The 55808-nt window shown below is 58.2% G+C and carries 57 protein-coding genes (1 of these 57 running past the window's edge); 28 read left to right on the plus strand and 29 right to left on the minus strand.

The features are described from left to right. On the plus strand, positions 1-305 hold a 305-nt coding region (locus GOV85_RS21435), incomplete at its 5' end, for a hypothetical protein (protein ID WP_216599052.1). A 42-nt stretch (positions 306-347) separates the two neighbouring features. Here the strand turns inward: GOV85_RS21435 and GOV85_RS11290 are convergent. Next, on the minus strand, positions 348-1538 hold the full coding sequence (locus tag GOV85_RS11290) for a Zn-dependent hydrolase (protein ID WP_171178125.1): 1191 nt from the start codon (positions 1536-1538) through the stop codon (positions 348-350). A 134-nt stretch (positions 1539-1672) separates the two neighbouring features. Here GOV85_RS11290 and GOV85_RS11295 point away from each other — a divergent pair, with 134 nt between their 5' ends. From GOV85_RS11295 to GOV85_RS11310, 4 genes are read left to right on the plus strand one after another with little or no spacing between them, the layout of a single operon-like run. After that, positions 1673-2323 (plus strand): histidine phosphatase family protein, encoded by a 651-nt coding sequence (locus GOV85_RS11295; RefSeq protein ID WP_171178127.1) that lies wholly within the window; start codon positions 1673-1675, stop codon positions 2321-2323. A gap of 18 nt (positions 2324-2341) precedes the next feature. Beyond that, on the plus strand, positions 2342-2956 hold the full coding sequence (locus tag GOV85_RS11300) for a glutathione S-transferase family protein (protein WP_171178130.1): 615 nt from the start codon (positions 2342-2344) through the stop codon (positions 2954-2956). Positions 2957-2970: 14 nt separating this feature from the next. Continuing rightward, the gene (locus GOV85_RS11305) at positions 2971-4026 is read left to right on the plus strand and encodes a saccharopine dehydrogenase (protein WP_171178133.1); all 1056 of its coding nucleotides are present in this window, start codon (positions 2971-2973) and stop codon (positions 4024-4026) included. 3 nt (positions 4027-4029) lie between these two features. Next, positions 4030-5172, plus strand: coding sequence for a saccharopine dehydrogenase family protein (locus GOV85_RS11310; protein ID WP_171178135.1), 1143 nt, complete (start codon positions 4030-4032; stop codon positions 5170-5172). An 84-nt stretch (positions 5173-5256) separates the two neighbouring features. Here the strand turns inward: GOV85_RS11310 and GOV85_RS11315 are convergent, their stop codons facing one another. The 4 genes from GOV85_RS11315 to GOV85_RS11330 form a co-directional block, all read right to left on the minus strand. Beyond that, positions 5257-5460, minus strand: a complete 204-nt coding sequence (locus GOV85_RS11315) for a DUF1127 domain-containing protein (RefSeq protein ID WP_171178137.1) — start codon at positions 5458-5460, stop codon at positions 5257-5259. 57 nt (positions 5461-5517) lie between these two features. Beyond that, entirely contained in the window at positions 5518-5745 is a 228-nt protein-coding gene (locus GOV85_RS11320) for a DUF1127 domain-containing protein (RefSeq protein WP_171178139.1), read from the minus strand. 239 nt (positions 5746-5984) lie between these two features. Beyond that, positions 5985-6302 (minus strand): DUF3775 domain-containing protein, encoded by a 318-nt coding sequence (locus GOV85_RS11325; protein WP_171178141.1) that lies wholly within the window; start codon positions 6300-6302, stop codon positions 5985-5987. Positions 6303-6387: 85 nt separating this feature from the next. After that, positions 6388-7161 carry a DUF1365 domain-containing protein gene (locus tag GOV85_RS11330; RefSeq protein ID WP_171178143.1) on the minus strand — a complete coding sequence of 258 codons (774 nt, stop codon included), beginning with the start codon at positions 7159-7161 and terminating at the stop codon, positions 6388-6390. 146 nt (positions 7162-7307) lie between these two features. Here GOV85_RS11330 and GOV85_RS11335 point away from each other — a divergent pair, with 146 nt between their 5' ends. The 3 genes from GOV85_RS11335 to GOV85_RS11345 are packed head-to-tail and all read left to right on the plus strand — an operon-like array spanning position 7308 to position 9076. Further along, positions 7308-7964: a sigma-70 family RNA polymerase sigma factor gene (locus tag GOV85_RS11335; RefSeq protein WP_171093317.1), complete on the plus strand. Its 657-nt coding sequence runs from the start codon at positions 7308-7310 to the stop codon at positions 7962-7964. 10 nt (positions 7965-7974) lie between these two features. Next, a complete protein-coding gene (locus GOV85_RS11340; protein WP_171178145.1) occupies positions 7975-8625 on the plus strand; it encodes a ChrR family anti-sigma-E factor in 651 nt (216 codons plus the stop codon). Between the two features lie 46 nt (positions 8626-8671). Continuing rightward, entirely contained in the window at positions 8672-9076 is a 405-nt protein-coding gene (locus tag GOV85_RS11345) for a hypothetical protein (protein ID WP_171178147.1), read from the plus strand. Positions 9077-9079: 3 nt separating this feature from the next. On the opposite strand, the gene GOV85_RS11350 is transcribed toward GOV85_RS11345, so the two are convergent. From GOV85_RS11350 to GOV85_RS11375, 6 genes are all read right to left on the minus strand, one after another. After that, positions 9080-10309 carry a DNA recombination protein RmuC gene (locus tag GOV85_RS11350; protein ID WP_171178149.1) on the minus strand — a complete coding sequence of 410 codons (1230 nt, stop codon included), beginning with the start codon at positions 10307-10309 and terminating at the stop codon, positions 9080-9082. A gap of 57 nt (positions 10310-10366) precedes the next feature. Next, on the minus strand, positions 10367-12229 hold the full coding sequence (mutL, locus tag GOV85_RS11355) for a DNA mismatch repair endonuclease MutL (protein ID WP_171178151.1): 1863 nt from the start codon (positions 12227-12229) through the stop codon (positions 10367-10369). A 261-nt stretch (positions 12230-12490) separates the two neighbouring features. Continuing rightward, positions 12491-13420, minus strand: a complete 930-nt coding sequence (locus GOV85_RS11360) for a metal ABC transporter permease (RefSeq protein WP_171178153.1) — start codon at positions 13418-13420, stop codon at positions 12491-12493. Continuing rightward, entirely contained in the window at positions 13417-14622 is a 1206-nt protein-coding gene (locus GOV85_RS11365; RefSeq protein ID WP_171178155.1) for a metal ABC transporter permease, read from the minus strand. The genes GOV85_RS11360 and GOV85_RS11365 overlap by 4 nt, the downstream gene beginning before the upstream one ends. A 3-nt stretch (positions 14623-14625) precedes the next feature. Beyond that, a complete protein-coding gene (locus tag GOV85_RS11370; RefSeq protein ID WP_171178157.1) occupies positions 14626-15429 on the minus strand; it encodes a metal ABC transporter ATP-binding protein in 804 nt (267 codons plus the stop codon). Positions 15430-15432: 3 nt separating this feature from the next. Next, entirely contained in the window at positions 15433-16386 is a 954-nt protein-coding gene (locus tag GOV85_RS11375) for a metal ABC transporter solute-binding protein, Zn/Mn family (protein ID WP_171178168.1), read from the minus strand. A gap of 200 nt (positions 16387-16586) precedes the next feature. Here GOV85_RS11375 and deoC point away from each other — a divergent pair, with 200 nt between their 5' ends. Genes deoC through GOV85_RS11390 form a run of 3 tightly spaced genes read left to right on the plus strand, consistent with a single transcriptional unit; the run spans position 16587 to position 20766 of the window. Then, the gene (gene deoC, locus GOV85_RS11380; protein WP_171178170.1) at positions 16587-17585 is read left to right on the plus strand and encodes a deoxyribose-phosphate aldolase; all 999 of its coding nucleotides are present in this window, start codon (positions 16587-16589) and stop codon (positions 17583-17585) included. Between the two features lie 10 nt (positions 17586-17595). Beyond that, positions 17596-19929: an aldehyde dehydrogenase family protein gene (locus GOV85_RS11385; protein ID WP_171178173.1), complete on the plus strand. Its 2334-nt coding sequence runs from the start codon at positions 17596-17598 to the stop codon at positions 19927-19929. Between the two features lie 27 nt (positions 19930-19956). After that, a complete protein-coding gene (locus GOV85_RS11390) occupies positions 19957-20766 on the plus strand; it encodes an SDR family oxidoreductase (RefSeq protein ID WP_171178175.1) in 810 nt (269 codons plus the stop codon). Between the two features lie 21 nt (positions 20767-20787). Here the strand turns inward: GOV85_RS11390 and GOV85_RS11395 are convergent, their stop codons facing one another. From GOV85_RS11395 to GOV85_RS11425, 7 genes are all read right to left on the minus strand, one after another. Then, positions 20788-22098: a pitrilysin family protein gene (locus GOV85_RS11395; RefSeq protein WP_171178177.1), complete on the minus strand. Its 1311-nt coding sequence runs from the start codon at positions 22096-22098 to the stop codon at positions 20788-20790. Then, positions 22095-23435: a pitrilysin family protein gene (locus GOV85_RS11400; protein WP_171178179.1), complete on the minus strand. Its 1341-nt coding sequence runs from the start codon at positions 23433-23435 to the stop codon at positions 22095-22097. Before GOV85_RS11400 ends, GOV85_RS11395 begins: the two co-directional genes overlap by 4 nt. A gap of 81 nt (positions 23436-23516) precedes the next feature. After that, positions 23517-24032: a DUF3035 domain-containing protein gene (locus GOV85_RS11405; RefSeq protein ID WP_171178181.1), complete on the minus strand. Its 516-nt coding sequence runs from the start codon at positions 24030-24032 to the stop codon at positions 23517-23519. Positions 24033-24082: 50 nt separating this feature from the next. Further along, positions 24083-24559 carry a signal peptidase II gene (gene lspA / locus GOV85_RS11410; RefSeq protein WP_171178183.1) on the minus strand — a complete coding sequence of 159 codons (477 nt, stop codon included), beginning with the start codon at positions 24557-24559 and terminating at the stop codon, positions 24083-24085. Further along, positions 24559-26148 (minus strand): bifunctional phosphoribosylaminoimidazolecarboxamide formyltransferase/IMP cyclohydrolase, encoded by a 1590-nt coding sequence (gene purH, locus GOV85_RS11415; protein ID WP_171178185.1) that lies wholly within the window; start codon positions 26146-26148, stop codon positions 24559-24561. Before purH ends, lspA begins: the two co-directional genes overlap by 1 nt. A 22-nt stretch (positions 26149-26170) precedes the next feature. Then, positions 26171-27910 carry a heparinase II/III family protein gene (locus GOV85_RS11420; RefSeq protein WP_171178187.1) on the minus strand — a complete coding sequence of 580 codons (1740 nt, stop codon included), beginning with the start codon at positions 27908-27910 and terminating at the stop codon, positions 26171-26173. A 90-nt stretch (positions 27911-28000) separates the two neighbouring features. Next, positions 28001-29260 carry an RsmB/NOP family class I SAM-dependent RNA methyltransferase gene (locus GOV85_RS11425; protein WP_171178190.1) on the minus strand — a complete coding sequence of 420 codons (1260 nt, stop codon included), beginning with the start codon at positions 29258-29260 and terminating at the stop codon, positions 28001-28003. An 88-nt stretch (positions 29261-29348) separates the two neighbouring features. On the opposite strand from GOV85_RS11425, the gene GOV85_RS11430 reads away from it, so the two are divergent. Then, positions 29349-29531 (plus strand): DUF1674 domain-containing protein, encoded by a 183-nt coding sequence (locus tag GOV85_RS11430; protein WP_171178192.1) that lies wholly within the window; start codon positions 29349-29351, stop codon positions 29529-29531. A gap of 4 nt (positions 29532-29535) precedes the next feature. Here the strand turns inward: GOV85_RS11430 and GOV85_RS11435 are convergent, their stop codons facing one another. Further along, positions 29536-30390 carry a LysR family transcriptional regulator gene (locus GOV85_RS11435; protein WP_171178194.1) on the minus strand — a complete coding sequence of 285 codons (855 nt, stop codon included), beginning with the start codon at positions 30388-30390 and terminating at the stop codon, positions 29536-29538. Positions 30391-30489: 99 nt separating this feature from the next. Here GOV85_RS11435 and GOV85_RS11440 point away from each other — a divergent pair, with 99 nt between their 5' ends. Genes GOV85_RS11440 through GOV85_RS21780 form a run of 3 tightly spaced genes read left to right on the plus strand, consistent with a single transcriptional unit; the run spans position 30490 to position 32878 of the window. Beyond that, a complete protein-coding gene (locus tag GOV85_RS11440) occupies positions 30490-31626 on the plus strand; it encodes a TauD/TfdA family dioxygenase (protein WP_171178204.1) in 1137 nt (378 codons plus the stop codon). After that, on the plus strand, positions 31623-32213 hold the full coding sequence (locus GOV85_RS11445; RefSeq protein WP_171178206.1) for an HD domain-containing protein: 591 nt from the start codon (positions 31623-31625) through the stop codon (positions 32211-32213). Before GOV85_RS11440 ends, GOV85_RS11445 begins: the two co-directional genes overlap by 4 nt. Further along, complete coding sequence (locus GOV85_RS21780; RefSeq protein ID WP_171178208.1) at positions 32210-32878, plus strand: ureidoglycolate lyase; 669 nt, start codon at positions 32210-32212, stop codon at positions 32876-32878. The genes GOV85_RS11445 and GOV85_RS21780 overlap by 4 nt, the downstream gene beginning before the upstream one ends. Here GOV85_RS21780 and GOV85_RS11455 read toward each other — a convergent pair. Beyond that, entirely contained in the window at positions 32865-33548 is a 684-nt protein-coding gene (locus GOV85_RS11455) for a DUF2306 domain-containing protein (protein ID WP_171178210.1), read from the minus strand. The genes GOV85_RS21780 and GOV85_RS11455 overlap by 14 nt on opposite strands. A gap of 39 nt (positions 33549-33587) precedes the next feature. After that, complete coding sequence (dapB, locus tag GOV85_RS11460) at positions 33588-34397, minus strand: 4-hydroxy-tetrahydrodipicolinate reductase (protein ID WP_171178212.1); 810 nt, start codon at positions 34395-34397, stop codon at positions 33588-33590. A gap of 91 nt (positions 34398-34488) precedes the next feature. Between dapB and rbfA the strand changes: the two genes are divergently transcribed. From rbfA to rpsO, 6 genes are all read left to right on the plus strand, one after another. Next, positions 34489-34884 (plus strand): 30S ribosome-binding factor RbfA, encoded by a 396-nt coding sequence (rbfA, locus tag GOV85_RS11465; protein WP_171093264.1) that lies wholly within the window; start codon positions 34489-34491, stop codon positions 34882-34884. Further along, positions 34881-35624, plus strand: coding sequence for a phosphodiester glycosidase family protein (locus GOV85_RS11470; RefSeq protein ID WP_171178214.1), 744 nt, complete (start codon positions 34881-34883; stop codon positions 35622-35624). Before rbfA ends, GOV85_RS11470 begins: the two co-directional genes overlap by 4 nt. Before the next feature lie 54 nt (positions 35625-35678). After that, on the plus strand, positions 35679-36584 hold the full coding sequence (truB, locus tag GOV85_RS11475; RefSeq protein ID WP_171178217.1) for a tRNA pseudouridine(55) synthase TruB: 906 nt from the start codon (positions 35679-35681) through the stop codon (positions 36582-36584). A gap of 21 nt (positions 36585-36605) precedes the next feature. After that, positions 36606-37109, plus strand: a complete 504-nt coding sequence (locus GOV85_RS11480; protein ID WP_171178220.1) for a DUF1643 domain-containing protein — start codon at positions 36606-36608, stop codon at positions 37107-37109. A 92-nt stretch (positions 37110-37201) separates the two neighbouring features. Then, on the plus strand, positions 37202-38215 hold the full coding sequence (locus GOV85_RS11485; RefSeq protein WP_171178222.1) for a calcium-binding protein: 1014 nt from the start codon (positions 37202-37204) through the stop codon (positions 38213-38215). A 143-nt stretch (positions 38216-38358) separates the two neighbouring features. Further along, the gene (gene rpsO, locus GOV85_RS11490; protein ID WP_170329634.1) at positions 38359-38628 is read left to right on the plus strand and encodes a 30S ribosomal protein S15; all 270 of its coding nucleotides are present in this window, start codon (positions 38359-38361) and stop codon (positions 38626-38628) included. Positions 38629-38895: 267 nt separating this feature from the next. On the opposite strand, the gene GOV85_RS11495 is transcribed toward rpsO, so the two are convergent. From GOV85_RS11495 to GOV85_RS11505, 3 genes are all read right to left on the minus strand, one after another. Beyond that, positions 38896-39477, minus strand: a complete 582-nt coding sequence (locus GOV85_RS11495; RefSeq protein WP_171178224.1) for a hypothetical protein — start codon at positions 39475-39477, stop codon at positions 38896-38898. Positions 39478-39505: 28 nt separating this feature from the next. Further along, positions 39506-40171: a hypothetical protein gene (locus tag GOV85_RS11500; RefSeq protein ID WP_171178226.1), complete on the minus strand. Its 666-nt coding sequence runs from the start codon at positions 40169-40171 to the stop codon at positions 39506-39508. Positions 40172-40271: 100 nt separating this feature from the next. Beyond that, positions 40272-41873: a BCCT family transporter gene (locus GOV85_RS11505; RefSeq protein ID WP_171178228.1), complete on the minus strand. Its 1602-nt coding sequence runs from the start codon at positions 41871-41873 to the stop codon at positions 40272-40274. 479 nt (positions 41874-42352) lie between these two features. On the opposite strand from GOV85_RS11505, the gene pnp reads away from it, so the two are divergent. Together pnp and GOV85_RS11515 are read left to right on the plus strand one after the other, a co-directional pair. Further along, positions 42353-44500, plus strand: a complete 2148-nt coding sequence (gene pnp / locus GOV85_RS11510; RefSeq protein ID WP_171178230.1) for a polyribonucleotide nucleotidyltransferase — start codon at positions 42353-42355, stop codon at positions 44498-44500. Between the two features lie 177 nt (positions 44501-44677). Next, a complete protein-coding gene (locus GOV85_RS11515; protein ID WP_171178232.1) occupies positions 44678-45682 on the plus strand; it encodes a Hint domain-containing protein in 1005 nt (334 codons plus the stop codon). 6 nt (positions 45683-45688) lie between these two features. Here the strand turns inward: GOV85_RS11515 and GOV85_RS11520 are convergent, their stop codons facing one another. Then, positions 45689-46324 (minus strand): DUF1326 domain-containing protein, encoded by a 636-nt coding sequence (locus GOV85_RS11520; RefSeq protein WP_171178234.1) that lies wholly within the window; start codon positions 46322-46324, stop codon positions 45689-45691. Between the two features lie 255 nt (positions 46325-46579). On the opposite strand from GOV85_RS11520, the gene GOV85_RS11525 reads away from it, so the two are divergent. Continuing rightward, complete coding sequence (locus tag GOV85_RS11525; RefSeq protein WP_171178236.1) at positions 46580-47269, plus strand: outer membrane protein; 690 nt, start codon at positions 46580-46582, stop codon at positions 47267-47269. Positions 47270-47496: 227 nt separating this feature from the next. Here GOV85_RS11525 and GOV85_RS11530 read toward each other — a convergent pair whose 3' ends face one another. After that, complete coding sequence (locus GOV85_RS11530) at positions 47497-48147, minus strand: peroxiredoxin (protein WP_039543105.1); 651 nt, start codon at positions 48145-48147, stop codon at positions 47497-47499. 214 nt (positions 48148-48361) lie between these two features. Here GOV85_RS11530 and GOV85_RS11535 point away from each other — a divergent pair, with 214 nt between their 5' ends. Continuing rightward, a complete protein-coding gene (locus GOV85_RS11535) occupies positions 48362-49801 on the plus strand; it encodes an aldehyde dehydrogenase family protein (RefSeq protein ID WP_171178238.1) in 1440 nt (479 codons plus the stop codon). Positions 49802-49857: 56 nt separating this feature from the next. On the opposite strand, the gene GOV85_RS11540 is transcribed toward GOV85_RS11535, so the two are convergent. After that, positions 49858-50709 carry a bifunctional helix-turn-helix domain-containing protein/methylated-DNA--[protein]-cysteine S-methyltransferase gene (locus GOV85_RS11540; RefSeq protein WP_171178240.1) on the minus strand — a complete coding sequence of 284 codons (852 nt, stop codon included), beginning with the start codon at positions 50707-50709 and terminating at the stop codon, positions 49858-49860. Between the two features lie 116 nt (positions 50710-50825). Between GOV85_RS11540 and nth the strand changes: the two genes are divergently transcribed. Both nth and GOV85_RS11550 read left to right on the plus strand, forming a co-directional pair. Beyond that, positions 50826-51470, plus strand: coding sequence for an endonuclease III (gene nth / locus GOV85_RS11545; RefSeq protein WP_171178242.1), 645 nt, complete (start codon positions 50826-50828; stop codon positions 51468-51470). Then, entirely contained in the window at positions 51467-52456 is a 990-nt protein-coding gene (locus GOV85_RS11550) for an adenosine kinase (protein ID WP_171178243.1), read from the plus strand. The genes nth and GOV85_RS11550 overlap by 4 nt, the downstream gene beginning before the upstream one ends. A gap of 59 nt (positions 52457-52515) precedes the next feature. Here the strand turns inward: GOV85_RS11550 and GOV85_RS11555 are convergent, their stop codons facing one another. Continuing rightward, on the minus strand, positions 52516-53160 hold the full coding sequence (locus GOV85_RS11555; protein WP_171178250.1) for a hemolysin III family protein: 645 nt from the start codon (positions 53158-53160) through the stop codon (positions 52516-52518). Between the two features lie 67 nt (positions 53161-53227). Further along, positions 53228-53722: an RNA pyrophosphohydrolase gene (locus GOV85_RS11560; RefSeq protein ID WP_171178252.1), complete on the minus strand. Its 495-nt coding sequence runs from the start codon at positions 53720-53722 to the stop codon at positions 53228-53230. A gap of 137 nt (positions 53723-53859) precedes the next feature. On the opposite strand from GOV85_RS11560, the gene GOV85_RS11565 reads away from it, so the two are divergent. Beyond that, positions 53860-55808, plus strand: the 5' portion of a protein-coding gene (locus GOV85_RS11565) for an NADPH-dependent 2,4-dienoyl-CoA reductase (RefSeq protein WP_171178253.1). It continues 79 nt past the right edge of the window; the window shows 1949 of its 2028 coding nt (coding positions 1-1949); it begins with the start codon at positions 53860-53862; its stop codon lies beyond the right edge, outside the window.

Consider the following 55808-nt stretch of genomic DNA (forward strand, 5'->3'; position numbering starts at 1 on the left):
AATCAACCAACTTACCTCCCAACTCAACATGCAACGAATACAAGGGAGTGCGTTTCGGTGAAGTCATTGCGGATACCTTTTCCTACCTATGGGTCGGTGCGCATCCCAACAGTCTGCAACAAGCAGTGAGGATTGCAACGATTCCAGACAGCCTACGCCCGACGCACCGTTCCTGGGAACGTTCTGCATACGGATGTATGCACATAAATGTTCCTATAGGAAACTTTTTTCCCTTAAGCAACACGCCTTGTTTGAAACTCAGAGGCTCGAAACGTTTTCTGCCGGAATTTTTCCAGTCTACTTGACCGCAAGAAACAGAAAAAACAGTATTTTACCCTCACTTTTTGCTATTGCCCCGCAAGTGACTGAACAGCGGCGTCAAGCACGCTCAGGCCAGCAAGCAGGTCGCTTTCGGCGGTGTCTTCAGCGAAATCGTGACTGATTCCGTTGATCGACGGCACAAACAACATGGCAACCGGCATCAGGCGCGACACGTTTGTTGCGTCATGCAACGCGCCCGAGGGCATCCGGCGCCATTTCCCCGGAGCAACCTGTTGCGCGCCACCTTCCAACGCATCCTGCAATGCCTTGTCCATGGCCACAGGTTCAAGCCCCAGCATCGGGCCATACTCCAGCGCCATCGCCTGTTCATCGGCTACCTCTTGTGCTGTCGCGCGAATGATCTCTTCCATCCGGACGAGGCGCTCCGCATCGCCATCCCGCCATTGCATCGAAAACCGAACCCGACCCGGAACTATGGATGAGGCATTGGGGTACACGTCAACACGTCCGATGGTCCAGACGGTCTGAGGCGTCACCACATTTCGGAAACGTTCATTGAGACGCGTGTTGAAAAGGGACAACGCCTGAAACGCGTCGCGGCGCAGGTGCATCGGTGTGGTGCCTGCGTGGTTCTGCTGACCCTCAAAAGTGATCGACATGTCGCGGATGCCGACAATATCAGTGACGACGCCGACCTGATCTCCTGTCGCGTCCAGGGACGGGCCTTGTTCGATATGCATCTCGATATAACCTTTGAAGTTGGACGGGTCGATAAAGCCACCAGACAGTTCGGACATTGAGGACCGCGCGGCACCAAAACTGACGCCCGCACCATCTGTCAAAGCATCTGCCCGTTCCAATGGCAGGCCACCGGACCATACGGCTGAGCCTGTGGTCACGCCGAACCGACCTTCTTCGTCCTGAAAGCTGACGACCGAGATGGGCCGATCACTTGAACGCGCGATTTCCAGTGCTGCAATGACGCCAAGCGCTCCGTCCAGCCAACCGCCCTCGGGCTGACTGTCGGAATGCGATCCCATCAACAGCGACGGACCTTCGGCCAACCCAAACAAGTTTCCGACCGGATCGAAATGCGGTGTCAGCCCCGCGTCAGACATGCGTTCGGCAAGCCATTTGCGCGCTTGGATGTCTGCTTGGGAATAGGCCGGTCGGATCACACCCTTGCCTACACCCGAGGCCCCGAATTCACGCAGCTTGTGCAAATCCGCCAAGAACCGTTCGTGATTGACCGACATGACACCTCCAAGTTTTCGTTGGGCAGACCATAGCCACAAACCGGAACACAGCCAGGAATTTTTCAACCGCACATGAAACCCCTCTGGTCCCGGGGTAGAACCTGCCCTAAGACGTCTGCGCAAGAGGGACCGACATGTCACATATCACATTGGTGCGTCACGGGCAGGCCAATACCGCAGCGCGCGACGAAGTAAGCTATGACAAGCTCAGCGAGTTGGGGCATCAGCAAGCCCGTTGGCTGGGCGCGCATCTGCGCGACACACGCAGCCACTATACCCGCGTTTATTGCGGCACTCTGACTCGCCATGCAGAAACCGCCCAAAGCATGGGGCTGTCTGACCCGATCCGTGATGCACGATTGAACGAGATTGAATATTTCACCCTGGCACAACTGCTCGAAGAACAGCACGGGGTTGCGATCCCCACGGACCGCGAGGGTTTTGTCGAACATCTGCCCCAAACCTTTTCCGCTTGGGCCAATGGCGACATCAGGAACGCACCCGAAACCTTCGAAGCGTTCGAAACGCGTGTTCGTGATGCGCTGAGTGAAATCGGAACCGAAGGCGGACCCGCCATTGTTGTCACCTCGGGCGGGTTGATCTCGATGGTGGTGCGGCAGGCGATGGGGTTGGACATCCCGTCGATGGCACGTGTGGCCCTTGCCATCATGAACACGTCAATGCATCGTCTGCATCCGATTGGGGCGCAACTGAGCCCGGTTCTTTTCAATGCCGTTCCGCATCTTGAGGCACCCGACCGGCAGTTCGCGCAGACCCACCTGTAACCAGATCGGAGATACCCCATGCAGCTTTATTATGCCCCTCGCACGATCTCGGTCGCTGTTGCGATTGCTCTGGAAGAGGCCGGCTTAGAATATGAGGTGATCAAACTGGACTTTGCCGGGGGCGAGCAGAAGAAACCGGCTTACCGGCAGATCAACCCCAAAGGTCGGGTGCCGGCGCTGGTTGTTGATGGTGGTATCCTGACCGAAACCGGAGCGCTGCTGGAGTATGTCGCTGCCCAAGCACCTGCCGCAGGCTTGGTTCCTGCTGATCCGGTCATGGCCGCGCGCATGCGTGAGGTGATGTTCTATCTTGCGTCGACCATGCACGTGAACCACGCGCACAAGATGCGCGGAGCGCGATGGGCGGACAAGAAGCCAAGCTGGAAAGACATGAAGGATAAGGTCCCACAAACAATGACAGCATCCTGTGAATACATCTGTTCAAACGGCCTGCGTGGGCCGTTTGTTCTGGGTGAGGCATTTTCGCTGGCAGATGCCTATCTTTATGTGGTTTGCAGCTGGCTGGAAGGCGACGGCGTCGATGTCACGGCCTTCCCCAAAATTCTCGCCTTCCGCGAGGCGATGGAGGCGCGGCCTTCAGTTCAGGCGGTACATGCCGCCGGAATGCTCTGACAAAAGGAAATACTATGACACATCTCTGGGTCCGGGCAGAACAGCGCCCGAACGAGGAACGGGTTGGGCTGACCCCCGAAGGTGCCGCGGCGTTGATCGCGGCTGGCATCCGCGTGACGGTCGAGGAAAGCCATGTTCGTGCCATTCCAATCGACGGCTACAAGGACGCAGGCTGCGAGATCGCACCTGAAAACTCCTGGCCTGACGCTCCGGCGGACGCGATCATTTTCGGCCTCAAAGAGTTGCCCGAAGATGGCACGCCCCTGCCCCACCGACACATCATGTTCGGACATGCCTACAAGGGCCAGCATTCCGGCCGCGCTTTGCTGGAACGGTTCAAGGCCGGGGGCGGCACGCTGTATGATCTTGAGTATCTGGTGGATGAAGACGGTCGTCGGGTTGCGGCCTTTGGCTATTGGGCCGGCTATGCGGGTGCGGCAGTGACGCTCAAAGCATGGGCCGCGCAGCATCGGGGCGACCAATGTCCGCCTGTTGGGGTTTATGCCGGTAAGGACAAGCTTAATGCCGATTTGCTGGCCGAACTGGACGCCACAGGGGCCGAACGACCAAGCGCCATTGTCGTCGGGGCCTTGGGCCGCGTCGGCACTGGTGCTGCCGATCTGTGCGAAGCGATGGGTATCACTGTCACCAAATGGGATATGGCCGAAACTGCCAGCGGTGGTCCTTTCCCGGAAATCCTGGACCATGACCTGTTCCTGAATTGCATCTTCGCGCGGCCGGGTACGCCGGTCTTTGTTCCGCGTGACGCGCTGACCGCATCACGCAAGCTGACTGCCATTGGCGACGTCGCCTGCGACCCGGACAGCGATTACAACCCGGTGCCGGTCTACGACCGCGCAACCACATGGGAGGCCCCAGTGCTGCGCGTGGCCGATGATCCGGTGATGGACGTCATGGCCATCGACAACCTGCCGTCGATGCTGCCGGTCGAAAGCTCGGAAGACTACGCCGCGCAACTGCTGCCGTCTCTGCTGACACTGACCGATCTGGACAGCGGCGTCTGGGGTCGGGCAGAAGCAACCTACAAAACGCATATTGAAGGACTCTGAACGATGACGATTCACTGGTGTGGCACCGGCCTGTCGGCCATCCCCGGCCTGCGCCGCCTGATCGAGGGCGGGCACAAGGTCACTGTCTGGAACCGAACCATCGAAAAGGCCCAAGCCGAGGTCGGCGACCTGACCGACGATATCCGGGCGTTCGACATCGAAGCCCTTGCCAAGGTGCTGGGCAAAGGCGATGTGATCGTCTCGATGCTGCCGGGCGACTGGCATGTTCCGCTGGCAGAATTGGCGATCTCGAAACAGGCCAACTTCGTCTCATCTTCGTACATCGCGCCCGAGATGCGTGCGCTGGACGACAAGGCGCGCGAGGCCGGTGTGATTCTGGTAAACGAAGTCGGGCTGGACCCGGGCATCGACCACCTGATGGCTCATGCGTTGGTCGACGACTATCGCGCCTCAGATGTGTTCGATCCTGAAAACCACCTGAGCTTTATTTCTTATTGCGGGGGCATCCCGAAAACGCCCAACCCGTTCCGATACAAGTTCAGCTGGTCGCCTCTGGGCGTGCTCAAGGCACTGCGGTCGCCCTCGAAGTCGATCCGCGACTATGCCCCGCTGGATGTTGCACGCCCATGGGATGCCATCAGCAGCTATATCGCGCCGCTGCCCACACCGGAGAGCTTCGAGGTTTACCCCAACCGCGACTCGATCCCCTTCATGGCGCAATACCATTTCGAGGATCACTGGCCGGTCAAGGAATTCGTCCGCGGCACCCTGCGCCTGAACGGCTGGGCCGACGCGTGGTCGGATGTGTTCACCGAGATCGAAACTCTTTCCGGGCCCGAAGGTGACGCTCGCCTGAAAGAGATGTCGGATCAGTTCTGGGACGAAAACGCCTATGATAAGGGCGAACCAGACCGCGTTGTGCTGTGCGTTGGCCTAAAGGCCGAGAAGAACGGTATTGAGGTCTGGAACAAGACCTATGTCATGGATGCCTGGGGCGATGCGCGCGGCACCGCCATGGCGCGTCTGGTGTCGATCCCGGTATCACTGGCAATCGAGGCGGTCCTGAACCGAGCAATCCCGGCAGGGGTTCACGCAGCGCCCAGCGATCCGAAACTTGTGCAGGATTGGATGAGTGAGATCGATACGCTGGCACAACATTTGCAGATCGTTGATCACTTGGCCTGATTGAAAAGTGAAAGCCATCCCAGTTTTGCTGGAATGGCTTTCATAGTTCTTGGCTAAACATGACTTGCGTTCCCTTTCGGGCTTTCAGATGTACCGCTCAATCGTGTCTTCGATGTCGCTTCGATTGATGCCGAGCTCGGACAATTGTTGATCGCTCAAAGCGTTCAGATGCTGGGCCGCTCGGACAATGTCCGGGCTGATGGCACGGATGCGCATGGCACGGTCGAATAGCAGCAATGCACTAGCAGCCGGGGCCGGTTGATTGGTGGGCGGGATAACGTCAAACATATTGATAACCTCACTAACAATGAACTGGGGATGATTTAACTCAGGGGTTTTTCACCATCATTGCCGGTAGGGTTTGTTGTGATAAACACTCTCGTACGCGCATCGATTGATCTGGTCCCGCTGGACACCGATATCGGCAAGTTGTTGATCATCCAGCTTCTCAAGATCGCGCACAGTTTTTGCAAGAATTCGGCGACGGAAGTGCTCGACCTTTTTGTCGGCGTACTTCGAAAACAGACCATCAAGAAGGCCGTTCTGGGTGTTTACTGCTTGGGTATGTACCATGTCTTTGTCCTCCTAAACTTGATTTGCGTTGCCTTGGTGAAATCAAACTTGGGGACGCCGCCTTAACGTTATCAAAGCGCATCATTAAGGTTTGTTTAAGTCTGGGTCAGAGAAAGCACGTGGAGGATGAGTTATGCCGAGGCGTGTCCGCAATTTACGCCAGCAAAGTGTATCTCAGTAATAGATAAAGCCCAGATGGCGGCCAAACCGCCATCCTCGTATTTGGTGTGGAAAACGAACTACATCAGGTCGTTCTCAATATCCTCAGCCGAAATGCCCAAAGCATCCAACCCGTTCTCCAAGTGATCCGACAAGTGTGGGGTTCCAATCAGATAGTCGGCACAGGGGGTCGAAGCTTCGGACTTGGCGGTGGCGATGGCTTCGGCCAAATCCTCGGCGAAAAAGCTTTCGCGGCCGATCCACATGATGGCGACCAGCTCGGCCTGTTCGTCTTCGCCCATGCGGTCGATGAACGCCCGCAGCTCGCCCTCGGCCCGGTTCAGTTCGCGGCCCATCATGGCCACCTGGGCAACTTTCCTTGCCGAAATTTCCAACATGTCTTCAGCTCCTGTTGTTCGCGGTTGTCAAACCATCACAATCATCGACAGGGGCCTGAGTCTTTGATCTTACGCAAACTGGGGGTCAGTCACGCACACGCGACATTGGCTGGTCTGGTACAGGCTGGGATCGAAACGGGCGAAAGGTTGCCTTTTTAAGCCACAGTTTGAACGCTTGCCAAACAATCAGAGTAAATGTCCGCCGGGCCCCAAACGGACGCCGCAGCAAGGACCACAGGATCACCCGATTGGTTAGCGGCTGACGGGGTCCTGTCAAGGTGGCGATCAACCCACCGTCGGGTCGAGTATAGTCGATCCAAACACCAACCCTGTCAGGACGGAAATCAAATCGAAACGTATAACTGCCTTCGATCTTCTGGAATGGCGAAACATGCATCAGCTTGTCCGCCACCACCCGATCCGATGGTTCGATGGATGCAAAGTCTGGCTTGTGGCACAGATAACTGTGACGCGTCCCAAAGGTGTTCGTCACCTCGGCCACCACCGTATAGAGTTGGTCGTTGCCGTCAAAGCAGAACCAGAAGCTGACGGGGTTGAAGACATGCCCCAGAACCCGTGGCTGGGTCAGCAATATTATCCGCGCCGGTTGCGGCACGGCCATCTCGTCAAAGCGGGTACGCACCCACGCGGCACCTTCGCCCTGACCGGGCGCCCCGCCATGATCACGCGTACGCCAATTGGCGAGGTTTGCGCGGTCACGTGAAAACAACAGGGGTGTGGACAACTTGGCCTCGGGGTCGAACAGGATGTAATCGACCGAATACCGAAACGCGTTTTCGATCCCGCCCTTGCGCCCGTGATAGGTGTGGCCCGCGATATGATCAATTTCTTTTGCCATCGTGTGTTTTCAGACCTGCCCATAACCGCTTAAAACAGCATCGTTTTCCGCCGTATTTGTATAGTAGTGTTACGGAAAATAGCGCGCTTTGGATCAAAATGTCCCGATAAAGTGATCCGGCTTGGGGCGCAGCCCGTAATGTGGTTATGTTTACCGAGATCAATACTGCGACCTTGGACGAACCTGCGGCTGACACAGCCGCCCCTCAGCCTTGGCGCGGGAAGAAACGCATCAAGGGTAGACAGGTGAACGGAACGAAAGCAAGTTGCGACACCAGAACCGAGTGGGTGGAACACGTCAAACGCATCCGGGATGCGCAGGACCAGTCGGCCTTTGCCGAGCTGTTCCAACACTTCGCGCCACGCATCAAGGCGTTCCTGATGAAATCAGGGTCTGATGCCACCATGGCCGAAGAATGCGCGCAAGAGGTGATGGCGACCTTGTGGCATAAGGCCCATCTGTTCGATCCAACACGGGCCACTGTGGCCACGTGGGTTTTCACGATTGCTCGGAACAAGCGCATCGACGTTCTGCGCAAGCAACGCCGCCCCGAACCCGAGGAACTGGGATGGGGACCCGAGGCCGAGCCTGACCAGGACGACGTAATCGCGCTGCAACAGGAAACCGCGCAGCTGCGCACCGCCATGCTGGCGTTGCCTGAAGCGCAGAGAGAGCTGATCGAGAAGGCGTATTTCGGCGACCTGAGTCACCGCGAAATTGCGTCTCAGACCGGGTTGCCCCTGGGAACGATCAAATCACGTATTAGGCTGGCGCTGGACCGCTTGCGCCACGCGATGAACTGAGATGAGTAAGATGAGCAAGTCGATTAAACATCACCTTACAGATGACCTGCTGATGGCATATGCCGCAGGAACTCTGCCCGAGGCGTTCGATCTTATGGTCGCAACCCATCTTTCCCTGTGTGACCATTGCCGCGCACGGGCCGAGAGCTTTGACGCCGTTGGCGGGCAGGTTCTGGATGATCAGGCAGGCTCGGTTGCCATGTCTGATGCGTCCCTCGCGGCGACCATGGCCTTGATTGCGCAGGGCGCACCGAGCCCCAAGCCCGCGCGACCGGGCTGCGCCGTGCTGCCTACCCCCTTGCAGGACTATGTGGGCGGAACTGTCGCGGACATCCGCTGGAAATCCATCGGTATGGGCGTGAAGCAGGCCATTCTGCCGACCACCAAAGAGGCCATGGCAAGGTTGTTGTTCATCCCGGCCGGTGCTGCGGTCCCGGATCACGGTCATCAGGGCATGGAACTGACTATGGTATTGCAGGGCGCGTTTTCGGACGAGGTGGATCACTTTGCCCGCGGCGACGTTGAGATCGCTGACGAGGATTTGGAACACACACCTGTCGCGGATATCTCGGAAGACTGCATTTGTCTTGCAGTCACAGATGCACCGTTGAAATTCAACAAGCTTATGCCGCGATTATTCCAGCCCTTCCTGCGCATCTGACCTGCTGGTGATTTCCGGCTAAAGCGAAGCTTGAAAGGAAACAGACATGACAGGAAAACTTCTTTTGTCGGCCCTTCTGCTTGGTTTCGCGCCTGCGGCGTTAGCCCAGATGACCTCAGAGGTGCAATTTCAGTCCGGCAATTATGGCACCATGGTCAGCGGGGCTGTCACTGGCGACGAATACTTCGACTATGTGTTGGGTGCAAAAGCCGGTCAGGAGATGTTCGCCGACCTTCAGGTGAGTGACACCAATGGAAACGGCGTGGTCTATTTCAACATCCTGCCCCCGGGCAGTGATGGGGTTGCGATTTATAATGGCTCGATTGACGGCAATACCGCTCGGATCAACCTGCCAGAGGACGGAGACTATACGATCCGTGTTTATCTGATGGGAAATGACCGAGATACCGGCAAAACCGTCGGGTACAACCTGGACCTGTCGATCCAGTAAGTCTCAACCTTCGTGACGCGCCAATGGCACAACCTCTGACGCGGCATCAGGTGCGATTTCTTCAAAATCGAAATTGTGCAGACGCTGCGCCCGTCGGCCGGCTTTTTCGGCGCTGATCTTAATTTCCGAGATATCCTTTGCCGCCTGACCAAAATGACGATCCAGATTGGTCACACGATCACCCAGACGCTCCACATCCTTGTGCAGCAGTCCCAATTCTTTGCGGATCGCACCTGCCTGTTCGCGCATCCGGGCATCTTTCAGGATCGCGCGCATCGTGTTCAGCGTCGCCATGCAGGTGGTCGGCGAAACGATCCAGACGCGCTTGCTGAAACTTTCCTGAACCAGCTCAGGGAACTTTGCGTGAAGCTCGGCATAGACGGCCTCGGACGGCAGGAACATCAGCGCACCATCAGCGGTTTCACCATCCAGTATGTATTTCTCGGCAATGTCGTTGATGTGCTTACGCACCGTGCTGCGGAACATCTGCAACGCCGCTTTCAGCTCAGTGTCATTAGTCGCACCGATCAATGCTTCATACGCCTCCAGCGGGAACTTGCTGTCAATCACGATGGGGCCGGGCGGGTTCGGCAGATGGATCAGGCAGTCCGCACGACGCCCATTCGACAGGGTGGCCTGCAACTGGAAACTGTCCCTTGGCAGTGCCTTTGACACAATGTCTGTCAGCTGGATTTCGCCAAACGCCCCGCGCGTCTGCTTGTTCGACAGGATATCCTGCAGGCTGAGAACGTCACCAGACAGTTTGGTGATATTGTCCTGCGCTTTGTCGATCGCGGCCAGACGTTCCTGCAATTGGGTCAGGGATGTCGCGGTCTGTTTCGATGACCCATGCAGCGATTCTTTCATCCGCTCCTGCATTTCGGCCAGCGCGCGTGCAGACTTCATCGCGTTGTCCGCCAGCCGGTCATTCATCTGCTGCTGAACCGAGGAAAGGCGCGCCTCGACTGTTTGGATCACCTGCACTTGCGCATTGGCTTGCGTGTCCGAGACATGCTGAAGACCGCCGCGCAATTGTTCCTGCCCCTGCCCCAGTTGCTGCACATGCTGTCCCAGATGCGCCATCTGCCGCGCCAGAGGTTCCGCCATCCGGGCCGAGCGATTGGCCGCCCGCAGCGACAGGAACAAAAGCAAAAGGATCAGCAGGACAACCCCGCCACCGGTCAAAAAGACCGGGTCATCTACTGGGATCTGGGTGCCTGCAATCTGGATCATATCAGTCTTTATGTTCTCGTTTTGTTTCTGTCTTCTTAATTGGTTCCGAACGACGGATCAACTGCGTCCGAACAACCTTTCGATATCGCTGAGTTTCAGCTCCACATAGGTCGGGCGACCGTGGTTGCACTGACCGGAATGCGGCGTCGCCTCCATCTCGCGCAGCAAAGCGTTCATCTCTTCGGCGCGCATACGGCGACCAGAGCGGACAGAGCCGTGGCAGGCCACTCGGCTGAGGATCGCCTCGATCTTTGCCTGCACCATCTGGCTTTCACCCTGATCGGCCAACTCATCAAGGATATCCAGGATCATCGCGCGGGCATTGACCTCGCCCAAGATGGCAGGGGTTTCACGCACAGCAACGGCCCCGCCACCGAAGGGTTCGATGGTCAGACCAAAGCGCGTTAAGTTTTCAGCAACGGCCATCAGGCGCGCACAATCGCCTTCAGACAGCTCCACGATTTCCGGGATCAGAAGCGCCTGCGCTGCAACGCCGTTTTCCGCCATCTGCGTTTTCAGCTTTTCATAAACCAGCCGTTCATGTGCGGCGTGTTGATCCACGATCACCATACCGTCGGCGGTTTGCGCGATAATGTAATTCTCGTGCACCTGTCCCCGCGCAGCCCCCAAGGGAAGATCCTGCGGTTGAGATTCTTCTGCCTCGGCAATCGGCGCAACCGGGGTAGGCTCGACAATGCTGCCACTGTAGTCCTGGGCCAGTTCAGCAAAGCCCGGAGATTGCGCCCGGTAAGCGGCCTGTCGCGCTGCTGGCGAAGGTCGATCCATCTGGTACACCCGCGCTGTGGCAGATTGCGCAAGTTCGGGCCGCATCGCGCCCAAGGTCGCATTGGCCACGGTCGAGGACGCCCGATGCCCGGCCTCGGCCAATGCATGGCGCAGGCTGGACACAATCAAGCCCCGCGCAACGCCGGGGTCGCGGAACCGCACCTCGGATTTGGCGGGATGAACGTTCACGTCAACCAGCGTCGGATCACAGTCGATGAACAAAGCCGCCGCCGGATGCCGATCCCGGCTAAGAAAATCGAAATAAGCGGCCCGCAATGCGCCAGTCAACATCTTGTCACGCACAGGCCGACCATTGACGAAAAGATACTGCGCCACCGCAGCACCTCGCGAATAGGTCGGCAAGGCAGCGTAGCCATAAAGCCGGATGCCCTCACGCGTAGCGTCGATTTGCAGCGCATTCTCGGCAAACTCGCGCCCGATCACGCGGGCCAGACGGGCGTGGAGCGCGTCAAACAGATCTCCGTTCTCGCGATCCGCGCGGAAGGTCACACGACCCTCTCCGCCACCGGACACATCACGCAGGGTGAAGGTCACGGATGGCTCAGCCATGGCCAGCCGTTTCACCGTATCTGCAATGGCCTGCGCCTCGGCCCGGTCGGTGCGCATGAACTTCAGCCGTGCAGGCGTGGCAAAGAACAGATCGCGCAGCTCGACGACTGTGCCTGCGCGCAAGGCCACGGGTTTGACCGCGCCCATCTTGCCGCCCGCAACGTGGATCTGCGCCGCATCCGCACCCGGAACGCGGCTGGTAATGGTCAGACGCCCGACCGCACCCAAAGAAGGCAGCGCCTCTCCCCGAAACCCAAAGGTATGGATGTTCAGCAGGTCCGACCCATCAATCTTTGACGTGGCATGGCGGGACAACGCCAGTGGCAGATCACCTGCCGAAATACCGCACCCGTCATCCGTGACACGGATCAGGGTCTTGCCTCCATCCGCAATATCGATGGCAATCCGCGTGGCCCCTGCATCGATTGCGTTCTCGACCAGTTCCTTCACGGCAGAGGCCGGACGTTCCACCACCTCACCAGCAGCAATCCTGTTGATTGCAGCGTCATCCAATTGTCGGATCACCGGGCGATCTTCGCCGATATTGGGGTTTGCTTGCGCCATACCCCTAGACCTAGCACAGCCGCGCACGATTCTGCCACAGCTTTGCACAGGTTTTCTGATCAGAGAAAAGGCGTCCGGGTGGCCCTGAACGGTTTGGCCTTCGGGTCCACCCGGACGCACCAAGTGAGTGGTGTGAGTCAGCTAATGAATGGCTGCGTGTAACATGGGCCTGCCCAATAATCTGCTTAAGATTCATCTTTTGGGCATCTGGGCAGAGTTTGGCCGATGACGCATGGGAAGGTGCAGCGGGAACGTGCCGGGTCACGTAGATGTGTGCGCCCCGATATGCGCGCGGCACGGTCCGAACATGGCGGCTGCGGCAAGTATCAGACCAGACATCGTGGCAATCATGCCAGCCGCGCTGACTGCATCCGACCCGCCCAACCACAAGGGGCCGTATCCCGCCAATACATAGCCCGACACTGCCGAGGCCGTGGCGAACACAATGCTCCAGGCAATCTGTGCCTCAAGCCGGTTTGTCAGCATCCGTGCCGCCGCCGGAGGGCAGATGAACATGGCGATCACGATGATCGATCCCACCGCATCAAATGCAGCCACCGCCGCGATGGCCGCTGTTATGACCAATGCCATGCCAAGGGCACCCGTGCGAATACCGATCGTGCGCGCAAAGCCTTCATCGAAAGTCGAGATTTTCAACGGCCGCCAGAACAGCCAAGTGAACACAGACACACCCACCAGAGTCAGAGCAATCCGAGGCAGTTCAGGTGGCAGGCCCGCAAGAGCTTCGACATCCAGCAATGATCCCCAACCGGTTGCGTCCAGCCAGATCAGGCTTTCGAGATTGCCGTAAAGCGCATGTTCTACGTCCAGATGCACGGTAGAGGTGTCTGTTTGCTCAAGTAGCAAAACACCCGCTGCAAACATCGTGGTAAAGACAACACCCATGGCGGCACCGGGTTCGATCTGACCCAGTCGGCGAATGGCTTCGATCAGAACCACGGCCACAATCGCCGCCCCAGCAGCGCCCAGCATCATTGGCCATGTCGATATCGCCCCGGTCACCAGGAACGCCACCACGATACCCGGCAGCACCACATGGCTGATCGCGTCCCCAATCAGCGCCTGTTTGCGCAGCACCAGAAAGTTGCCGGGCAAGGCACAGGCAATGGCCGCAAATGTGCCAATCAGCAGCGGCGTCAACGACAGTGGGACAAACTCCTCGCCACTCATACCGGCACTCCTTGCGGCCCGCCGATTTGACGGTCGATTTCAGCGATCTGGTCATGCGTCAGGACCGTTTCGATATCCCGTAGCCCGTCATAGAGCGCAGCCGTCGCCTCATGCGCCTGATCCGCGCGGACGATTTCCCAGCGTTTTTCATCGCGCAGCGCCTTGGCCGCCCGCGCCTTGCCAGAGTCCGTGGCAACCCCGTCTGGCCGGACCAACCCCGCACGGCGCAACAAACGCAGCGTAAGAGGTTCATAAATTTTCTGCCCCTGCGCCAGCGCCAACAGACCCTGGCGGATATGCACCCGGCGCTGGAAGCGCAGATGCCGCAACACCGCCGCCAGCACCCCGCGCTTTGGGGCGCAGAACAGGGACAGGACGAAAAAGGCAAAGCTGACCAGAACGATGATAGGTCCCGTCGGCAAGTTGGGGGCAGAAGCGGAAATAGCAGCACCGATGTAACCCGCCAGACCTCCGGCAAGCCCGGCAAGCAGGACAACGTGCTCGGAACGCTCTGACCAGAACCGCGCCGTAACCGCCGGAATGATCAGCAAGGCCACAATCAGGATCAAGCCCACAATTTTCAGACCGACCACTGTGACAGCCATGACCAGCCCCATCATCGCAAGGTCGATGCGATGGATCGGCAAGCCACGGGCGGCAGCATATTCCGGGTCAAAGGCGACAAGAGTCATGGGACGGCGTAGGATCAGAACCAGCAGTAGCGTAGCCGAGCCACCGATGGCGATGATCATCGCATCCGCCCACAGCATTCCGGCGGTCGAACCCAACAGGAAACCCTCCAACCCCGCTTGACGCCCAACGCCCATGGTTTGAATGATCGTCAGTAAAACGATCCCAAAGCCAAAAAAGACAGACAGAACCGCTCCGATTGCTGCATCTTCAGCAAGTCGGGTGCGCCGTGTCAGCCAGTTCATGCAAAGAAGCCCAACCCAGGCCGAAATTGCAGACCCCGCAAGCAAGCCCAGCAGGTTTCGCCCATCCCCGCCCAGCGCGACCAAGACCATGAAGGCCAGACAGACGCCCGGCAATGTCGCGTGGCTGATGGCGTCGCTGACCAACGCGCGTTTACGCAGAAACAGGAACGTTCCTGTCACTCCGGCCGAAACACCCAGCAACGTCGCACCAATGGCGACCAGCGTGGCGTTATAGCCAAGCTGCAGGGTCAGAGCGTCCCAAATCATGTGTTATCCCAGCGCGCGCGATATCTGATCGATCTGCGCAGTTGCCAAACGCCCGCCATAGGCCGCTTGCAACGTTTCTGCAGTGAAAGCTTCGGACACCGGCCCTTCGGCCACTTTGCGGGTATTGATCAGGAAAACGTGGTCGAAATAATCGGTCACTGTCGCCAGATCGTGATGCACCACGACTACCGTCTTACCCGCCTCTTTCAGAGATTTCAGCACCGCGATAATGGCCTTCTCGGTGGCGGCATCCACCCCAGCGAAAGGTTCATCCAGCAAGTTCAGATCCGCGCCTTGCGCCAAAGCACGCGCCAGAAACACGCGCTGCTGCTGGCCCCCGGACAACTGGCCGATCTGACGATCCGCGAAGTCCCGCATCCCGACGCGATTCAGGCAATCCATCGCGCAGGCTTTGTGACGGGCACGTACGCGCCCCAGAAGCCCAAGCTCGCGCGACAGCCCCATCAGCACAACGTCGATCACGCGTGTTGGGAAATCCCAATCCACGCTGGCCCGTTGGGGGACATAGGCAATACGCGCGCGCTGCGCCTCCAGCGGCTGTCCAAACACCGTCACCTGACCGGACAGGGGATTGACGATTCCCAAAGCCGCCTTGAGAAGCGTGGACTTGCCTGCACCGTTTGGGCCAATGATGGCGGTCATGGCACCAGGCTGCACTGTCATATCAACCGAAAACACAGCAGGCTTTTGGCCGTAAGAAACGGTCAGGCCACGCACCGCTAGCGGGCTTTCACCCAGCCCGTTATCCTCAAGCGTCACACCATCATTGCTGACCAGACCCAGCATTGTTCAAAACCCCGCAGACAGTTTGCCGTCCATGCCTCGACCGGGGGCGTCGCCGTTCAACGCACTTCCAATGACTGTGATGTTGTGATCCAGCATCCCGATATAGGTACCCTCATAGGTGCCTTTTGCGCCCATCGCATCCGAAAAAAGCTCACCACCGATCGTTACTTTGTGCCCCTTGGCCGCAGCCCCTTCGATCAACGCGCGAATTGAGCGATCCGAGACCGAACTTTCGACAAAGACAGCCGTGATTTGGCGATCAACCAGCAGGTCAACCAATTCGCTGATCCGGTTCAAACCCGCCTCGGACTGGGTCGAAATGCCCTGAATGCCCAGAACCTCGAACCCATAGCTTTGACCGAAATAGCCAAATGCGTCGTGGGCGGTAAGCAGAACTCTGCTGTTCTCGGGCACCGAAGACAGGACATTCTCGGCATAAGCCGCCAAACGGTCAATATCGGCAAGATGCGCCTGTGCATTGGCTGCAAACACGCCTGCCGCTTCGGGACGAATGTCGGTTAGAGCGCCTTGAACCTCTAGCACAACTTCGCGCCAAAGCACGGGCGACATCCACACATGTGGGTCGTATTTGTCGGCGTAATCATCATGCGCACGCAGTTTGGACTTATCGACCCCCTCGGCAACCGCGACTACAGCGCGTTTGCGTTCGAGATCGTGGAAGAAGTCTTCCATTTGCGCTTCGAGATACAGACCGTGCCAAAGGATCAGGTCAGCGCGGGTCATGGCAACGATGTCGCTGCGGGTCTGTCGATAGGCATGAGGGTCAACGCCCGGCCCCATCAGGCCTGTGACCTCGACCTGATCACCGCCCACCTGGCGCGCTGCATCCGCGATCATGCCTGTTGTCGCGACCACTTTGAGTGGCGCTTCAGCCCAAGCGGCGACTGGCATCGAGAAGGTCAGCGCCAACGCTGCAAGAAAACTCCGACGAATCATCTTCGACCTCAGTTTTGCGTCCTGTTGAGACTGAATATGAGAACCATTCGCAACTAAGTCAACGCTAATGCGAATTATTCGCAAGAAAGCCTGCTATTTTTGTCCGAATGGTCAAAAAATTACCATTCAATTACATGCAGCACCTTCCATTCCCCGGTCTGCCGTGCGAATTTGTCGCAAACCTCCCAAAGGACGTGACTATGGATACGCAGAGCTCAGAAAGCCCCGTGCGCACCGCGCATCTGCCGCAAGTAACCGAACCCCGGAACCCAGGAATGGAACTGGATCTGGACTGGGTCCGCGCCGTTCAGGCCAATACCTCGGCCATTGAGCGCCGGGCGGCAACCCTGCCCGGGCGGCGTTCGGTCAAGAAGGATTATCAGGCGGCGTGGCTGCTCAAGGCGGTTACCATGATCGACCTGACGACGCTGTCAGGCGATGACACTGTAGGCCGTGTGCGCCGCCTTTGTGCGAAGGCGCGCCAGCCTGTGTCGTCATCGCTGTTACAGGCAATGGATATGCCGCCAATCACGACAGGTGCCGTCTGCGTCTATCATGACATGATCGAGACTGCCTTGGATGCCCTGAAAGGCACAGGCATTCCAGTGGCCGCCGTATCAACCGGATTTCCCGCTGGTTTGTCGCCCTTCCACCTGCGCGTTGCCGAGATTGAGGAAAGCGTAAAAGCCGGAGCGGAAGAGATCGACATCGTCATTTCGCGCCGTCATGTGCTGTCAGGGGACTGGCAGGCGCTGTATGACGAGATGAAGGCCTTCCGCGTGGCCTGCGGCGATGCCCATGTCAAAGCCATTCTGGCGACCGGAGAGTTGGGCAGCCTGCGTAACGTCGCCCGCGCCTCGCTGGTCTGCATGATGGCCGGGGCGGATTTCATCAAGACCTCAACCGGCAAGGAAAGCGTCAACGCCACCCTGCCCGTATCGCTGGTCATGATCCGCGCCATTCGGGATTTCTATGATCGCACCGGGTATCGCGTTGGGTACAAGCCTGCCGGTGGCATTTCGAAAGCCAAAGACGCGCTGGTTTACCTGTCGCTGATCAAGGATGAGCTGGGCGACCGCTGGTTGGAGCCCGACCTGTTCCGCTTTGGTGCGTCGTCACTGCTGGGCGACATCGAGCGGCAGTTGGAACATTTTGCCACCGGGTCCTACTCGGCTGGCTACCGTCACTCCATGGGCTGAGGAAAGAACTATGACAGTCAAAGAAATCTTCGAGACCATGGAATACGGCCCTGCCCCTGAAAGCGCTGCCGAAGCATTGGCGTGGCTGGTCGATCAAGGTGACAAGTTCGGTCACTATATCGATGGCGGCTTCACCAAACCGGGAAAAGGCTTCGACAGCCGCAATCCGGCAACTGGCGAGGTGTTGGCTAAGCTGACACAGGCGAAACAGGCCGATGTGGACGCCGCCGTGGCCGCTGCCCGCAAAGCGCAGCCGAAATGGGAAAAGCTGGGTGGCGCAGGGCGTGCGCGATACCTCTATGCCATTGCGCGGCTATTGCAGAAACACGCGCGCCTGTTTGCGGTGCTGGAAAGCATGGACAACGGCAAGCCGATCCGTGAATCGCGCGACATCGACATCCCTCTGGCGCAGAGGCATTTCTACTATCACGCCGGCATGGCGCAGTTGATGGAGGCCGAGTTGCCCGATGCGCAGGCTTTGGGCGTTTGTGGTCAGATCATCCCGTGGAACTTCCCGCTGTTGATGCTGGCATGGAAGATCGCACCTGCGCTGGCGATGGGGAATACGGTGGTTCTGAAACCGGCCGAGTACACCTCGCTGACTGCGTTGTTGTTTGCCGACATCTGCTCGCAAGCCGGGCTGCCGAAAGGTGTCGTCAACATCGTGACCGGCGATGGCGCGGTGGGCGAGATGATCGTGAACGCCGACGTGGACAAAATCGCCTTCACTGGCTCGACCGTCGTTGGACGGCGCATCCGAGAGGCAACGGCTGGCTCAGGCAAGGAACTGACGTTAGAGCTGGGCGGTAAATCTGCCTACATCGTCTTCGATGACGCCGATATCGACAGCGCTATCGAGGGTCTGGTCGATGCGATCTGGTTCAATCAGGGTCAGGTTTGCTGCGCGGGGTCCCGCCTGCTGGTGCAGGAAGGTATCGCCGACCGGTTCCACGAGAAGCTACGCGCGCGGATGGATGGGTTGCGGGTGGGTGATCCGCTGGACAAATGCATCGACGTGGGCGCGGTTGTGGATCCGGTTCAGTTGCAGACCATCAAGGGCATGGTCGAAAGCAACACGGCGGGTCACGTGCATCAGGCCGCCTGTGAACTGCCCGCAAATGGCTGCTACTACCCGCCGACGCTGATCTCAGGGCTCGAGACATCCGACCCGCTGATGCAGGAGGAAATCTTCGGCCCGGTTCTGGTCTCCTCGACCTTCCGCACCCCGGCTGAAGCGGTCGAACTGGCCAACAACACCCGTTACGGGCTGGCCGCGACAGTCTGGACTGAGAATGTGAACCTTGCGCTGGACATCGCGCCCAAGCTGGTTGCAGGCGTGGTTTGGGTGAATGCCACCAACCTGTTCGATGCCGCCGCAGGCTTCGGCGGCGTGCGCGAAAGTGGCTTTGGCCGCGAAGGCGGCTGGGAAGGTCTGACGGCTTACACCAAACCCAAGGATAAGGCCAAACCTCTTGCGAAGGTCGAAGCGTCAATGGGCGAAGGGTCCCCGGTCGATCCGATTGACCGCACTGCCAAGATGTATGTCGGCGGCAAGCAGGCGCGGCCCGATGGTGGGTATTCCAAACCCGTCTGGGGCAAGTCCGGCCTGCTGGGCCACGTGGGTCTGGCCAACCGCAAAGACGTGCGCAACGCCGTTGAGGCCGCAGCGGGTGCCATAGGCTGGTCCAAGACCACCGGCCATCTGCGGGCACAGATTCTGTATTACATCGGCGAGAACCTCTCGGCCCGTGCGAGTGAATTCGCCGCGCGCATCGACGCCATGACCGGCAAGAAGGATGGCGCGAAAGAGGTCGAAACCTCGATCCAACGCCTGTTCACCGCAGCTGCCTGGGCCGACAAATATGACGGTCAGGTGCATGGCGTTCCGATCCGGGGCGTGGCTATTGCCATGAAGGAACCCGTGGGCGTCATCGGTGCGCTCTGCGCGGACGAAGCGCCTCTGTTGGGTCTGATCTCGGCGATGGCGCCTGCGATTGCTATGGGCAACCGGGTGGTTCTGGCGGCATCCGAGCCCTACCCGCTGGCAGCAACGGATTTCTACCAGATTCTGGAGACCTCGGACGTCCCCGCAGGCGTGGTCAACATCTTGACAGGCAGCCACGCGGAACTGGCGAAACCTCTAGCCTCGCATCTGAACGTGGACGCGGTCTGGTCCTTCTCGTCAACTGACCTTTCGAAAGAGATCGAGACAGTCTCGGCCGGGAACCTGAAACGGACCTGGGTTAATAACGCGACGGCATTTGACTGGAGCGTGGACCATTCCCGCCGCTTCCTACAGGCTGCAACCGAAGTGAAAAACATCTGGGTGCCCTACGGCGAGTAGGGCCCCCGCGCATCACGGGAGGCCCATATGAACTTTGCAGGACAAACCGTCATCGTCATTGGCGGCACCAGCGGTATCAACCGTGGCATTGCCGAGGCTTTTGCAGCCTCGGGTGCCAAACTGGCCGTCGCCAGCCGTTCACAGGAAAAGGTGGACGACACCGTGGCCGCGCTGAAAGCCGCAGGCGCACAGGACGCCATCGGGGCGGCCTTTGACGTGCGTGATCCGGATGCTGTGGCCGCTGGTCTGAAACAGTTTCACGACGCCTATGGTGATTTCGACGTGCTGGTTTCTGGCGCGGCAGGAAACTTCCCGGCGCTGGCATCCGAGATGTCGGTCAACGCGTTCAAGACCGTGATCGACATTGACCTGATGGGTACAATCCATGTGATGAAAGGGGCGTATCCTTTCTTGAAACGCCCCGGTGCCAGCATCATCAACATCTCGGCTCCGCAATCTTACCTGCCTTATGAGGGTCAAGCTCATGTCTGTGCCGCGAAGGCAGGGGTTGATCAGATCACCCGGACGCTGTCGATGGAATGGGGTGTTGAAGGGATCCGCGTGAACTCGGTCGTGCCGGGGTTCATCGAAGGCACCGAAGGCGCAAAACGCCTGGCCCCTACCCCGGATGCCGGTGAAGCGCTGCGCCGCGATGTACCGTTGGGCCGCTGGGGTCAGCCGCAGGACGTGGCCAATGCCTGCCTGTTCCTCAGCTCGGATCTGGCCAGCTATATCAGCGGTACTGTATTGGCTGTCGACGGCGCGCTGTATCAACGCGGCTCGGGTAAGTTCGGCCAGATGATGGGTGAGATGCTGCGCAGCATGAAAAAGGGGTGAGACGCGCTCACCCCCTCATGCTCAGTTCGTGGTCTCAAGGCCGACGGGTTTGCCCACTACGGTAAAATGCAGCCCGTCCGGATCCAGCAATTCCGAGGCAACCCGGTTCACGTCTTCCAACGTCACGGCGTTTACCTTGTCATTGCGTGTCGCGATATAGTCGATGGGCAGGTTTTCCATCTGCATCCCAACCATGATACCGGCAATCTGCCCGTTTCCATCAAACCGCAGCGGATACGCACCGGTCAGATAGGTCTTGGCATCGTCCAGCTCTTTCTGGGTGACACCTTCCGAAGCGGCCTTGGCCCATTCGTCACGGATCACCTCAACTGCCTCGGCAATGCGGTCGTTGGCTGACGAAACTGACCCCAGATAGACAGACGCCAGATCCTTGGGCACAAGATACGTTGCCACACCGTAGGTCAGCCCGCGTTTTTCCCGCACTTCCTGCATCAGGCGGCTTTCAAAGCCACCACCACCCAGGATGTGATTCAAGACAAACGCAGCAAAGAAATCCGGGTCGTCCCGATCAATCCCGGCCTGACCGAACAGGGCCACCGATTGCGGCGTATCGAACTCGACAACGCTGATACCTCCGGGAATTGTCACGTCAGCCTTTTCCGGGATGGGTCTGGCGGTCTCAGGCAAATCGGCCAGCAACGCATCAAGCAACGCGCCCAGTTCCTCTGCAGTGATGTCGCCCACGGCTCCAACATAAAGGCGGTCTTTGGCGAACACGCTGTCATATGCAGCCACTACATCGTCCCGCGTCAGAACCGAAACGCTTTCGATCGAGCCCTTCCCTTCTGATCCGTAGGGGTGGTCGCCATAGGCCATCCTTGCAAAGTTCAAGCCTGCGATTTCATTCGGGTCGGTCTGATCCGAGCGCAATCCCGACAGTATCTGGGCGCGCACGCGATCAATGGCATCCTGATCGAAACGCGGCTCGTGCAAGGTGGTGCGCAATAGTTCGACCACCTCATCCCGGTTCTCGGTCAGAAATTGCGCCGAGATCGATACGGTGTCGTCGCCTGCATTATACCTGAATGATGCGGCCAGTGCTTCAAGCTCACGGGCATATGTCTGAGCGTCCATGTCGCCCGCGCCTTCTTCAATCAGACCGCTCATCAAATAGACAGCACCGCGCTTGTCCGGGTCGTCCAGAGAAGTGCCGCCCCGAAACCGTAGCTCCAGCGCGGTAAAGGGGATCGAATGATCTTCGACCAGCCAGGCCTTGATGCCGCCGGGTGAGGTCACTTCTTCGATCTCGATCTCGGCCAGGGCAGGCAGGGCAACCAGACAGGCAATCAGAGTTGCAAGGAACCGTTTCATTGAGTCACCTCATCATCTCGCATCAGCCAACCTGTGACAGATGCCTCGGGTTGCAGCACTTCGCGGGCAGCGGCGATGATCTCATCACCCGTCACGGCCTGAAGAATGTCGGGCCAAGCCTGTACATCTTCGACCGTCAAGCCGCTGGTCAGGGCGCGGCCGTACCGGTTGCCGATGCCGTCCACATTGTCGCGCGCATAGGTCTGAGCAGCGCGCAGCTGCATTTTGATGCGGTTCAGGTCGTCTTCGTTCACACCTTCAGCGATAAAATCAGCGACCGCCTGATCCATGGCATCTTCGGCCTCTTGCAGCGACACACCCTGCGCCGGAACTACCAGCAGGTCAAAGGTCGTGTCATCCAGCGATACGCCGCGATAAAATGCGCCCGCATAGACGACTTTTTGCTGATCGAACTGAAGCTTTTCGTTCAGGTATGATGTGGTGCTGCCACCCAACAGCTCAGCCAGAAGAAACAGGGCTGCCGCCTTTTCCTGCTCACCCGGATTGCGTTCGGGGGCCAGATAGCTGCGTTGCACATAGGGCTGCGCCACGCGCGGGTCCTTGTAGGTCAGGCGCCGTTCTGCCGCATGCGGTGGCTCCTGCGACCGCACCCGCTCGGGCAAATCCGGGTTGGCCGGGATCACGCCGTAGTATTGCTCGGCAAGGGCTCGGACCTCTTCAGGCTCAACGTCGCCAGTAACCACCAGAATGGCATTATTGGGTGCATAATGGGTCTGGTAGAACGACAGGGCATCCTCCATATCCAGCTCTTCCATCTCGTGCTTCCAGCCAATGATCGGCACGCCATAGCGATGGTTGAGATACTGCGCAGCGTTCATCTGTTCACCGAACAGGGCGCGTGGGTTGTTTTCCGTGCGCTGATTGCGTTCCTCAAGGATCACGTCACGCTCGGTCAGAATATCCTCTTCGCTTAGCCGCAGGTTCCGCATCCGATCGGATTCCATCCGCATCATCAACTCAAGCCGGTCGGCTGCGACGCGTTGAAAATACGCGGTGTAGTCATAGGATGTGAACGCGTTGTCATTGCCGCCATTGGCGGCGACGGTGGCCGAAAACTCACCCGGAGCCAGCGTGTCTGTACCTTTGAACAGCAGATGTTCCAGGAAATGCGCGACACCGGAGGCCCCTATCGGCTCGTCCGCAGATCCAGCGCGATACCAGACCATGTGTTGCACCACCGGCGCGCGGTGATCTTCAACCACCACGACATCCATGCCGTTGTCCAAAGTGAATGTAGTGACCGCTTCTTTCCCGTCCTCGGCGAAAACCGGGGTGGCAGCGATCAGGGCAGCCGACAAAGCCAGGGCCCGAACCATGGGGCATCCTCCGTTTCGTTTCTGGTATTCAAACTACGGTGGTGCGGCCCGGGTTCAAGCCCGATGACGGAAAGTTAAGAATTATTCATCAGGAGGCGATGATGGCGTTTCAATCCCAGCGTTACGCGCGGCGTTTGTTTCCGCATAGGGATTGATGGATTGCCGTTCATAGACCTGACCATAACGATCGACAGGGAACAGACGCAAACCGGTCCAGCGACCGCGGCGCTTGCGGAACGCGGCATCCTCGGCCTCGACCACCTGACGCGCATCAGGTGGCACACCATAACGGCTTGAGGCCGTGACCAGCGCCGCATCTGACGACGGCACCGCTGTATTCGGGTTCAGTGCAGCCGCATTGCCACCCAGCGCTGCCACGGCGTCAGCGTTCGGGTTCGGATCGGTCAAGTTGGCACCGCCCGGCGTCGGAGCAGGCAAAAAGGCGTAATCCTGAGGTTCCGTCAGTGGTTTGACTGGAAGAACAGAAAATTCATCCGGACCCTGCCCCGGAGGCGCCAGATCCCGCAGACCGGGATTCGAACATGCCGCAACCGCTGCGACAACAGTCAGAACAAATATGGCGCGCGGCATCCGCATAGGTGTCTCCAGCCTGTTTCTGGCGCTTTTATCTCATATAATTCGGCGCGTCACGAGGGCTTTTTGCTGTCGAACAGAACCAGCCCCAAAGCGCCTGCAAATATGAACACATCCGCAAGGTTGAACACAAACGGGTTGTTGATGCCGCAACATGACATGTTCAGGAAATCCAGAACATAGCCGTATAACAGCCGATCCACCACGTTTCCAAGCGCGCCGCCTATCAACAGACCTGCGCAGAAGAGCATGAGTTTTGATGCGGCTATACGGCTGAGCCAGATAAGAACGCCGACACAGATCGCAATCGAAATACCGATCAGCACCCAACGCGCGGAGTCGGAATTCCCCTGAAACAGACCGAAATTGATACCGCGATTCTCACCGTATTTGAAAACCAGCAGCGGTGGCAGAACATCAATGCCACCTGGTTTCTCGGCCACGCGCATGACATGGACGACCAGATACTTGCTGATCTGGTCGATCGCAAAGGCGGCCAGCGCCGCCCAGAGAAGCAGGCGTGACTGCATCAGTGACGGAAGTGCCGCATGCCGGTAAAGACCATGGCCAAACCGGCCTCATCCGCTGCGGCAATCACTTCGTCATCGCGCATGGATCCACCGGGTTGGATGACGCAGGTTGCACCGGCCTCAGCCGCTTCCATAAGACCGTCGGGGAAAGGGAAGAAGGCATCCGAGGCGACAGCCGATCCAATGGTCAGCGGCTGCGGCAGTCCCAGCACATCTGCCATGCGTTCAGCTTTCTTGGCGGCGATCAGGGCCGAGTCCACGCGGCTCATCTGACCCGCACCCACGCCCACGGTTGAACCGTCTTTGACGTAGACGATGGCGTTGGATTTGACGTGCTTCGCCACTTTCCATGCAAACAGCAGATCACGCATCTGCTCATCAGTCGGGGCTTTCTTGGTCACGACCTTCAGGTCGTCCATGCCGACAAAACCGTTGTCCTTGTCTTGAACCAGCAAACCACCGGCCACCTGACGTACTGTTTTGCCACCGGCCGATACATCTGGCAGACCGTCGGTCGTCAGCAAGCGCAAATTCTTTTTGGCCGCAAAGATCGCCTTGGCCTCATCCGATGCTCCGGGGGCAATCACGACCTCGGTGAAAATCCCGGTGATCTCTTGCGCAGTTTCCGCATCCAACGGCTGGTTCAATGCCACGATCCCACCAAAGGCCGAGGTGCGGTCGCAGTCAAACGCTGCCTTATAAGCCTCAAGCAACGTCCCGCCTGTGGCCACACCGCAAGGGTTGGCATGTTTGATGATCGCGCAAGCCGCGCCCTGAGTGGGGTCGAACTCAGCGACCAGCTCAAACGCGGCGTCGGTGTCGTTGATGTTGTTGTAGCTCAGTTCCTTGCCCTGATGCTGCACGGCAGTGGCCACACCCGGGCGGTTGGTGCCATCGGTATAGAACGCAGCCTGTTGATGGCTGTTCTCGCCATAACGCAGAGTCTGTTTCAACTCTCCTGCAAAGGCGCGACGCTTAGGGGCCTCCAGCTGCAGAGCGTCGGCCATCCAGTTCGAGACTGCCGTGTCGTAGGCCGCCGTGCGGGCATACGCCTTTTGGGCAAGCCACTGGCGGAAACCATACGACGTCTTGCCGTAGTTCTCTTCCAACTGGTCCAGCAAAGAGGAGTAATCTTCAACATCCACCACTACGTTTACAAAGGCGTGGTTCTTGGACGCCGCACGGATCATCGCCGGGCCACCGATATCGATATTCTCGATGCATTCATCATAGCCCGCACCTTTGGCGACCGTGGCTTCGAACGGGTAGAGGTTCACCACCAGCAGATCGATCGCGCCAATACCATGTTCGTCCATTGCCGCGACATGGGTGTCGTTGTCACGCAGCGCCAACAGGCCACCATGCACCATCGGGTGCAGGGTCTTGACTCGGCCGTCCATCATTTCGGGAAAACCGGTGATCTCGCTGACATCCTTTACCTCAAGCCCAGCATCGCGCAGCGCCTTGGCCGTACCGCCGGTCGACAGCAGCTCGACCCCGCGCTCGGCCAACGCCTTGCCCAGCTCAATCAGCCCGGTTTTGTCGGATACGGAAAGCAGCGCGCGGCGCACGGGGTGAAGATCGGTCATGGGTCCAAAGGTCCTTTTGGCGTCAGTCGAATTCTGGCTCGTCCCGGTGCGTATCGCGCACGGCATAGGCTGTGTCCTGTGCCTTGCTCAGCGTCCACCGGATGCGGGTCGCATACTCCATTGCGCGGCCAGATAGAACGATCTGTTTTGTCGCGCGCGGCTTTAAACGCCCCTTTTCAAGGTAAACGCTTGGCTCGACGGACAATTTTCCAATGCCATCATGGCGGAAAACCCAGATTTCGCCGCTTTTAAGGGCCATGGACACCGCCGCCCCGCCCAAATCCAGCGCCGCATCCACGTCCGGATGCAGGTGAAAACGGATATCATACCCGATCCCCTTGAGCCCTGAAGCGTCCATAGCCTTGTCGAACTGGCGCTTTGCCTTGTCGGTCGCAGTCAGCAGAATATCCTCGACTGCAAGTTCGCGCCCATCAAATCGCAACTCAAAGGTCCGCGCATGAGTCAGGCCGAACACTTTGGCATACCCGTCATGACCAGCCATGAAGCGGACACCCTCAAACGCGTCTTCGAAATCGACAGGCACATCCTGCGGCGCATCCACCAACGCCTGACTTTCGCGGCCCGGCAATGGATTTGCCAGCCGCGCGCTGGAAAACCCATCCAGACACAAGGTTGAATGCGACGGCGTCGCCCGCCCTGCGCGGCGCCATTCCAGGCCAAAACTGGCCCCTGATCCGCAATTCACGATCAACGGCCGCCGGCCCGAGGTCAGTTCGAATGCCAATGTGGACGCGTGCGCGTTGAACGAAGCGGCACCTTTGGGCGGCGCACTGGCATCTACAATCACAGTGGTGCGTGCAGCAGACAAGCGCGCGTAGCCCATAGGCAATTCGGTCGCTGCCTTATGCTTGACGCCACTTTGTGCCAAGGCCTGTTCCAGACGCCCCTCGACTCCGCGTCCACCACCGTGGAATCGTGCCAAAGCGCCATCCGCATGGCGGAGGCTGCGCAAGGTCGGTGCAATCCGCTTGATTGCATTGACCTGCGCGACGGGCGCACCGCGCCCCAGATCGTTCAGCGCCGCGGTTGTCCAACTGAGCAGTGTGAAAACTTCCAGCAACTCCTCCGGGTTGCGCGTGGGGATCCCCCCCTGCGCGTCCACCTGACGATCGCATTCGCTGGCAAGAGCCCGCAGGGCAGGATCGGCCATCTGCTCCAACCCTTCCAACGCCAAACCGGCTTGTACCAATCCGGCCAGAGCCTCGAATCGGGGTAGGCCCGGCGTCGCCGCCGGCCAGCGTTTGGACAGGAACCATGTCTGTTGTGCCAGCGAGCGGAAGAACAGCCTGCTTTGCTTTTCATCCACCCCACGCAGCAGAAAGATCGCGTGGTTGATCCAGCGCATGACCCGCCGACCAGTCAGGTCAGGCACCCAACCGGGGCCCTGCCCGCGACCATGCGCTTCGATCCAGCCCCAGACCCAGCGTTGCGCCTTTTCCCGCGCGCGCATGTCTCCGACTGCGGCCAGATCATCCAGCCACGCAAAGCCGTGGCGTTCATCATCGAAACCTGCGCTGGGGGCGACGACGTCCCAGAGCCCGGTATCTTCGGCCTCGACCAGATATCCGGCAAACAAGAGGTTTCCGGCAACCAATTGCCGTCCACGTGCGAACGACCCGACAGTGCGCGGATCGGGCTGTGCGACAAATCCCGTGACCGCCTTTTGCCGCTGGCTCAGGCGCGCGTAGAAACGGTTCTGAAACCGCATCCATCGACTGGTCATGGTGTCCGAGTTCGACATGTCTCGCGTTACTCTGCCCCTTGCGCTCTGCTGGCGCTTGAGACCCAACGATAGACCGCGTCGATCGTCAAGTCATCGAAAAGCGTGCGCTTAGGCGGATTTGTTCAGACAGGCGATATAGAACCCGTCCATACCACCCTGATCCGCCCAATAATCGGGCCGCAGCCGCAGACCGCCTTCTTCCGTCATCCAATCCGTATCAACACCCGCTATGTTCACTGCGTCGCGATCCACGCTCATGTCCGGATACATCTCAAGCGCCTCTTCAATCTGCACTTCGCCTTCGTCCGGCAACAATGAACAGGTGCAATAAACCAAACGCCCACCGGGTTTCAGCAAACCCCATGCATGGGCCAACATCTGCGTCTGAAGCTCGATCAAACCGCCGAATTCGGACCCATCCTTGGCAAAGGGCAAATCCGGGTGCCGCCGGATCGTACCTGTGGCCGAACACGGCGCGTCCAGCAGGATCGCGTCATACTGACCTTCATGTTCCAGCGCATCCCCGACAATGACCTTCGCCGTCAGACCCGTCCTTTGCAGGTTTTCGCGCACCCGCTCCATCCGAGCTTCTGAAACATCCAACGCCGTAACGTCCGCTCCTGCCGCAGCCAATTGCATCGTTTTGCCACCGGGAGCAGCGCAAAGGTCCAAAACCGTCTCGCCCGCTTTGGGTGCCAGAACGCGAACGGGCAAAGCCGCCGCCGCATCCTGCACCCACCAGTCCCCGGCTTTGTATCCCGGTAGGGTCGAAACCTGACCGGCATCCTGCAGACGAATTGAGCCTGTCGGCAGCACATCGCCCGAGGGACCTATCCCCCCCCGCTTCACGGTAAGATCAAGCGGTGCACCTGCGAAATGCGCCTGCTCCATCCCGGCCACGGCATCCGCGCCCCACGCCATAGTCAGGGGATTGCGAAGCCATTCCGGCAAGCGCGGGACTCGCATTTTGGGCCAGGCTTCAGGGCCTTCGGCTGCCACTTTGCGCAGAACCGCATTCACCAGGCCCTTAAGACGCCCGTGCTTGCGCGAGCGGCTAATGATCTCGACCAAAGAATTCACCACACCATGCGCGGCTTCTCCGTTACAAAGCTCGACTGTGCCCAGCCTAAGCGCGTTATGGACTGTTAGGGCGGGTGTGCGGTTCAAGTGATTGTCCAACAACCTGTCGGCGCGTTCCAGGCCGCGCAAGGTCTCTGACGCCAACCGTTGAGCCCGCGCGCGATCTTCGGGACCCAGCCGGTCCAATGCACCCGCTGCGAGACATTCGGACAACAGGCGACCCTCACCCAGAACCTGATCGAGCAGATAGATTGCGCTGCGCCGTGCTGCTGTTGCGCTGTTTGCCATGGTACCGCCTTACTGTGACTTGCGCCCGCATTGCCAATGGCGGACGCGGGCGTATATCAAGACACAGCACGGAAAGGAACCCGATGTCATGAGTGACGACCGCAAAGATTTGCCCCCCGCCGCCCGGCGCGCGCTGGCCGAAGCGGAAGAACGCCGACGCAAGTCCGAAGCCGAAGCCAAGGCGTTGCCCAAAGAACTGGGCGGGCGCGACGGACCTGACCCCGCCCGCTATGGTGATTGGGAAAAGAAAGGCATCGCCATTGATTTCTAGGCGCTCAGCCGCGCAGTGCCTTGAGGAAGTCGCCTATCAAAGCGCGCTGTTTCTTGGATGTCGCCCGGTCTTCGGGCCATGTCAGCCAGTACCCTTCTTTTGTTTGCAGCTCAGGTTGGTCCAGTCTGCGCAGCCGCCGCTCTTGAAGATCGGCAGAAGCCAGCGGAACTGACCCCAACACCACACCAAGGCCGCGCCGCGCCGCCGAGATTGCGTGCTCCATTGAATCAAAACTGATTTGGGAAGTCGGTACATCCTTCTTATCGCATTTCTGACACCATTCCCGCCACCCCGGGCGCTCACCACGCAGATCGATCAAAGGCGCACCCCATTCAACGTCGGGGGCCGCCATGGGCACAAGAACCTCGCGCGCGATCAAGGCCGCATCGCGCCCGGCCCACATACCGCGGCCATATCGGATTTGCAGCCAGGTCCGTTCTTCATCCAACGAAGACCGACGTGCGACCGAGTCGGTCATCACCTGCACTTTGGGTCTCAACTGGTGAAAGACAGGTAGAGCAGGCAGTACCAGCGCATGAATATTGGATGACAACCCGGCCACCCGCAACTCACGCGGGGACTTGCCGAACAGATCCTCTGTGTTGCGCTCCAACGCCTGCAGGCTGTCTTGCACCAAAGGCAAATAGCTCTCGCCTTCTACCGTCAGCGACACACCCCGCGCTTCGCGCACGAACAGGGATCGGCCCAACCAAGCCTCAAGGTTTCCGATCCGCTGGCTGACAGCGGCCTGCGTCAAACCAAACTCTTTGGCCGCAGCCGAGAACCCGCCCAAACGCCCTGCGGCCTCGAACACGCGCAGCCAGTCCAGCGGCGGTAATCCCACCTTTTTCTTAGCCATAAGATTTTCCAAGCCTCAGACGAAATAAGGATTAATTGTCGTAATGCCATGAACGGCGTATCTGCTCAACCAAAGCTCGCGCCGAACAGGAGATCCCCAATGCTGCGCACCGCTACTCATGACACCAACGTCGTGACCGTGACTTTCACCGACGATAGCCAAGCCCGCTTTCACGCCATCTGGCTGCGTGACAACGCGCTGGACCCGGACACCCGCGCGCCCGGCAACGGTCAGCGCCTGATCACTATCGGGGACATCCCCGCCAACATTTCGGTCAGCGCTGCCGATGTGTTGAACGGCGACCTCGTGATCACCTTCCAGCCCGAGGGCAAGACAGTGACCTTCCCTGCCGACTGGCTGGCCGATCACAGTTATGACAGCGCACAAGCCGCCGAGTTCGGCCGCATCGCCACCGGTATCACCACCTGGGAACGTGGCATCGACGCCCCCAGCGGAGATTGGAACGAGGTCCACGCCAGCCCGGTTGCTAAGCGCAATTGGCTAGCGGCGGTGGCCGAGTTAGGGTTTGCCAAGCTGACAGGCGGCCCAACCGAACCGGAATCGCTGCTGAAGGTGGCCGATCTGTTTGGCTATGTCCGCGAGACCAATTATGGCCCCTATTTCGAAGTGCGGACCGAGGTGAACCCCACCAACCTCGCCTATACCGGGCTTGGGTTGCAGGCCCATACCGATAACCCCTACCGCGACCCGGTGCCGACGCTGCAAATTCTGTATTGTCTGGAGAATTCAGCCGAAGGCGGTGACAGCATCGTGGTCGACGGCTTCCGCGCCGCCGAGAAGCTGCGCGATCAGAACCCCGAGGGTTTTGCCCTGTTGGCCGGCTTCCCGGCGCGGTTCGAATACAAGGGCTCGGACGGCGTCTGCCTGCGGTCGCGGCGCCCAATGATCGAACTGTCGCCAGATGGCGAACTGATCGGAATCCGTTTCAACAACCGCTCCTCCGCGCCGTTCGTCGATATCCCCTTTGAGAAGATGGAAGCCTATTACGCTGCCTACCGCCAATTGGGTGGAATCATCGACGACCCGGCGATGGGCGTGTCGTTCAAGCTGGAACCGGGCGAAAGCTTTATCGTCGACAACACACGCGTGCTGCACGCGCGTCTGGGCTATTCCGGTGCAGGCTCACGCTGGTTGCAGGGATGCTATGCTGACAAGGATGGATTGCTGTCCACACTCGCCGCGATGGAAATAACACAACCGGAGGCGGCTGAATGAAACCCGATTTCTCGACCCTGAACAGGGACAATATCGTGGCCTTCATCGGTGACATCTTCGAACGTCGCGGCGGCGAGGAGTACTTAGGCGAACCCGTCACCATGGCCCAACATATGCTGCAAGGGGCCACCATCGCCAAGCAGAACGGCCAGCCAGAGGAAATCATCGTCGGTGCACTTCTGCACGACATCGGGCATTTTACGTCCGAATTCGGCACTTATCACCCCGACGATACCGAAGACCGCCATCACGAAGACGCAGGCGCTGAGGTACTGGAACAGTTCTTCCCCTCGGTCATCACCGATTGCTGCCGCTATCACGTGGCGGCCAAACGGTATCTTTGCGCCACCAAGCCCGAGTACTTTCAACGCCTGTCGACTGCCTCGGTCCACACGCTGGAACTGCAGGGCGGCCCGATGAGCGCGGAAGAGGTTGTCGCATTCGAATCCAACCCAAACCTGAAAGAGATCATTCAGGTTCGCTATCTGGATGAGGCCGGTAAACGCGCGGATATGGAGACCCCCGATTTCCCCTATTTTGCACCCATGGTGCAGCGCATGGTCGACAAACATCTGGGCACGTCGTGACTGCACCTGAATACATCTTCGAGGCCAGTTCCAAGCCCTCGCTACCCTGGCACGAAGTTCCTCTGATCCGCGCAACAGATCAGACGGTCAAAGGCTATGGCTGTCTGGTCGATGACCCCGAGACCTTTGAAATCGAGATAGTCCGCTGGCCGCAACAAGGTTGGCGCCCCATCGACGAAGGCACCGGCGACGAAGGCGGCTGGGTCGAAGGCACGTTCAAATGTGACTGGCGAGGCGACGTGCTGTATGGCGAGAACGAAGCCGTCAAAGGGCATTACGTTCTTGGCTGGTCCACGGATCCGCAAACCGCGCAGACGGATCGGCAAACCGCGCCCCGTGATCAGGTGTTGCTCTGGCACATGAACTATCACCCCGACGGCGGTCAGATGTTTTGGCCTTTGGACAAAAAACCCTTCATCGTCCCCGCGGCCCTGCCCGGTGACAACCTGACGCCCGACAAGGTGGTGGCGTTCTGGTGCGACGGCTCGCGTGGCCTCTATATCCACCCGGGCATCTGGCACGAGGGGATATTCCCGGTCGAAGATGACCAACGATTCCTCGACCGGCAGGGTGCAGTTCACGCACGGGTCAGCGCGGATATCGGGAAAGAGTTCGGTGTGTACCTGGCCTGCCCATTGCGCGAAGACAGGATCAAGGGCTTTTAACCAAAGCCCCTTGATGCCCTGACCCTTTGCGCACGATCCAAATCTGCACAGCCAGCAAATAGGGCACGTAGAACGCAAAGTTCTGAACCAGATCGAAAGGGCCCGAGAAGTCGGGCTCTGACCCCAGCCCGCCGGTCAGCAGATACCACAGCGTGTAATGCACCCGGTAGAGCCATGATCCCAGCGCCAGCCAGAACAGCCGCAGCCCCCAGGCCCAGTGCCCCGCGCGGTCATTGCAAAGCGCCATGCGCGCCACCATCAAGGCTGCGGTGAACAGGCAAATCCCATATAGGAAAAACGCGGCAGACATCACCGGCCCACCAATCGTGCCTCGCAAAGGGATATAAGTCATCCCCGCCATCCCGGTCACAAGAGCCAGCGCGACCAGCACAGCACCCAAGGCGCGGTGAAACCAGTTGAAGCGCTGCCGAAGGGCGCGGACCAGTTGCAGCGGCACCAGCGTTACCAACACCGTTCCGGCAAAGATATGTAGAATCATCGCCGCGTTGCCGACGCTCTGACCGTCCGCAAACAAATAGCTTTGCGCAGGCGCATCATGCGACAGGCCGACGCCGATCATACCAAACCCGTGCGCCACAAACGGCAGCAGCGTCAGATAAAATAGTGCCAGCAGGACACCAGTTGCCAGACCGGAACGACGTAAACGCATAGATCAGAGCTTAGCGCCAACAATTCGGGCGTCTATGGCTTACAACCCCAGTACGTCCACCATGTCATACTGCCCGGGTGTCTTGCCTTGACCCCATAGTGCGGCCTTGAGGGCACCACGGGCAAAGATTGCACGATCACTGGCCAAATGGCGCAGGACGATGCGTTCTCCGGGGGCAGCGAACAGCACATCATGTTCACCAACGATATCGCCGCCGCGAATGGCGTGGAAGCCGATATCACCCCGCTTGCGCGCACCGGTGATGCCATCACGGCCTCGATCAGACACATCCGCCAATCTGACGCCGCGCCCCTCGGCAGCGGCCTCACCCAGCATCAGCGCTGTGCCCGAGGGCGCGTCGACCTTGTGGTGGTGGTGGCCTTCGATGATCTCGATATCGAAATCTTCATCCAATGCGGCAGCGACTTTCTTGGTCAGTTGCACCAGCAGGTTCACACCAAGGCTCATATTGCCCGCCCGCACGATCACGGCGTGGCGTGATGCCGGTTCAAGTGACGCGATTTGTTCGTCGGACATGCCCGTAGTGCCGATGACATGAACACAACGCGCCTGCGCAGCCAGAGCGGCAAATTCCAAAGTCGCTTCGGGCGCGGTGAAATCGATCACCGCCTGCGCTTGCGCAAACGCCTCCAGCGGATCGTCAGTGACGGTGACGCCCAGCGCCTGACCACCCATGGCCGTGCCCACATCCTGATCGATCCAATCGTGACCCTTGCGCTCGACCACGCCAACCAGACGCGCCTGATCACTGTCGGTGACAGTCTTGATCAGCATCTGCCCCATGCGGCCCGAAGCCCCTGTGATAACGATCCCCGGAATATGGGTCATTGCGCTGGTCCTTTTCGCTAAGTCGGCTCAAAGCCTCCTACCCCGTTCGCGCCCGCTTGGCAAAGCCCCGCTTTGGGCTTAGATCGGGGATATGGCAAAGAACAAATTCCACGATGGCCCCGGCCCGTCCCAACGACAGCTGCGTGTCGGCGAACTGATACGTCGCACCCTGTCCGAAGTTCTGGCGCGCGGAGATGTCCACGACCCCGACCTGAACCGCATGTCGATCACCGTGGGTGAGGTCCGTACCTCGCCCGATCTCAAAATCGCCACGGCCTATGTGCTGCCGTTGGGCGGCAAAGGGCAAGAGGACGTGATCGACCTGCTGGCCCGCAATAAAGGTGAATTACGACGCGTGATCGGCAAGAAACTGAACCTGAAGTTCTCGCCCGATCTGCGGTTCCGTCTGGATGACACGTTTGACCGTCTGGACGACACCCGCCGCATGTTCCAGCAGGACGCGGTGCGCCGCGATCTGGACGAGTGATCCGTACTTTAACAACATTGGGCGCGATTTTGTGGGCCGCGCAAGCCTCTGCGGTTACGTGTGAAAAGGTTACTCACGACGGTCTGCGCTACACCGTCTGCGAGGTCGATGCGACTGCAGCGGATCTGCGCCTGTTTCTGAATGGTGAAGACGGCGAAGTGTTGGGGCATTTCTCATCGGTTAACGAGACGCTTGAACCCGAGGGCAAACGGCTGGCCTTTGCGATGAACGCCGGCATGTATCACGACGACCGCTCGCCCGTCGGCCATTATGTCGAAGATGGGCAGGAGCAGATGCGGGTAATCGCGAACCCCGGCCCCGGCAATTTCGGCCTGCTGCCCAATGGCGTTTTCTGCATCCGCAACGGGCGCGCCGATGTGTTCGAGACGCTGGATTTCGTGGATCAAACACCGGACTGCCGCTTTGCCACCCAATCCGGCCCGATGCTGGTGATCGACGGCGAGCTGCACCCGCGCTTTCTGCCCGATTCGACCTCGCGCTATATCCGCAACGGTGTTGGCACCAGTGCCAATGGCGCGCGGGCCGTTTTTGCGATCTCAGAAGATTATGTCACCTTCCACGAATTCGGCAGACTGTTTCGCGATGTTCTGAACACCCCAAACGCGCTGTTTCTGGACGGCAATATCTCACGAATGTATGACCGCGCAGGCAACCGTTCGGATCTGGGATTCTCGTTGGGACCGATTGTGGGTGTAGTTGAGGACATGCCTGCAAATTGACAGGGCGGGTGTGATCCGTTAACCCGCGCGCCTCAGCAAAAGGCAAGGTGCAAGATGGGACGCAAACGCAAGGGTCGCGACATTTCCGGTTGGCTGGTTGTGGACAAGCCTGCGGGCATGACCTCGACCGCTGTGGTCAACAAGGTGCGTTGGGCGATGGATGCCAAAAAGGCGGGCCATGCGGGCACACTGGACCCCGAAGCAACCGGCGTTCTGGCCGTGGCTTTGGGCGAGGCAACAAAGACCGTTCCCTATATCACCGATGCGCTGAAGGCTTACACGTTCACCGTGCGTTTGGGTCAAGCCACCAATACCGACGATGCCGAGGGCGAAGTGATCTCAAGCAGCGATGCGCGCCCTTCGGATGAGGACATCAAACAGGCGCTGACCCCGTTTTTGGGCGACATCATGCAGGTTCCGCCTAAGTTTTCTGCCGTGAAGATCGACGGCCAGCGCGCCTATAAACTGGCGCGCGATGGCGAGGATGTGGAACTGACCGCTCGGCCCCTTTGGGTCGAGGAACTGATCCTTGTCGACCGCCCCGATGAAGACCACGTGGTGTTGGAAATGACCTGCGGCAAAGGTGGCTATGTGCGCTCAATCGCGCGCGATCTGGGTGAGGCACTGGGATGCCACGGGCATGTCAAGGAACTGCGCCGCATCTGGTCCGGCCCGTTTGAGGCCGAAGATGGCCTGACCATCGAACAGATCGACGATATGGCCAAGACAACCGCGCTGGACGCGTATCTGCACCCGCTGGAAACCGGCCTGTCGGACCTGCCCGAATTGAAATGCACCCCGGAGGGCGCCACCCGCCTGCGCAACGGCAATCCCGGCATGGTGATGGCATCAGACGTCGAATACGGCGATGAAGCCTGGGCCTCGTTGGACGGCAAGGCGGTGGCTGTGGGAATCTACAAATCAGGCGAGCTGCATCCGAGCCGGGTGTTCGTCGCCTAACTCACGTGTTAGGCGGTTGGCATGATCACCCGAACACATACCAAGGGCGATGCGCCCTCGACCGCCATCTATTCCGATTGCGAGAAGTATCGCTATAGCCTGACCCGCGTCTGGGATCCAAAGGGGCAGAAGGCATTGTTTGTGATGCTGAACCCCTCGACCGCGACTGAGGCAGTAAATGACCCTACGGTGGAACGCTGCGAGCGCCGCGCGCGGGCCTTGGGGTTTGGCGCGTTTCAGGTGACCAACATCTTTGCCTGGCGCGACACTGACCCGCGCAAGATGCGCGCTGCCACTGATCCAGTGGGACCAGAAAATGACAGGGCGATTCTGGATGGCGTGGACTGGGCCGATCGGGTCATTGCCGCCTGGGGCACCCACGGCGCACATCTGGACCGTGGCCCGGCAGTTGAACAGTTGTTGCGTCAGACGGGTCAACCCCTGTTCCATTTGGGTCTGACCAAAGACGGCCACCCCAAGCACCCCCTTTACATCGCCTACACTCAACAGCCTGAGCAGTGGTGATAAAGTATTAACCCTTTCAACAACTTATCTTTGACGCTGCTGCCTGCAGAATGAGACAATCCCCTCGGAGTTTTCTGCCATCGGAGGGTGCCATGTTTCTGGCCGGATTGATCGGACTGGCCGCCATCGGCGGTGCAGCTTACGCGATGAGCGACATGCTGATCGAAGACGAGGACGTGTCAGATGACATTCCCGAAGATGAGCCGCGATCCGAAGCCGAAACCGGGGAATTCCTGGATATCGGCGAAAATGTCGAAGACCCCGTCGAAACCGAAGTCGAACCCCTGTCCACCGGTATCGTCCTTTCCGAATTCGAAGGCGATCTGGTCATTGCCGGAGAAGACGGCCCGGACATCATCACCGGAGGGGACGGCGTGGATCAGATCAACGGCTATGGCGGTGACGATACGATCCACGGGGGCCAGGGGGATGACGTCCTGCATGGCAGCGACGGGATGGATACCATCTATGGCGGGCCGGACAACGATGTCCTGCATGGCGAAGCGGATGACGACCTGCTGTTTGGCGACATGGGCGATGACGCTCTGTTCGGACATTTCGGAAACGATGTTCTGGACGGTGGTGACGGGGAAGACGAGCTTTATGGCGGTCAGGGTGACGATACTTTGGACGGCGGGGCCGGTGACGACGCATTGCAAGGCGGCTTCGGGGATGACGTTCTGGTCGGAGCGGCGGGCGAAGATGCAATCTTTGGCGGCGATGGGGACGACTTTGTGTTCGGCATCGAAGAGGGTGCGGCCGAACAGGATTTTCTGAACGGCGGGGATGGTGATGACACTATTATTGCAGGGGACGGGGATGTTGTGACAGGCGGCCAGGGCGCGGATGACATCGTGCTGAGCCCGGGAGAAGACGATGTTACCGTCATGGGCTTCCAGCCCGGCGAGGACAAACTGCTTGTCACCTGGGAAGAAGAGACTGAACCCGAAATTTCGGTAGAACGCGACAGTGACAACACCAACCTGACGCATGTGATCATCAACGGTCAGGAGGTGGCGCAGGTATACGGGGCAGAAGAATTGACTGTCGCCGATATTCAACTGATTTCAGAAGCGCAACTGGCACAGTATGGTCAGATGATCTGAGGCCGCAGATTCCCTTTGCCATTTGACAAAATTCCGCTTATACGCGCCCATCCGCATCGGAATCGGTGCGGTTTTCTCCATGGGCCTGTGCTGGACGACATCCCGGCCTGCGCCATCAACTCTAACCTTTGAAGGAGACCCCGATGTCGATCACTGCCGCTGAAAAAGCACGCGTCATGCAAGAATTCGCAACCAAAGAAGGCGACACCGGTTCGCCTGAAGTACAGGTTGCCATCCTGACCTCGCGCATCAACACCCTGACCGAGCACTTCAAGACCCACAAAAAAGACAACCACGGTCGTCGCGGTCTGCTGAAAATGGTCGCCCAGCGCCGTAAGCTGCTGGACTACCTGAAAGGCAAAGAAGAAGCGCGTTACCAGGACCTGATCAAAAAGCTGGGCATCCGCCGCTAAAGTCGGACCGCACCGCTTTGAGATTTCAGACGCCCGCCACTTTGGCGGGCGTTTTTCTTTTTCTAGGGCCGCCAAGCTGCCGTTCGCTGCATTTGCGGCATGGGTCTTAAAAAATGGTAGCTATGTGCAAACAACAAACATTCATCGCCTACGGATAGCTCATATCAACTTTTGGTCGGTTTTGTTGCTGACCGGAACGCTGTTTTTTGCTGTCGCTCAAAAAAGCTATAGCTGAATAAGCGAAGGCTAACCTGACGGATCGACACTTCAAGTTGCTAATCTTGCGTCCGTTTCGACCGGTGTGTTTTTCTTTTCTAGTTCTTTCTCAATCCGTTCCAGTAGCGCTTTGGAAACTTGATTTTCGGCGTGCAAATGCATGAAACGAGACGAAAAGAACAGCCCAATTACGATAACCAAAACCGATACAATGCTGGAAACAACAGTTAGAATCCACGCTGTTGAACTAGCGCTGGTTTGAGCATCTTCGGCACTTTGTAGTGCAGCAGAAGAATTATTTTTAACATCTTCCAACGCATCGTTTAATGCAGATGAAACCTCAATCGCTTCTAGCAATTCATCACGCAAAACACCCGTGGCTTCCACAGCAGTTTCGAGCTCGGAAATGCGATCTTCCAGCAAACGAAATTCATTCATTGAAGATTCAAGCCTATTGAGTTCTTCTGCCAACTCGGCATGCGATGCTCGGCTACCGTTTGCGATTTCATCTATGCGCCCATTTAACGATGTAAATAAAGTGCGTAGAGCTTCGCCACTAAAGGTAGTTTCTTGCGCACTGGCGAACGGCGCAAACATAGACAGAGCAACTAGAATAATTGCTGAAAATTTCATCAAATATCTCAACGGGCTTCTCCCTTAGTTACTTGATCACAGGCACCGAAAGTTGTTCGATCAGGCTGTCCTCGATTGCCGCGGGCTGCGTATAGGCCTGAAAGACAAAACTACCTTCGAGGTCCTTCCAAACTGTGACTTCAATATGCCAGCGTGTAACAGGAACGGTTTGGGACGGTCGCCAGCGATAAGCTGGCACATCCGGGTAAGATGCAACCAGCGTCTCCGTGCCATCCGGCGAGACATGTAGCCATCGAAGATAGATGTCTGGGTGCTGGCGAGCACCATCTGGAGCCCATGTCAAATCCGAATACACGTGAAGAACTTCCGTACCCAAAGCAGTGAATTCGATTTTGTCCAATGGGGTGCAAGACCGGAACTGACCTGATCGGTAGTTTTGACAAATCTTGAAGAATGCAGTGTCCGCTTCAGCAGACAAAGGGATAAGAAAAAAGAGCAAGCCAGTCCAAAAGAACTTTAACGTCATCACAATACCCAACCTGAATCGTCTTGGTTTTTGGTCCCTAAAACCTGTCTTACACATTAGACTGCGGCTATCAGTTATTTCAGTAATGTTAATGCTGTCTCGGGTCACACGAGCATCATGACGGAAGCCGACTTTAGGTTTGGGGTTTTGTTCGCTCGCCAGCCAACCGATACCTGATTTTGAACGTCCGGAACCTGCAGTTTGCAACTTGCCTCACAGTCAAATCCTCAATGTTCGGTGAAGGTCCGATAAGGGACTCAAAACGCCCGCCAAATGGCGGGCGTTTCGTTGTTTTCGCGCGTAGAACTTACATCTTCGCCTTCTCCGACTTTAGCGCCAGCCACAGGCAGTAGCACATTATCAGGACCACTAGCGTGAACGGTATCCCTGTTGAAACCGCAGCACCCTGCAGGGCGGACAACCCGCCTCCAAGCAGCAGGGCGATGGCCACCAGGCCTTCGAGCGTGCACCAGAACACGCGCTGTACAACTGGCGCATCCATCTTGCCGCCCGCCGTAATCGTATCGATTACCAGCGAACCCGAGTCGGACGAGGTGACAAAGAACACCACGATCAGGATCAACGCGATGGGCGCGACGATGCCATAAAGCGGCAGCTCTTTCAGGAAGCCGAACAGCGCGCCTTCGGGGGCGTAGCTGTCGATCACGGTGGCGCGGACACCTTCCGCTCCGCCTGCGTTCAGCATGTCGATGGCTGCACCGCCGAAGGTCGACATCCACAGGGCGCAGACTGCCGTCGGGGCCAGCAGCGCGCAGAGGATGAACTCTCGCACCGTGCGTCCCTTGGAGATGCGGGCGATGAACATGCCTACAAACGGCGACCATGCGATCCACCAGGCCCAGTAGAAGGTCGTCCAGCCGTGGAAATAGCTGGTGTCTTCTCGCCCGAACGGGTTCGACAGCGCCGGAAGGTGCGTCACGTAATCCACCATCACGTTGAAATACCGCGCGATGGCTGTGCCAACGCCGGTGACAACAATGACGAAAAGGAACAGGCCCACAGCCATGATCATGTTGATCTCACTCAGCCGTTTCACGCCTGCATCCATGCCCATAAGGACTGATCCCAGCGCGATCATGGTGATGCCGATGATCAGCAGCACGGTCACGGTCGGACTGGGTTCGATGCCGAACACCTCGTTCAGCCCCGCCGCAACTTGCTGCGCCCCAAGACCCAAAGAGGTCGTCAGGCCGAACAACGTCGCAAACACCGCAAGCGTGTCGATGATATGGCCCCACCAGCCCCAGACACGCTCGCCCAGGATTGGATAAAAGGCCGAGCGCAGGGTCAGTGGCAGATTCAGGTTATAGGCAAAAATCGCAAGGCTCAGACCCACAGCGGCATAGACCGCCCAGCCTTCCAGCCCCCAATGATGGATTGTGCCGACGATGCCGATGTATTCATTGCCCGGAACGGCAATATCAATGCCCAAGGGCCGCGCATTCCCGCTTTCGGCAAAGTTATAATAGACCGGCTCCATCACGCCAAAGAACAGCAGACCGATACCAATACCGGCGGCGAACATCATCGCGATCCATCCGGCATAGGAATAGTCAGGCTTGGCATCCTTGCCGCCGATCCGAACACTGCCGACCGGCAGAATGATCAGAACCAGACAAAACAGGGTAATTGCGTCGACCGAAAGAACCAGGAACCAGTCAAACGTGCTGGTCAGCCAGGGCCGGAGCCAGCCGAAGAAAGAAGCCGCAGCCTCTTGGTTGGCCAATGCGATCAGAACGAACGCAAAGATCAAAATACTCGAGATCAGAAAGACCGGGTTGTGAATATCCAGACCAAATGGCCGGACGTTATCCTGACCCAGCTCATATTCCGTTTCGAAGTCGTAAATCCGGGGGTCCGGATCCAGCATCTTCTTTGTTTGTGCCATTCGATTGCCCTTCTGTTCGCTTTTTGCAAACGCCAAGGTATTCGGTCGGCGGACGGTTATGAGATAGTTACCCCCTTGGCGCGTTTCCGTCATTTCGACCGCAGGCTGGTTCGTAAGAGCTTATACAGCCTTGCTATTTTTTCAATTGCATTCGATCTCACCTATGTTAGCGATAAAATTTTTTTGCGATTTATTATCCCCTGCCCGGAAAAAACGCCCTGTTTCACGACGTTCAGTTTCATGCCCTGACCTGAAAATTACGTACAAAAGGAAAGCTTCGATCTGTCTCAGCATGATCCGGCCGCCGGATGCGGTTTCTCTTTCCTTCCAACGCATTCTCATGTATGCGCGCGTTATCTGAGACGTTGTGCCCTGACCCTGGCACTCGAATGGAAGATAAAGTGGGGTCGGCGGCAATGGGGCCGCCATGCAAACCGGAGACCCGCAGGGGCGGGAGTGCTCCGTTCTAGGATACGCATATGTTTGATGTAACGAAGAAATCGATTCAGTGGGGCGAAGAGACGCTGACACTGGAAACCGGCAAGGTTGCCCGTCAGGCCGACGGCACCGTGATTGCCACGCTGGGCGAAACCAGCGTCATGGCCAACGTGACCTTTGCCAAGCAACAAAAGCCCGGTCAGGACTTTTTCCCGCTGACCGTACACTACCAAGAAAAATACTATGCCGCCGGTAAGGTTCCGGGTGGCTTCTTCAAGCGCGAAGCGCGCCCGACCGAAAAAGAGACGCTGACCGCGCGTCTAATCGACCGTCCGATCCGCCCGCTGTTCGTTGACGGCTTCAAGAACGAAGTTCTGGTGATGTGCACCGTGCTGTCCCACGATCTGGTCAATGACCCCGACATCGTTGCAATGATCGCTGCTTCGGCTGCACTGACCATTTCGGGTGCCCCGTTCATGGGCCCGATCGCTGGTGCCCGTGTTGGTTTCGTGGATGGCGAATACGTCCTGAACCCGACCGTGGACGATATGCAGGACCTGCGCCTGAACCCCGAACAGCGTCTGGACCTGGTTGTGGCCGGTACCAAAGACGCCGTGATGATGGTGGAGTCGGAAGCTTATGAACTGTCCGAAGCCGAAATGCTGGGCGCCGTGACCTTTGCGCATGAGCAAATCCAGCCGGTCATCGACCTGATCATCTCGTTGGCCGAAGAAACCGCGAAAGAGCCGTTTGAGTTCGTCGCTCCCGATTACTCGGAGCTGTACGCCGCTGTTTCCGCTGCCGGTGAAGAACAGATGCGCGCCGCCTTCGCGATCACCGACAAGCAAGAGCGCACCGCAGCTGTTGCCGCTGCCCGTGAAGCGATCAAAGAAGCGCTGACCGAGGAACAGCTGGAAGACGCCAATCTTGGCTCGGCGATGAAAAAGCTGGAAGCCGGTATTCTGCGCGGTGACGTCGTCAAAGGCGGCAAGCGCATCGACGGTCGTTCGACCACCGATGTGCGCGCCATCGAAGCCGAAACCTCGCTGCTGCCCCGGACCCACGGTTCCGCCCTGTTCACCCGTGGTGAGACACAGGCGCTGGCTGTAACCACGCTGGGCACCGGTGACGACGAACAGTTCATCGACGCGCTGCATGGCAACTTCAAATCGAACTTCCTGCTGCACTACAACTTCCCTCCATATTCGGTGGGTGAAGTTGGCCGCGTTGGTTCGCCCGGCCGTCGTGAAATCGGCCACGGCAAGCTGGCATGGCGCGCGCTGCAAGCGGTTCTGCCTGCGCCAACCGACTTCCCCTATACCGTTCGCGTGGTGTCGGAGATCACGGAATCCAACGGTTCCTCCTCGATGGCTTCTGTCTGCGGTGGTTCGCTGTCGATGATGGACGCAGGTGTTCCGCTGAAAGCACCGGTTGCCGGTGTGGCCATGGGTCTGATCCTGGAAGATGATGGCGACTATGCTGTTCTGACCGACATTCTGGGTGATGAAGACCACCTGGGCGACATGGACTTCAAAGTGGCAGGTACCGAAAACGGCATCACCTCGCTGCAGATGGACATCAAGGTCGCAGGTATCACCCCGCAGATCATGGAAACCGCTCTGGCACAGGCCAAAGAGGGCCGGATGCACATTCTGGGCGAGATGGGCAAAGCCCTGTCCGAGACCAACGAATTCTCGGTCCACGCCCCGCGCATCGAAACCATGAACATCCCGACCGATAAGATCCGCGAAGTGATCGGCTCGGGCGGTAAGGTCATCCGCGAGATCGTGGAAACCTCGGGTGCTAAGGTCGACATCAACGACGACGGTGTCATCAAGATCGCATCGCCCGACGGTGAATCGATCCAGAAGGCTTATGACATGATCTATTCGATCGTGGCCGAACCGGAAGAAGGTCAGATCTACACCGGTAAAGTGGTCAAGATCGTCGATTTCGGCGCCTTCGTGAACTTCTTTGGCAAGCGCGACGGTCTGGTCCACGTGTCCCAGATCGAAAATCGCCGCCTGAACCATCCGTCAGACGTTCTGAAGGAAGGTCAGGAAGTGAAGGTCAAGCTGCTGGGCTTTGACGATCGCGGCAAGGTCCGCCTGTCGATGAAAGTCGTCGATCAGGAAACCGGCGAAGAGGTCGTTCCCGAGAAGAAAGAAAAGAAAGAAGACGCAGAGTAATCTGTAACTTTCTTCAAGCTCGAAAGGCCCCGGCACTGTCCGGGGTCTTTTTTGTTTGGAGATGTCATCAATCACGCCCCCATACTCTGGCCTTGGTAAATCAACCATTAACGATTCTTAAACGTATTAGCACAACCTTAAGGGTAATTTTGTTGCTCTTAGGGATGTTGTGCGACCGTGGCCACGATTACCGTCTATGAAATCAGTGCAGACCCGTTCAGCACGCGCAACGTCGATATCACGGCCGCGTATTCTGTTGAAGTAACTGATAACGACGCGATCCTGGATGACCCGGACCCCGACAGCACCCAATTGGATCTTTCCGGGCTGCCGGGCTTTACCGCCTCGTCTCAGAATTTCAGTACGTTCGAGACATATTCCGGAACGATCAACGGCGCGCCTGTCAGTTTCACCCTGATCCAGTTCAGCAACCCGCGCTATATCATCGTCACTTCGGGGCAGGCTGCGCTGAATGACACCATCGAAGACACCAGCTTTGGCGGCACCGCAACTTCTACCCCGTATCAGAGCCTACCCTCTTTCGTGTGTTTCACCACGGGGTCGCTGATCCTGACGCCCTCCGGGCAGCGCCAGGTGGAAGAACTGGTACCGGGGGATCCTGTCCTGACCACAGATGGGCGCATCCGGCCAGTGCGCTGGATCGGGCGACGGCATTTGTCGACGCAAGAGCTGCGTTCGTCTCCGCATCTGTGCCCAGTGCGCTTGAAGGCGGGCTGTTTCGGGCAAAACGCCCCCACGCGCGATCTGCTGGTGTCGCCGCAACATCGGGTCGCCGTGACATCAGCGATGATGGAGCTGATGCATGGCGAGACCGTGATGCTGACCCCGGCAAAGGCGTTGATCAACGGGCAAAGCATTGTACAGGACCTGCCTGCGCAGGGGGTCGAATATGTTCACATCCTTTTAGATCAGCATGAGCTGGTGAATGTCGAAGGGATCTGGTCCGAATCCTTCTATCCCGGCGACACGACCCTCAGTGCGATGGAACCTGCCACCCTGCGCAGGTTGTTCGACCTGTTCCCAGACCTGTCGCGCGGCGCGCAAGATTACGGGCCAACGGTACTGCCGGTTCTAAAACCCTTTGAGGCCGAAATTCTGAAATCAGAGCTGATGGTTCCAAATTGGCAGACAAGTCCAAACCTGCAGAAGAGGGCCGCCTGACATCATCTAGTGAAAGACGCCACTCGGCCCATGTTTCAGGACGTGCCATTGGCCATAACTGTCTTTCAAATCCAGCTTGATCGCCGCATCTGCGCGTGTTGTGGCGCTGCCGATCTCGGCCACAGAGAATTCGATGCCCCCGGGAATTTCGATGCGTACGCGATGCGCGCCCCCGCCATGTGGGGCTTCTATGGGACGACCCGTCGAGCTCAGCACATCTCCGATGGACACGTGGGCAGTACGCTCTTCCATGTCCATCTCGAACTCAATCGGCAAATAGAGAGTCTCGTGCACCTTATCGCACATGGCACGGAACACGTACCAATGCGTCGCCATCTCTTCTGTTTCTTCTCCATGAAAGACCTTTTCCAGCGCAGCGCGCTGCGCAGGGCTCGCCGCAGGATCAACAATCACCTGCATTTCCCCGCCACCTTCGAAAATCGGCCCTGGCCAGGCATAAATCAGAGCAGCTTTGGCACCGCAAAGATCAGTGTCGCCAAAATGCCCCTTGCCAATCTCAAGCACCTCGAAGCCCCGGCAATCCCCATGCGTGGGCAGTTCTTCGAATTGGCAGGGACAAGCATAACCGCAATTGCAGTTACCGAAGCTTTCTCCTTCAACATACCAATCTGTAAACGCCATGGTTCTCTCCTGCAAAGTACAGTGAAATCCCGATGGCCTTCGCCTGTGGAACAGCCCCCTTCAGCCATACTAGCACATCCCTGCGCAGATCAGAAACCAACCTGCTGCTGTCGAGCGACAACAATTTGATAAAGCGAATTATTCTATCACACGGACCCAATTTAGAGTGATCCGATGTGACCGCCCAAGCCCTTTCCATGCAACGCCAGACACACGATTTACGTGTGGAAACGTTTTGGAACAAAGGACATGATCATGGTTAGTCGTTTCATCCTGACCTCCGCCGCCCTGATGCTGGGCTCAACTGCAGCAACCGCGCAAAGCCTGGGTGACGGCACCTATGTTCAAGGCTTCATTGGCTACAGTCAGTTGCAGGACAGCAATTTCTCTGGCGCGATTGGCGGCGCGACCCAATCTGTCGATACGGATTTTGATGCAGGTTTTGGCCTGGGTGTGGCTATCGGTAAAGAGATCCCGCAGTGGTCCAACGACACGGTCGGAACGCGTATTGAACTGGAATTATCATACCGCGAAAGCGACGTGGATGGTGTAAATTTCTCGGGCAACGGTCCGGCACCGGAAGGCAATATTTCCGGCGACGTGTCGCAAACTTCGCTCTTTGCCAACGTGCTGTTCGACTTCAAACAATCCGGTGCGCTGACCCCGTTTGCAGGCTTTGGTCTGGGCGCGACTTATTCGGATCTGGATTTTGCTTACGGCCCCGGTGTGGCGCTGGATGACAGCGACACTGCTTTTGCGGCTCAGGTGATCGCTGGCGTGGCTTATGACATCAACCCGTCAACCGCCCTTACCGTAGACGCCCGCTATGCCCGCGCCTTTGATGTGTCGTCGCAGCGGTTGGCCCCGAACGGCGCTTTGACGGGAACGGTTGAAGACGACCTGGATACATTCAGCGTTAACTTCGGGCTTCGTTACAAGTTTTGATAAAATCGGGGGTTAGGTTTCTCTCCGGTTTCCCTTCCCCGTTATGCCCTCGCGCCTCTGGTGCGGGGGCATTCTGAAAAAATCGACAAAATAAAGCGCAGATCAAACATTCTGCGGATTGCCATGCGATCAGCAACCGCCAGTTGCATCCGACGCTAAACACATTTTGGGAAAAATTCCTATAGACGCGATTGGGGAGCCAACGGCCCCCCAACTTTCAGCCCGCCTTAGGACGGTGCTTTGGTCTTGCGCAGATATGGGAAGATCGTCTCAAACTCGCCAAACTTGGCCTTGGCATCTTCGTTGGAAACGGTCGGCGGGATAATTACGTCCTCGCCCGGAACCCAATTGGCCGGTGTCGCAACACCCTTGGCTGACATCTGCAGCCCGTCCAGCGCACGCAGGATCTCGGCAAAGTTCCGGCCCACGGTCATCGGATAGGTCATCGACAGCTTCAGTTGCTTGTCCGGGCCGATGATGAAGACTGAACGCACAGTGGCGCTGTCTGCAGGAGTGCGACCGTCCGGCAGATACGCTTCAGCGGGCAGCATATCGAAGGCTTTGGACACAGCCAGTCCGTCATCGGCGATGATCGGGAAACCAGGATTGGCTTTGCCGTATTCTTCGATGTCTTTTTTCCACTTCTTGTGGTCCTCGACCCCGTCGACCGAAACACCGATCACCTTGGTGTTGCGCGCAGCCCATTCGTCATTCAGTTGCGCAACGGCAGAAAACTCGGTGGTGCAAACAGGCGTGAAATCCTTTGGGTGCGAGAACAGAATGGCCCAGCTGTCGCCGATCCAGTCGTGAAACTGAACGGTACCCTGATCCGTTTCTGCTGTGAAATTTGGGACGGTATCGTTGATGCGCAAACCCATGGGGCATCTCCTTTCCTGTTAAAAACCTGAGTCGGTTGCTTGGAACCTAATCACTTTGCGCGCAGGTTAAACCATCCTATGCGTCTAGGGATAAGGAATTTACAGACCTCCCAAGAAAATAATTTGATCAAATTCACTATTGCCCAGTCTAAGTATGGGTGACAGAGTGTGTCCGAAACACCGATTTAAGGCTGAACCTTCAGGAGGGCGCACGATGATCGAAAAACGGGATTTCTATATTAACGGTCATTGGGTCGCGCCGTCGCAGCCCAATGATTTCGAGGTCATAAACCCCTCGACCGAAGAACCCTGCGCAGTGATTTCGCTTGGCGCGGAAGCCGACACAAATGCAGCCGTCGCGGCGGCCAAGGCCGCCCTTCCCGGCTGGATGGAAACCCCGGTGGAAACCCGCATAGCGCTGGTTGAAAAACTGGTGGATCTTTATGCGGCGCGGTCCGAGGATCTGGCGCAAGCCATGTCGCTTGAGATGGGGGCGCCCATCGATCTGGCCCGTTCGGCGCAGGCTGGGGCGGGCATCTACCATCTGAAGAACTTCATTCGCGCTGCCAAAGCATTCGAGTTTGAGCGCCCGCTTGGAGATCACGCACCAAATGACCGGATCATTTACGAGGCTGTTGGCGTTGCCGCGCTGATCACACCCTGGAACTGGCCTATGAACCAGATCACGCTCAAGGTCGGCGCGGCGGCAATTGCGGGCTGTACGATGGTTTTGAAACCGTCAGAACAAAGCCCGTTGAACGCGATGATCTTTGCCGAGATGATGGACGAGGCAGGCTTCCCACCCGGTGTGTTCAATCTGGTCAACGGTGACGGGGTGGGCGTTGGCTCTCAGCTATCGGGCCATAAGGATGTCGATATGGTCAGCTTTACCGGCTCAACCCGTGCTGGCACGGCGATTTCGAAGAACGCAGCCGAGACGCTCAAAAAAGTGCATCTGGAATTGGGCGGCAAAGGTGCCAATGTGGTCTTTGAGGACGCCGACGAGAAGGCGGTCAAACGCGGCGTGCTGCACATGATGCAAAACACCGGCCAAAGCTGTAACGCCCCCAGCCGGATGCTTGTTCAACGCCCGATCTACGACAAGGCAGTGGAAACGGCGGCCGAGGTTGCAAACATGGTCAAGGTTGGTCCCGCAATGGAAGAGGGCCGCCATATCGGTCCGGTGGTGAATGAGGTTCAGTGGACCAAGATTCAGGATCTGATTCAAAAGGGCATTGACGAAGGCGCGCGTTTGGTCGCCGGTGGCACCGGACGGCCCGAGGGGCTGAACAAGGGCTACTATGTCCGCCCGACGGTTTTTGCCGACGCCAACAACCAGATGACCATCGCACGCGAAGAGATCTTTGGTCCGGTTCTGACCATGATCCCCTTCGACACCGAAGAAGAAGCCATCGAGATAGCCAACGACACGCCCTATGGCCTGACCAACTATGTTCAGACCCAAGACGGCGCGCGAGCCAATCGCATGGCGCGGGTCTTACGCTCGGGCATGGTTGAAATGAATGGTCAATCACGCAGCGCGGGCTCTCCGTTCGGCGGCATGAAGCAATCTGGCAACGGGCGCGAAGGCGGTGTCTTTGGTCTGGAAGACTTTCTGGAAATCAAAGCCGTCGGCGGCTGGGCTGCAGAATAAGCCAGATTGCAACGTGAACCAAGCGTGAGGCACCTTAGGATGCCTCACTCTATGACTCAGGCATCCGCCTGAGCAGCTTCGTACGCCAGCATGGCCCGCTTTACCGGTAGGCCCCAGTGATAGCCGCCAAGGCCACCCGATTTGCGCAGCGCGCGGTGACAGGGGATCAACCAACTAACCGGGTTACGCCCAACTGCCGTTCCCACCGCACGCACGGCTTGTGGCGAGCCTACGCGCTGCGCGATCTCGGAATAGGTGGTGACTTGTCCTGATGGGATATGCATCAACGCTTCCCACACTTTGATCTGCAGGGGCGATCCGATCAGGTAAAGCGGCGTTGGTTCCAACCGGTCGCTGGCAGCCCCAAAAGCGCTGAGCACCCAAGGACGCAAACGCATCGGATCCTCGACGAAATCCGCTTTGGGCCAGCGCGAAATCATGTCCTCCATCGCGGCCTCTTCCCCGGTCTCTGCCCCAAAGGCCATGCCGCAGATACCTTTGTCTGTTCCCATGACAAGCGCAGGACCAAAGGGGCATTCGAACCAACCCCAATAGATCGTGAGACCTTCACCCTTGCGGGCGTATTCGCCGGGACTCATGGATTCCCATTTCAGGAACAAATCATGCAGGCGTCCGCTGCCCGAGAGGCCAACGTTATGTGCCGTTTCCAGCGTGGTGAATCGTTCCCGCAGTAATGCCTTTGCATGGCCTAGTGTCAGGTACTGCTGGTATCTCTTCGGTGACACCCCAGTCCAACGCGAGAACAGACGTTGGAAATGGGCCGGGCTCATATCCATCTGGTGGGCCAGCTCATCAAGGCTAAGGCCCTCGCCGCCCTGATCGATCAGATCGATCGCGCGGCGCATGACGTTGTAGTGGTATCCGCTTTCCGGGGTCTGGACATTCATGGTTCCACCTCATTTCCTGACAAAACCATAGCGCGCAGGCCACGCCCAAGCGACCCGGAACTTGCGCATTGGCTTTGGGCTTGTGTCACGGGACCTTGGGCGGCATTAAGGCCCGGATGGCAAAGCAACTCGATTATCATACGATCCGCGAGATCTTTACGCGCTTTCAGGACGCCGACCGCGAACCCAAGGGCGAGCTGGAGCATGTGAACGTCTATACCCTGGTCGTGGCCGTGGCGCTGTCGGCGCAAGCGACCGACGCTGGCGTCAACAAAGCCACGCGCGAGCTGTTCAAGATCGCCGACACACCACAAAAGATGCTGGACCTGGGCGAACAGGGTCTGATCGAACATATCAAGACCATAGGCCTGTTCCGCCAAAAGGCGAAGAATGTCATCAAACTCAGCCGAATTCTGGTCGAGGACTATGATGGCGAGGTGCCCAACTCACGCGCCGCGTTGCAATCCCTACCCGGTGTAGGCCGCAAGACGGCCAATGTGGTGCTGAACATGTGGTGGCGGCAACCCGCGCAGGCGGTTGATACGCACATCTTTCGCGTAGGCAACCGAACCGGCATTTGCCCCGGCAAGGACGTAGACGCAGTCGAGCGCGCCATCGAAGACAACATACCTGCTGACTTTCAACTACATGCGCATCACTGGCTGATCCTGCATGGCCGGTACCATTGCAAGGCACGCAAGCCGCAATGCCCGACCTGCATCATCCGTGATCTCTGTCGATTCGAGGACAAAACCCAATGAAAACTTACCAACTGACCGGCATCGGAAATGCCGTCGTAGACGTGATTTCCCAGGCCGACGACAGTTTCCTGGAACTGATGGGCATCGAGAAAGGCATCATGCAGCTGATCGAGCAGGAGCGCGGTGAAGTTCTCTATGCCTCGATGGAAGGCCGCGTGCAGACGCCTGGCGGTTCGGTCGCCAACACGATTGCAGGTGCCGGTGCCCTTGGACTGGACGCCGCTTTTATCGGGCGCGTGCATGACGACGCGCTGGGGCGGTTCTATGCGGATGCGATGAACGAAGACGGCGTTGACTTCGTGAACCCCCCGGTCGCGGGAGGAGAGCTGCCGACCTCGCGTTCGATGATCTTTGTGTCGCCCGATGGCGAGCGGTCGATGAACACTTATCTGGGGATTTCGTCCGAGCTGTCTTCGCAGGACGTTTCGGATGATGTTGCAGGCAACAGCCAGATCATGTTCCTCGAAGGTTATCTGTTCGACAAAGAAAAAGGCAAAGCCGCGTTTCTTGAAGCTGCACGTGCCTGTCATAAGGGTGGTGGCAAGGCCGGTATCGCCATTTCCGACCCGTTCTGCGTGGAACGTCACCGGGTCGATTTCCTGTTGCTGATCGAGAATGAGCTGGATTTCGTGATCGGCAACGAGGCCGAGATCAAATCTCTGTTCGAAACCGACGACTTGGAGGAAGCGCTGGCCAAAACAGCCGCAATCTGTCCGCTGGTGGTCTGCACCCGGTCAGGCGACGGTGTCACTGTTCTGAGTGGTGACAACCGCATTGACGTGCCGGTTGAAAAGATTGTGCCCGTGGATGCAACAGGTGCTGGCGATCAGTTTGCTGCGGGCTTCCTGTTTGGCATGGCCACAGGTCGAGATTACGAGACTTGTGCAAAGATCGGCAATGTCTGTGCCCGCGAAGTCATCAGCCATATCGGTCCGCGCCCCGAGGCAAACATGCAGGAATTGCTGCGCGCCGAAGGGTTGCTCTGACCTCGGATCGAATCCTTTTCACAAAATGGATTGGGGCGTCAGCGCCCCAACCCTACCCTTTAGTTAGAAAACAGCGCCAGCCAGATTCCGACGAACATCAGAACCCCACCCAGGTTCACCCAGACGTGCCAAATCGCATAACGAAACGGCAGTGTCTTTTGGGCGTAAAACATCGTTCCAACGACATAGCTGACTGCACCGCCCGCAATGCACCAAAGGGTGGCTGCGGGAACGGTGGTCATGTCTGGGATTGCGCCTAAACCGATACCACCCAAACCAAGGTATGACGCCGTCGACCATCGCGACTTAACCGTCTCATTCGCGATCTTGTTCCAGACGGCTGCGATGGTCAGCCCCCAGCACACCCAAAGCAAGGTCATGGTCCATGCCGTGCCCGCCTGAACGAAGAATGGTGTGAACGTCCCGCAGATACTGGGATAAATCGCGGCGTGGTCGATACGGCGCAACAACTTGCGACGGTCATGCCAGGGCGCGAAATGATAGGCACAAGACGCAAGGTTCGACGCTAGCGCGCAAAGAACATAAACGATGACAGCAAAAAGCAGCGCGACATCCAGACGCTGATAGGCGTTCACGATCAGCAAACCCCCAGCCGTCAGGATCAAGGACAACCCGATCACATGGACAACCATGTCCGCGGTGCGATGCGCGCGTATTGGGCTGGGATAGGTTGTTTGCATCATGACTGGCCAGTTAAAAAACAGCTCTGCGCTAAAGTCCCGCCAAAAGGATGTCCAACTTTCCCAAGCGTCACTTATACGAGCCGAGGTGGTCTTCAAAAGCCGCCAGCACTTGCTCGTACACGTCCCGTTTGAACGGTACGATCTCGTCGATCAACCGATCAGGCGCTTGCCATTTCCATTGTGAAAACTCTGGGTGGTCGGTTTCGATGTTGATCTGGTCATCCTTACCGACAAAGCGCAGTAGGAACCATTTCTGCTCTTGCCCGCGATAGCGCCCTTTCCAGATCCTGGGCACGATGTCCTGCGGCAGATCGTAGAGCAGCCAACCGTCGGTTTCGGCCACGATCTCCACCAGGTCCGAGGTTACCCCGGTTTCCTCCCACAACTCGCGCAGGGCCGCATCGCGCGGGTCTTCGCCTTTGTCCACGCCGCCCTGCGGCATCTGCCACGCGTCTTTGTGGCGATCATTGCGCTGACCCACAAAAATCCTGCCGTCCGCATTTATCAGCATTAGCCCCACACATGGGCGATAGGGTAGCTTGGCGATGTCTTCGGGGGTCATACGGGGCCTCTTCGGGTTGTTCCGCCAACCTCTAACAACCACAGGGGCAACAGCAAAGAGGGTGACGTGGGGTTTCGCGTGACAAAGGTGACGCGAAGGTCAATCTAACTCGCATATTCGGGAGGGAGAGTTTCGCCATGACTGCGTACCCAAACATGCTGGCCCCGCTGGATCTGGGCTTTACTACCTTGAAGAACCGCGTGCTGATGGGCTCGATGCATACGGGGCTTGAGGAAACCGGTGACTGGAACCGGGTGGCTGAATTCTATGCGGACCGGGCGCGCGGCGGCGTGGCGCTTATGGTGACAGGTGGCATTGGTCCAAATCTTGAGGGCTCGGTTCTGCCCGGCGCGTCGATGATGACCAATGAAAAAGAGGTGGCGAACCATTCCATCGTGACCCAGCGGGTGCACGAAGCAGGCGGCAAGATTGCGATGCAGATCCTGCACGCAGGCCGCTATGCCTATGGCCCGAAATGCGTAGCCCCAAGCCCGGTGAAGTCCCCTATCTCTCCCTTTCCGCCAAATGAGCTGGATGAAGACGGCATCGAAAAACAGATCAGCGACATTGTAAACGCCGCCGTTCTGGCCCAACAGGCGGGCTATGACGGGGTCGAGATCATGGGGTCTGAAGGGTATTTCCTGAACCAGTTCCTTGTGACCCATACCAACAAACGCACAGACCGCTGGGGCGGGTCCTACGAAAACAGAATGCGCCTGCCGATTGAGGTCGTGCGCCGCACGCGCGAGGCCGTTGGCCGCGATTTCATCATCATCTACCGCCTTTCGATGATTGATCTGGTCCCCAATGGTTCAACCCATGAAGAAGTGGTGCAACTGGCGCAAGAAGTAGAAAAGGCCGGTGCCACAATCATCAATACCGGCATTGGTTGGCACGAGGCGCGGATTCCGACCATCGCCACCAGCGTCCCGCGTGCAGCCTTTGCTTGGGTGACGAAAAAGTTGATGGGCAAGGTTTCGATACCTGTGATCACCTCAAACCGGATCAACACGCCCGAGGTCGCCGAAGAGGTCTTGGCCACCGGCTGTGCCGATATGGTTTCGATGGCCCGCCCGATGCTGGCGGACGCGGATTTTGTCAACAAAGCAATCGCAGGACAATCTGCGCAGATCGCGCCTTGCATCGCCTGCAACCAGGCCTGTTTGGACCATACATTCAGCGGCAAACTGACGACATGCCTGGTCAATCCCCGCGCCTGTCATGAGACTGAGCTGGTGATTGAGCCCGCCACAACGCAGAAAAACGTTGCCATTGTCGGTGCGGGCCCCGCCGGTCTGTCCACGGCCATGACAGCCGCCCAGCGTGGTCACGACGTGACTTTGTTTGACCGCGCCGCAGAGATTGGCGGACAGTTGAACATGGCCAAACAGGTGCCGGGCAAGGAAGAGTTCTGGGGGCTGGTCGACTGGTATCGCACAATGATGGCCGATCTGGGCGTGAAGGTGGAATTGAACCGTGAGGTCAGCGCCGACGACCTGGCCGGCTTTGACGAAGTGATCATCGCAACCGGCGTCACCCCGCGTGATCCACAGATTCCCGGGCAGGATCGGAAAAATGTCCTCAGCTATATCGACGTGCTGCGTGGCAAGGCCGAAGTCGGCGAATCTGTCGCCGTGATCGGTGCAGGTGGCATCGGCTTTGACGTCTCCGAATTTCTTTTGGAGGACGGGCACAGCGCAACCACCGACTTGCCGCTTTGGATGAAGGAATGGGGCGTGACAGACCCGGCCGAGCACCGCTCGGGCCTTGCGCCAGAAGGGCCTCAACCCAGCGCGCCAGCGCGTCAGGTCACATTGCTACAGCGCAAGAAACAGGCGCACGGCAAGGGATTGGGCAAAACCACTGGCTGGATTCACCGTGCAGCGTTGAAGATGAAAAACGTCAACTTCGTGGGCGGCGTGAACTATGAGCGCATTGATGACGACGGCCTGCATGTCAGCTTTGGCGAAGACCGTGCAGACCCCACAGTGATCTCGGCGGATACGATCGTTTTGTGTGCCGGGCAGGTTTCAGACCGGTCGCTCGCGGACGCACTGATCGAACGCGGCGTTACCCCGCACGTAAT

The sequence above is a fragment of the Ruegeria sp. HKCCA4633 genome, from assembly GCF_013034605.1.
In the GTDB taxonomy this organism is placed as follows: domain Bacteria; phylum Pseudomonadota; class Alphaproteobacteria; order Rhodobacterales; family Rhodobacteraceae; genus Ruegeria.

Excerpts from the sequence above, each read along its gene's own strand:
- GOV85_RS11290 (WP_171178125.1), bottom strand. The coding sequence starts at position 1,538 with ATGTCGGTCAATCACGAACGGTTCTTGGCGGATTTGCACAAGCTGCGT.
- GOV85_RS11295 (WP_171178127.1), top strand. The coding sequence starts at position 1,673 with ATGTCACATATCACATTGGTGCGTCACGGGCAGGCCAATACCGCAGCG.
- GOV85_RS11300 (WP_171178130.1), top strand. The coding sequence starts at position 2,342 with ATGCAGCTTTATTATGCCCCTCGCACGATCTCGGTCGCTGTTGCGATT.
- GOV85_RS11305 (WP_171178133.1), top strand. The coding sequence starts at position 2,971 with ATGACACATCTCTGGGTCCGGGCAGAACAGCGCCCGAACGAGGAACGG.
- GOV85_RS11310 (WP_171178135.1), top strand. The coding sequence starts at position 4,030 with ATGACGATTCACTGGTGTGGCACCGGCCTGTCGGCCATCCCCGGCCTG.
- GOV85_RS11315 (WP_171178137.1), bottom strand. The coding sequence starts at position 5,460 with ATGTTTGACGTTATCCCGCCCACCAATCAACCGGCCCCGGCTGCTAGT.
- GOV85_RS11320 (WP_171178139.1), bottom strand. The coding sequence starts at position 5,745 with ATGGTACATACCCAAGCAGTAAACACCCAGAACGGCCTTCTTGATGGT.
- GOV85_RS11325 (WP_171178141.1), bottom strand. The coding sequence starts at position 6,302 with ATGTTGGAAATTTCGGCAAGGAAAGTTGCCCAGGTGGCCATGATGGGC.
- GOV85_RS11330 (WP_171178143.1), bottom strand. The coding sequence starts at position 7,161 with ATGGCAAAAGAAATTGATCATATCGCGGGCCACACCTATCACGGGCGC.
- GOV85_RS11335 (WP_171093317.1), top strand. The coding sequence starts at position 7,308 with ATGTTTACCGAGATCAATACTGCGACCTTGGACGAACCTGCGGCTGAC.
- GOV85_RS11340 (WP_171178145.1), top strand. The coding sequence starts at position 7,975 with ATGAGCAAGTCGATTAAACATCACCTTACAGATGACCTGCTGATGGCA.
- GOV85_RS11345 (WP_171178147.1), top strand. The coding sequence starts at position 8,672 with ATGACAGGAAAACTTCTTTTGTCGGCCCTTCTGCTTGGTTTCGCGCCT.
- GOV85_RS11350 (WP_171178149.1), bottom strand. The coding sequence starts at position 10,309 with ATGATCCAGATTGCAGGCACCCAGATCCCAGTAGATGACCCGGTCTTT.
- mutL (WP_171178151.1), bottom strand. The coding sequence starts at position 12,229 with ATGGCGCAAGCAAACCCCAATATCGGCGAAGATCGCCCGGTGATCCGA.
- GOV85_RS11360 (WP_171178153.1), bottom strand. The coding sequence starts at position 13,420 with ATGAGTGGCGAGGAGTTTGTCCCACTGTCGTTGACGCCGCTGCTGATT.
- GOV85_RS11365 (WP_171178155.1), bottom strand. The coding sequence starts at position 14,622 with ATGATTTGGGACGCTCTGACCCTGCAGCTTGGCTATAACGCCACGCTG.
- GOV85_RS11370 (WP_171178157.1), bottom strand. The coding sequence starts at position 15,429 with ATGCTGGGTCTGGTCAGCAATGATGGTGTGACGCTTGAGGATAACGGG.
- GOV85_RS11375 (WP_171178168.1), bottom strand. The coding sequence starts at position 16,386 with ATGATTCGTCGGAGTTTTCTTGCAGCGTTGGCGCTGACCTTCTCGATG.
- deoC (WP_171178170.1), top strand. The coding sequence starts at position 16,587 with ATGGATACGCAGAGCTCAGAAAGCCCCGTGCGCACCGCGCATCTGCCG.
- GOV85_RS11385 (WP_171178173.1), top strand. The coding sequence starts at position 17,596 with ATGACAGTCAAAGAAATCTTCGAGACCATGGAATACGGCCCTGCCCCT.
- GOV85_RS11390 (WP_171178175.1), top strand. The coding sequence starts at position 19,957 with ATGAACTTTGCAGGACAAACCGTCATCGTCATTGGCGGCACCAGCGGT.
- GOV85_RS11395 (WP_171178177.1), bottom strand. The coding sequence starts at position 22,098 with ATGAAACGGTTCCTTGCAACTCTGATTGCCTGTCTGGTTGCCCTGCCT.
- GOV85_RS11400 (WP_171178179.1), bottom strand. The coding sequence starts at position 23,435 with ATGGTTCGGGCCCTGGCTTTGTCGGCTGCCCTGATCGCTGCCACCCCG.
- GOV85_RS11405 (WP_171178181.1), bottom strand. The coding sequence starts at position 24,032 with ATGCGGATGCCGCGCGCCATATTTGTTCTGACTGTTGTCGCAGCGGTT.
- lspA (WP_171178183.1), bottom strand. The coding sequence starts at position 24,559 with ATGCAGTCACGCCTGCTTCTCTGGGCGGCGCTGGCCGCCTTTGCGATC.
- purH (WP_171178185.1), bottom strand. The coding sequence starts at position 26,148 with ATGACCGATCTTCACCCCGTGCGCCGCGCGCTGCTTTCCGTATCCGAC.
- GOV85_RS11420 (WP_171178187.1), bottom strand. The coding sequence starts at position 27,910 with ATGTCGAACTCGGACACCATGACCAGTCGATGGATGCGGTTTCAGAAC.
- GOV85_RS11425 (WP_171178190.1), bottom strand. The coding sequence starts at position 29,260 with ATGGCAAACAGCGCAACAGCAGCACGGCGCAGCGCAATCTATCTGCTC.
- GOV85_RS11430 (WP_171178192.1), top strand. The coding sequence starts at position 29,349 with ATGAGTGACGACCGCAAAGATTTGCCCCCCGCCGCCCGGCGCGCGCTG.
- GOV85_RS11435 (WP_171178194.1), bottom strand. The coding sequence starts at position 30,390 with ATGGCTAAGAAAAAGGTGGGATTACCGCCGCTGGACTGGCTGCGCGTG.
- GOV85_RS11440 (WP_171178204.1), top strand. The coding sequence starts at position 30,490 with ATGCTGCGCACCGCTACTCATGACACCAACGTCGTGACCGTGACTTTC.
- GOV85_RS11445 (WP_171178206.1), top strand. The coding sequence starts at position 31,623 with ATGAAACCCGATTTCTCGACCCTGAACAGGGACAATATCGTGGCCTTC.
- GOV85_RS11455 (WP_171178210.1), bottom strand. The coding sequence starts at position 33,548 with ATGCGTTTACGTCGTTCCGGTCTGGCAACTGGTGTCCTGCTGGCACTA.
- dapB (WP_171178212.1), bottom strand. The coding sequence starts at position 34,397 with ATGACCCATATTCCGGGGATCGTTATCACAGGGGCTTCGGGCCGCATG.
- rbfA (WP_171093264.1), top strand. The coding sequence starts at position 34,489 with ATGGCAAAGAACAAATTCCACGATGGCCCCGGCCCGTCCCAACGACAG.
- truB (WP_171178217.1), top strand. The coding sequence starts at position 35,679 with ATGGGACGCAAACGCAAGGGTCGCGACATTTCCGGTTGGCTGGTTGTG.
- GOV85_RS11480 (WP_171178220.1), top strand. The coding sequence starts at position 36,606 with ATGATCACCCGAACACATACCAAGGGCGATGCGCCCTCGACCGCCATC.
- GOV85_RS11485 (WP_171178222.1), top strand. The coding sequence starts at position 37,202 with ATGTTTCTGGCCGGATTGATCGGACTGGCCGCCATCGGCGGTGCAGCT.
- rpsO (WP_170329634.1), top strand. The coding sequence starts at position 38,359 with ATGTCGATCACTGCCGCTGAAAAAGCACGCGTCATGCAAGAATTCGCA.
- GOV85_RS11495 (WP_171178224.1), bottom strand. The coding sequence starts at position 39,477 with ATGAAATTTTCAGCAATTATTCTAGTTGCTCTGTCTATGTTTGCGCCG.
- GOV85_RS11505 (WP_171178228.1), bottom strand. The coding sequence starts at position 41,873 with ATGGCACAAACAAAGAAGATGCTGGATCCGGACCCCCGGATTTACGAC.
- pnp (WP_171178230.1), top strand. The coding sequence starts at position 42,353 with ATGTTTGATGTAACGAAGAAATCGATTCAGTGGGGCGAAGAGACGCTG.
- GOV85_RS11520 (WP_171178234.1), bottom strand. The coding sequence starts at position 46,324 with ATGGCGTTTACAGATTGGTATGTTGAAGGAGAAAGCTTCGGTAACTGC.
- GOV85_RS11525 (WP_171178236.1), top strand. The coding sequence starts at position 46,580 with ATGGTTAGTCGTTTCATCCTGACCTCCGCCGCCCTGATGCTGGGCTCA.
- GOV85_RS11530 (WP_039543105.1), bottom strand. The coding sequence starts at position 48,147 with ATGGGTTTGCGCATCAACGATACCGTCCCAAATTTCACAGCAGAAACG.
- GOV85_RS11535 (WP_171178238.1), top strand. The coding sequence starts at position 48,362 with ATGATCGAAAAACGGGATTTCTATATTAACGGTCATTGGGTCGCGCCG.
- GOV85_RS11540 (WP_171178240.1), bottom strand. The coding sequence starts at position 50,709 with ATGAATGTCCAGACCCCGGAAAGCGGATACCACTACAACGTCATGCGC.
- nth (WP_171178242.1), top strand. The coding sequence starts at position 50,826 with ATGGCAAAGCAACTCGATTATCATACGATCCGCGAGATCTTTACGCGC.
- GOV85_RS11550 (WP_171178243.1), top strand. The coding sequence starts at position 51,467 with ATGAAAACTTACCAACTGACCGGCATCGGAAATGCCGTCGTAGACGTG.
- GOV85_RS11555 (WP_171178250.1), bottom strand. The coding sequence starts at position 53,160 with ATGATGCAAACAACCTATCCCAGCCCAATACGCGCGCATCGCACCGCG.
- GOV85_RS11560 (WP_171178252.1), bottom strand. The coding sequence starts at position 53,722 with ATGACCCCCGAAGACATCGCCAAGCTACCCTATCGCCCATGTGTGGGG.